General features: G+C 66.3%; 57 protein-coding genes and 3 pseudogenes (2 of these 60 only partly in view). 35 read left to right on the top strand and 25 right to left on the bottom strand.

What is annotated here, in order from left to right:
* The 5 genes from ACX80U_RS06080 to ACX80U_RS06060 form a co-directional block, all read left to right on the top strand.
* Nucleotides 1–87: the final stretch of a saccharopine dehydrogenase family protein gene (locus ACX80U_RS06080; protein WP_459267769.1), read on the top strand. Its footprint begins 1146 nt before the window's first position; 87 of the gene's 1233 nt are visible here — the last part of the coding sequence; its start codon lies beyond the left edge, outside the window; its stop codon occupies nucleotides 85–87.
* A 599-nt stretch (nucleotides 88–686) separates the two neighbouring features.
* Nucleotides 687–1007, top strand: a complete 321-nt coding sequence (locus ACX80U_RS06075) for an ANTAR domain-containing protein (RefSeq protein ID WP_459267768.1) — start codon at nucleotides 687–689, stop codon at nucleotides 1005–1007.
* A 320-nt stretch (nucleotides 1008–1327) separates the two neighbouring features.
* Nucleotides 1328–2035, top strand: a complete 708-nt coding sequence (locus ACX80U_RS06070; RefSeq protein WP_459267767.1) for a PAS and ANTAR domain-containing protein — start codon at nucleotides 1328–1330, stop codon at nucleotides 2033–2035.
* Nucleotides 2036–2193: 158 nt separating this feature from the next.
* Nucleotides 2194–2346 carry a hypothetical protein gene (locus ACX80U_RS06065; RefSeq protein WP_459267766.1) on the top strand — a complete coding sequence of 51 codons (153 nt, stop codon included), beginning with the start codon at nucleotides 2194–2196 and terminating at the stop codon, nucleotides 2344–2346.
* Nucleotides 2347–2419: 73 nt separating this feature from the next.
* Complete coding sequence (locus tag ACX80U_RS06060) at nucleotides 2420–3178, top strand: DUF7010 family protein (protein WP_459267765.1); 759 nt, start codon at nucleotides 2420–2422, stop codon at nucleotides 3176–3178.
* A 32-nt stretch (nucleotides 3179–3210) separates the two neighbouring features.
* On the opposite strand, the gene otsB is transcribed toward ACX80U_RS06060, so the two are convergent.
* A complete protein-coding gene (gene otsB / locus ACX80U_RS06055) occupies nucleotides 3211–3987 on the bottom strand; it encodes a trehalose-phosphatase (protein WP_459267764.1) in 777 nt (258 codons plus the stop codon).
* Between the two features lie 72 nt (nucleotides 3988–4059).
* Between otsB and ACX80U_RS06050 the strand changes: the two are divergent.
* Nucleotides 4060–4143, top strand: a pseudogene (locus ACX80U_RS06050) (class I SAM-dependent methyltransferase); the annotation flags it as partial.
* A 260-nt stretch (nucleotides 4144–4403) separates the two neighbouring features.
* Here ACX80U_RS06050 and ACX80U_RS06045 read toward each other — a convergent pair.
* The 3 genes from ACX80U_RS06045 to ACX80U_RS06035 form a co-directional block, all read right to left on the bottom strand.
* On the bottom strand, nucleotides 4404–4817 hold the full coding sequence (locus tag ACX80U_RS06045) for a VOC family protein (RefSeq protein ID WP_459267763.1): 414 nt from the start codon (nucleotides 4815–4817) through the stop codon (nucleotides 4404–4406).
* Nucleotides 4818–4887: 70 nt separating this feature from the next.
* On the bottom strand, nucleotides 4888–5346 hold the full coding sequence (locus ACX80U_RS06040; RefSeq protein ID WP_459267762.1) for an FAD-dependent monooxygenase: 459 nt from the start codon (nucleotides 5344–5346) through the stop codon (nucleotides 4888–4890).
* Between the two features lie 57 nt (nucleotides 5347–5403).
* Complete coding sequence (locus ACX80U_RS06035; RefSeq protein WP_459267761.1) at nucleotides 5404–6063, bottom strand: FAD-dependent oxidoreductase; 660 nt, start codon at nucleotides 6061–6063, stop codon at nucleotides 5404–5406.
* A gap of 255 nt (nucleotides 6064–6318) precedes the next feature.
* Here ACX80U_RS06035 and ACX80U_RS06030 point away from each other — a divergent pair, with 255 nt between their 5' ends.
* The 4 genes from ACX80U_RS06030 to ACX80U_RS06015 all read left to right on the top strand — a co-directional run bounded on the left by ACX80U_RS06030 (nucleotide 6319) and on the right by ACX80U_RS06015 (nucleotide 11203).
* The gene (locus ACX80U_RS06030) at nucleotides 6319–7359 is read left to right on the top strand and encodes an AAA family ATPase (protein ID WP_133081759.1); all 1041 of its coding nucleotides are present in this window, start codon (nucleotides 6319–6321) and stop codon (nucleotides 7357–7359) included.
* 476 nt (nucleotides 7360–7835) lie between these two features.
* Entirely contained in the window at nucleotides 7836–9230 is a 1395-nt protein-coding gene (locus ACX80U_RS06025; RefSeq protein WP_459267760.1) for an ABC transporter substrate-binding protein, read from the top strand.
* A 63-nt stretch (nucleotides 9231–9293) separates the two neighbouring features.
* A complete protein-coding gene (locus ACX80U_RS06020) occupies nucleotides 9294–10250 on the top strand; it encodes a carbohydrate ABC transporter permease (protein ID WP_459267759.1) in 957 nt (318 codons plus the stop codon).
* A complete protein-coding gene (locus tag ACX80U_RS06015; protein ID WP_459267758.1) occupies nucleotides 10247–11203 on the top strand; it encodes a carbohydrate ABC transporter permease in 957 nt (318 codons plus the stop codon). Before ACX80U_RS06020 ends, ACX80U_RS06015 begins: the two co-directional genes overlap by 4 nt.
* 39 nt (nucleotides 11204–11242) lie before the next feature.
* Here the strand turns inward: ACX80U_RS06015 and ACX80U_RS06010 are convergent, their stop codons facing one another.
* Entirely contained in the window at nucleotides 11243–11773 is a 531-nt protein-coding gene (locus tag ACX80U_RS06010) for a sigma-70 family RNA polymerase sigma factor (RefSeq protein ID WP_208740312.1), read from the bottom strand.
* A gap of 507 nt (nucleotides 11774–12280) precedes the next feature.
* Between ACX80U_RS06010 and ACX80U_RS06005 the strand changes: the two genes are divergently transcribed.
* On the top strand, nucleotides 12281–13027 hold the full coding sequence (locus tag ACX80U_RS06005; protein ID WP_459267757.1) for a GAF domain-containing protein: 747 nt from the start codon (nucleotides 12281–12283) through the stop codon (nucleotides 13025–13027).
* The gene (locus tag ACX80U_RS06000) at nucleotides 12913–13347 is read left to right on the top strand and encodes a helix-turn-helix transcriptional regulator (protein ID WP_459267882.1); all 435 of its coding nucleotides are present in this window, start codon (nucleotides 12913–12915) and stop codon (nucleotides 13345–13347) included. The genes ACX80U_RS06005 and ACX80U_RS06000 overlap by 115 nt, the downstream gene beginning before the upstream one ends.
* A 141-nt stretch (nucleotides 13348–13488) precedes the next feature.
* On the opposite strand, the gene ACX80U_RS05995 is transcribed toward ACX80U_RS06000, so the two are convergent.
* The 7 genes from ACX80U_RS05995 to ACX80U_RS05965 all read right to left on the bottom strand — a co-directional run bounded on the left by ACX80U_RS05995 (nucleotide 13489) and on the right by ACX80U_RS05965 (nucleotide 21069).
* A complete protein-coding gene (locus tag ACX80U_RS05995; protein ID WP_459267756.1) occupies nucleotides 13489–14220 on the bottom strand; it encodes a DinB family protein in 732 nt (243 codons plus the stop codon).
* A gap of 215 nt (nucleotides 14221–14435) precedes the next feature.
* A complete protein-coding gene (locus ACX80U_RS05990) occupies nucleotides 14436–15212 on the bottom strand; it encodes an ankyrin repeat domain-containing protein (protein WP_459267755.1) in 777 nt (258 codons plus the stop codon).
* A gap of 74 nt (nucleotides 15213–15286) precedes the next feature.
* Nucleotides 15287–16261: a class 1b ribonucleoside-diphosphate reductase subunit beta gene (gene nrdF, locus ACX80U_RS05985; protein ID WP_133081752.1), complete on the bottom strand. Its 975-nt coding sequence runs from the start codon at nucleotides 16259–16261 to the stop codon at nucleotides 15287–15289.
* A gap of 96 nt (nucleotides 16262–16357) precedes the next feature.
* Nucleotides 16358–18517, bottom strand: coding sequence for a class 1b ribonucleoside-diphosphate reductase subunit alpha (gene nrdE, locus ACX80U_RS05980; protein WP_133081751.1), 2160 nt, complete (start codon nucleotides 18515–18517; stop codon nucleotides 16358–16360).
* A complete protein-coding gene (nrdI, locus tag ACX80U_RS05975) occupies nucleotides 18514–18987 on the bottom strand; it encodes a class Ib ribonucleoside-diphosphate reductase assembly flavoprotein NrdI (RefSeq protein WP_133081750.1) in 474 nt (157 codons plus the stop codon). The genes nrdE and nrdI overlap by 4 nt, the downstream gene beginning before the upstream one ends.
* Before the next feature lie 39 nt (nucleotides 18988–19026).
* Entirely contained in the window at nucleotides 19027–19272 is a 246-nt protein-coding gene (nrdH, locus tag ACX80U_RS05970; RefSeq protein WP_133081749.1) for a glutaredoxin-like protein NrdH, read from the bottom strand.
* A 516-nt stretch (nucleotides 19273–19788) separates the two neighbouring features.
* On the bottom strand, nucleotides 19789–21069 hold the full coding sequence (locus ACX80U_RS05965) for a class I SAM-dependent methyltransferase (RefSeq protein ID WP_459267754.1): 1281 nt from the start codon (nucleotides 21067–21069) through the stop codon (nucleotides 19789–19791).
* A 282-nt stretch (nucleotides 21070–21351) separates the two neighbouring features.
* Here ACX80U_RS05965 and ACX80U_RS05960 point away from each other — a divergent pair, with 282 nt between their 5' ends.
* Together ACX80U_RS05960 and ACX80U_RS05955 are read left to right on the top strand one after the other, a co-directional pair.
* Nucleotides 21352–22305, top strand: a complete 954-nt coding sequence (locus ACX80U_RS05960) for a LysR family transcriptional regulator (protein WP_133081747.1) — start codon at nucleotides 21352–21354, stop codon at nucleotides 22303–22305.
* Between the two features lie 94 nt (nucleotides 22306–22399).
* Nucleotides 22400–23437 (top strand): SDR family oxidoreductase, encoded by a 1038-nt coding sequence (locus ACX80U_RS05955; RefSeq protein WP_459267753.1) that lies wholly within the window; start codon nucleotides 22400–22402, stop codon nucleotides 23435–23437.
* Nucleotides 23438–23486: 49 nt separating this feature from the next.
* Here the strand turns inward: ACX80U_RS05955 and ACX80U_RS05950 are convergent, their stop codons facing one another.
* Both ACX80U_RS05950 and ACX80U_RS05945 read right to left on the bottom strand, forming a co-directional pair.
* A complete protein-coding gene (locus tag ACX80U_RS05950; RefSeq protein ID WP_133081745.1) occupies nucleotides 23487–24389 on the bottom strand; it encodes a methylenetetrahydrofolate reductase in 903 nt (300 codons plus the stop codon).
* 121 nt (nucleotides 24390–24510) lie between these two features.
* Nucleotides 24511–25650, bottom strand: a complete 1140-nt coding sequence (locus ACX80U_RS05945) for an App1 family protein (RefSeq protein ID WP_459267752.1) — start codon at nucleotides 25648–25650, stop codon at nucleotides 24511–24513.
* A gap of 185 nt (nucleotides 25651–25835) precedes the next feature.
* Between ACX80U_RS05945 and ACX80U_RS05940 the strand changes: the two genes are divergently transcribed.
* The 3 genes from ACX80U_RS05940 (at nucleotide 25836) to ACX80U_RS05930 (ending at nucleotide 27683) form a co-directional block, all read left to right on the top strand.
* A complete protein-coding gene (locus tag ACX80U_RS05940; protein WP_459267751.1) occupies nucleotides 25836–26189 on the top strand; it encodes a hypothetical protein in 354 nt (117 codons plus the stop codon).
* A 202-nt stretch (nucleotides 26190–26391) separates the two neighbouring features.
* Nucleotides 26392–26769, top strand: a complete 378-nt coding sequence (locus ACX80U_RS05935; protein ID WP_459267750.1) for a hypothetical protein — start codon at nucleotides 26392–26394, stop codon at nucleotides 26767–26769.
* Nucleotides 26770–26837: 68 nt separating this feature from the next.
* Nucleotides 26838–27683: an HNH endonuclease gene (locus ACX80U_RS05930; RefSeq protein WP_459267749.1), complete on the top strand. Its 846-nt coding sequence runs from the start codon at nucleotides 26838–26840 to the stop codon at nucleotides 27681–27683.
* Between the two features lie 31 nt (nucleotides 27684–27714).
* Here ACX80U_RS05930 and ACX80U_RS05925 read toward each other — a convergent pair whose 3' ends face one another.
* Nucleotides 27715–28368 carry a M23 family metallopeptidase gene (locus tag ACX80U_RS05925; RefSeq protein ID WP_459267748.1) on the bottom strand — a complete coding sequence of 218 codons (654 nt, stop codon included), beginning with the start codon at nucleotides 28366–28368 and terminating at the stop codon, nucleotides 27715–27717.
* A gap of 89 nt (nucleotides 28369–28457) precedes the next feature.
* Here ACX80U_RS05925 and ACX80U_RS05920 point away from each other — a divergent pair, with 89 nt between their 5' ends.
* From ACX80U_RS05920 to ACX80U_RS05910, 3 genes are all read left to right on the top strand, one after another.
* Nucleotides 28458–29942: an MFS transporter gene (locus ACX80U_RS05920; protein ID WP_459267747.1), complete on the top strand. Its 1485-nt coding sequence runs from the start codon at nucleotides 28458–28460 to the stop codon at nucleotides 29940–29942.
* Nucleotides 29943–30068: 126 nt separating this feature from the next.
* Nucleotides 30069–30446 carry an ArsR/SmtB family transcription factor gene (locus ACX80U_RS05915; protein WP_459267746.1) on the top strand — a complete coding sequence of 126 codons (378 nt, stop codon included), beginning with the start codon at nucleotides 30069–30071 and terminating at the stop codon, nucleotides 30444–30446.
* Nucleotides 30443–31363 (top strand): cation diffusion facilitator family transporter, encoded by a 921-nt coding sequence (locus ACX80U_RS05910; protein WP_459267745.1) that lies wholly within the window; start codon nucleotides 30443–30445, stop codon nucleotides 31361–31363. Before ACX80U_RS05915 ends, ACX80U_RS05910 begins: the two co-directional genes overlap by 4 nt.
* Before the next feature lie 56 nt (nucleotides 31364–31419).
* Here the strand turns inward: ACX80U_RS05910 and ACX80U_RS05905 are convergent, their stop codons facing one another.
* The 3 genes from ACX80U_RS05905 to ACX80U_RS05895 all read right to left on the bottom strand — a co-directional run bounded on the left by ACX80U_RS05905 (nucleotide 31420) and on the right by ACX80U_RS05895 (nucleotide 35983).
* The gene (locus ACX80U_RS05905) at nucleotides 31420–33903 is read right to left on the bottom strand and encodes a right-handed parallel beta-helix repeat-containing protein (protein WP_459267744.1); all 2484 of its coding nucleotides are present in this window, start codon (nucleotides 33901–33903) and stop codon (nucleotides 31420–31422) included.
* A gap of 275 nt (nucleotides 33904–34178) precedes the next feature.
* Complete coding sequence (locus tag ACX80U_RS05900; RefSeq protein ID WP_459267743.1) at nucleotides 34179–35033, bottom strand: SAM-dependent methyltransferase; 855 nt, start codon at nucleotides 35031–35033, stop codon at nucleotides 34179–34181.
* A gap of 125 nt (nucleotides 35034–35158) precedes the next feature.
* Complete coding sequence (locus ACX80U_RS05895; RefSeq protein WP_459267742.1) at nucleotides 35159–35983, bottom strand: GAF and ANTAR domain-containing protein; 825 nt, start codon at nucleotides 35981–35983, stop codon at nucleotides 35159–35161.
* Between the two features lie 384 nt (nucleotides 35984–36367).
* Here ACX80U_RS05895 and ACX80U_RS05890 point away from each other — a divergent pair, with 384 nt between their 5' ends.
* Nucleotides 36368–36622 carry a hypothetical protein gene (locus ACX80U_RS05890; protein ID WP_133081734.1) on the top strand — a complete coding sequence of 85 codons (255 nt, stop codon included), beginning with the start codon at nucleotides 36368–36370 and terminating at the stop codon, nucleotides 36620–36622.
* Nucleotides 36623–36776: 154 nt separating this feature from the next.
* Nucleotides 36777–37433: an ANTAR domain-containing protein gene (locus tag ACX80U_RS05885; RefSeq protein ID WP_459267741.1), complete on the top strand. Its 657-nt coding sequence runs from the start codon at nucleotides 36777–36779 to the stop codon at nucleotides 37431–37433.
* Nucleotides 37434–37582: 149 nt separating this feature from the next.
* Here the strand turns inward: ACX80U_RS05885 and ACX80U_RS05880 are convergent, their stop codons facing one another.
* Entirely contained in the window at nucleotides 37583–38557 is a 975-nt protein-coding gene (locus ACX80U_RS05880) for a DMT family transporter (RefSeq protein ID WP_459267740.1), read from the bottom strand.
* 72 nt (nucleotides 38558–38629) lie between these two features.
* Between ACX80U_RS05880 and ACX80U_RS05875 the strand changes: the two genes are divergently transcribed.
* Nucleotides 38630–39559 (top strand): LysR family transcriptional regulator, encoded by a 930-nt coding sequence (locus ACX80U_RS05875; protein WP_459267739.1) that lies wholly within the window; start codon nucleotides 38630–38632, stop codon nucleotides 39557–39559.
* A gap of 238 nt (nucleotides 39560–39797) precedes the next feature.
* Here ACX80U_RS05875 and ACX80U_RS05870 read toward each other — a convergent pair whose 3' ends face one another.
* Nucleotides 39798–40532, bottom strand: coding sequence for an NADPH-dependent F420 reductase (locus tag ACX80U_RS05870; protein ID WP_459267738.1), 735 nt, complete (start codon nucleotides 40530–40532; stop codon nucleotides 39798–39800).
* A gap of 427 nt (nucleotides 40533–40959) precedes the next feature.
* On the opposite strand from ACX80U_RS05870, the gene ACX80U_RS05865 reads away from it, so the two are divergent.
* The gene (locus tag ACX80U_RS05865; protein WP_459267737.1) at nucleotides 40960–42363 is read left to right on the top strand and encodes a DHA2 family efflux MFS transporter permease subunit; all 1404 of its coding nucleotides are present in this window, start codon (nucleotides 40960–40962) and stop codon (nucleotides 42361–42363) included.
* Between the two features lie 58 nt (nucleotides 42364–42421).
* Here ACX80U_RS05865 and ACX80U_RS05860 read toward each other — a convergent pair whose 3' ends face one another.
* The gene (locus ACX80U_RS05860) at nucleotides 42422–42811 is read right to left on the bottom strand and encodes a MerR family transcriptional regulator (RefSeq protein WP_133081728.1); all 390 of its coding nucleotides are present in this window, start codon (nucleotides 42809–42811) and stop codon (nucleotides 42422–42424) included.
* 143 nt (nucleotides 42812–42954) lie between these two features.
* On the opposite strand from ACX80U_RS05860, the gene ACX80U_RS05855 reads away from it, so the two are divergent.
* From ACX80U_RS05855 to ACX80U_RS05840, 4 genes are all read left to right on the top strand, one after another.
* Complete coding sequence (locus ACX80U_RS05855) at nucleotides 42955–44283, top strand: NtaA/DmoA family FMN-dependent monooxygenase (RefSeq protein WP_459267736.1); 1329 nt, start codon at nucleotides 42955–42957, stop codon at nucleotides 44281–44283.
* Nucleotides 44284–44740: 457 nt separating this feature from the next.
* Nucleotides 44741–45208, top strand: coding sequence for a hypothetical protein (locus tag ACX80U_RS05850; RefSeq protein ID WP_459267735.1), 468 nt, complete (start codon nucleotides 44741–44743; stop codon nucleotides 45206–45208).
* 134 nt (nucleotides 45209–45342) lie between these two features.
* On the top strand, nucleotides 45343–45615 hold the full coding sequence (locus tag ACX80U_RS05845; protein WP_133081726.1) for a hypothetical protein: 273 nt from the start codon (nucleotides 45343–45345) through the stop codon (nucleotides 45613–45615).
* 169 nt (nucleotides 45616–45784) lie between these two features.
* Complete coding sequence (locus ACX80U_RS05840) at nucleotides 45785–46150, top strand: hypothetical protein (RefSeq protein WP_459267734.1); 366 nt, start codon at nucleotides 45785–45787, stop codon at nucleotides 46148–46150.
* Between the two features lie 358 nt (nucleotides 46151–46508).
* Here ACX80U_RS05840 and ACX80U_RS05835 read toward each other — a convergent pair whose 3' ends face one another.
* Nucleotides 46509–46946 (bottom strand): hypothetical protein, encoded by a 438-nt coding sequence (locus ACX80U_RS05835; protein WP_459267733.1) that lies wholly within the window; start codon nucleotides 46944–46946, stop codon nucleotides 46509–46511.
* 1457 nt (nucleotides 46947–48403) lie between these two features.
* Between ACX80U_RS05835 and ACX80U_RS05830 the strand changes: the two genes are divergently transcribed.
* The 5 genes and pseudogenes from ACX80U_RS05830 to ACX80U_RS05810 all read left to right on the top strand — a co-directional run bounded on the left by ACX80U_RS05830 (nucleotide 48404) and on the right by ACX80U_RS05810 (nucleotide 52491).
* Nucleotides 48404–48817 (top strand): PD-(D/E)XK nuclease-like domain-containing protein, encoded by a 414-nt coding sequence (locus ACX80U_RS05830; protein ID WP_459267881.1) that lies wholly within the window; start codon nucleotides 48404–48406, stop codon nucleotides 48815–48817.
* A gap of 810 nt (nucleotides 48818–49627) precedes the next feature.
* Nucleotides 49628–49840: a hypothetical protein gene (locus tag ACX80U_RS05825; protein ID WP_459267732.1), complete on the top strand. Its 213-nt coding sequence runs from the start codon at nucleotides 49628–49630 to the stop codon at nucleotides 49838–49840.
* A pseudogene (locus ACX80U_RS05820) lies at nucleotides 49840–50312 on the top strand (single-stranded DNA-binding protein). Before ACX80U_RS05825 ends, ACX80U_RS05820 begins: the two are co-directional and overlap by 1 nt.
* 129 nt (nucleotides 50313–50441) lie before the next feature.
* Nucleotides 50442–50585 (top strand): annotated as a pseudogene (locus ACX80U_RS05815) (thioredoxin domain-containing protein); the annotation flags it as partial.
* Between the two features lie 142 nt (nucleotides 50586–50727).
* Nucleotides 50728–52491, top strand: a complete 1764-nt coding sequence (locus ACX80U_RS05810; protein WP_459267731.1) for a DNA cytosine methyltransferase — start codon at nucleotides 50728–50730, stop codon at nucleotides 52489–52491.
* Between the two features lie 5 nt (nucleotides 52492–52496).
* Here ACX80U_RS05810 and ACX80U_RS05805 read toward each other — a convergent pair whose 3' ends face one another.
* The 3 genes from ACX80U_RS05805 to ACX80U_RS05795 all read right to left on the bottom strand — a co-directional run bounded on the left by ACX80U_RS05805 (nucleotide 52497) and on the right by ACX80U_RS05795 (nucleotide 54353).
* Nucleotides 52497–52829 carry a hypothetical protein gene (locus tag ACX80U_RS05805; RefSeq protein WP_459267730.1) on the bottom strand — a complete coding sequence of 111 codons (333 nt, stop codon included), beginning with the start codon at nucleotides 52827–52829 and terminating at the stop codon, nucleotides 52497–52499.
* A 27-nt stretch (nucleotides 52830–52856) separates the two neighbouring features.
* Nucleotides 52857–53522, bottom strand: a complete 666-nt coding sequence (locus tag ACX80U_RS05800; protein ID WP_459267729.1) for a DUF4145 domain-containing protein — start codon at nucleotides 53520–53522, stop codon at nucleotides 52857–52859.
* Nucleotides 53523–53741: 219 nt separating this feature from the next.
* Nucleotides 53742–54353, bottom strand: coding sequence for a hypothetical protein (locus ACX80U_RS05795; RefSeq protein ID WP_459267728.1), 612 nt, complete (start codon nucleotides 54351–54353; stop codon nucleotides 53742–53744).
* A gap of 25 nt (nucleotides 54354–54378) precedes the next feature.
* Here ACX80U_RS05795 and ACX80U_RS05790 point away from each other — a divergent pair, with 25 nt between their 5' ends.
* Nucleotides 54379–54726, top strand: a complete 348-nt coding sequence (locus ACX80U_RS05790) for a hypothetical protein (RefSeq protein WP_459267727.1) — start codon at nucleotides 54379–54381, stop codon at nucleotides 54724–54726.
* 183 nt (nucleotides 54727–54909) lie between these two features.
* Nucleotides 54910–55188, top strand: the 5' portion of a protein-coding gene (locus ACX80U_RS05785) for a hypothetical protein (RefSeq protein WP_459267726.1). 90 nt of this gene lie beyond the right edge of the window; only the first 279 of its 369 coding nucleotides appear in the window; the start codon lies at nucleotides 54910–54912; its stop codon lies off the right edge, out of view.

Here is a 55188-nt window from a genome sequence, read left to right as displayed (position 1 = left end):
CTGACCCCGGCGACCGCCCTCGGCGACGTCCTGGTGCAGAGGCTGCGCACGGCGGGCCATACCTACGACGTCACGCCCCTCACCTGACGGACGAAGTGCCTCCCTGCCGACAAGCCTGCGACCGATGCCGCGACGCTGGCGCTGTGGCTGGACGGAGAGAGGCCCGAGGCCGAACCACGCGCCCTCGGAGTGCCGGACGAGAACGGCAGAGAAAGCGACAGAACCCACTCTTCGTCCCGATTATTCTGCAACGAGGGGCAGTGCCAGGTCGCCGGCAGCACGCAGCGCACGAACGACGGCAGCCTCTGCTCCCGAGCTGAAGGTCCTCCCATCGAACGCATCGTCGATCAGGACCTCGATCCGAGGATTCCGATGCCTGGATAACCCGTATCGTTAGGTGCACACGGCCCGAGTGCTCGCAGCATGTGCGCTCTTGGAAGGTGATGTCCGGCCTGTAGCAGAGCGGGCCTGCCAGCCCGGCGAAAGCGCCCAGTGCTTCGCCTTACTCAAGCAGGTTGATCATGCCAGCACACGACCCTCAGGGATCGGGACCGAATCCTCCACGGCCACCGGCCGATACACTCCCCTTCCTGGATGCGGGAAGCTCGCCAGGTGGAGGTGCGGTACCTGCCGCCATGGGAAGCATCGCGGATCTACCACCCGGGTCGTTACGACTGATCTCCGGGATGGTGGACCTCACGGCGGACTTCCACCCGGAACGGCGCCCAGCACGTGGAGCCACCGGTGACGGAACGACGACCGAACTACGCCTGGTTCTCCAACGCCTGGCTGAAGTGACCGACAAAGTCGAGCACCTCACCCGTGCGATCTCACGCCGGGACGTGATCGAGCGAGCCGCGGGAATGTTGATGGAGCGGTACGGGCTCACCAGTGAGCAGGCACTCGAGCTACTGGTCGCGACGAGTTCGGCCGGTAACAGCAAGTTGGCTGCCGTCGCCGCTCATCTGACAGCCACAGGGGTCTTGGAGCAGCCGCCACAGCCTTGACCCACCCTGACAACGATGGATCGCGGCATGCGTCCCACGGCTGCAGTGGCAGGCAAAGCTTGAGCGAGAGCACGGGTGATGTTGAAAGTCTGCTGCGCATACTGGACGTACGCCTGAAAGATGTTCCGTGCTTCATCGCGCGGGGCTCAGCCGGCCACACCGACGGGCCTCGTGCACGAACGTGGGATCTCCTTCACAGGTCAAGCAGCTGGACTGTGAAGGGGAACCGAACATGGACGAGTAGGGACGGGGTCGGTCGGACTCATCAACCGGTCAAGAAGCCGGCCGGTTCTCTTGTCGCGTCGAAGGACCCTTCACCAGTGACCACCACTGCTTCCTCGTCCCAGGAAACCCCTGCGATGCCGGCACACACGTCCGGGGGCGGAGCTCATTCCGTCGAGACGGTCGAGTATTTCATCAACTGCCCGACCGGCATCGTGGAGCACTACTTCGAATCCCCCGCACTGCACTGGTCCGACGAGTTGTACCGCATCCACGGGTACGAACGCGGCGAGATCGTACCGACCCTCGACCTCGGCATCTCCCACTTCGAGCCGGCCGATCAGGACGCGGCCAGGTCCCTGTGGGAGAGCCTGTTGAGCAAGGGTGGTCCGCGCTCGGCGTACCTGTCCCTGCGAGATGTGACCGGAAAGGCCCGCAAGGTGTTGATCTCGGGCGACTACATCCTCAAAGAGGGCGAACACGGCAGTGAGCCCATCGGGGTCTGGGCTCTGGTCGTGGATCTGACCAGGTCCATCCACACGGATACGCACCGATTGGCGAATGAAGCGGTAGCCGCGTCGGCCGTGAAGCGCAGCGTGATCGAGCAAGCCAAGGGCATTCTGATGGCTCGAGGCGGGCTGACAGCATCTGAAGCCTTCGATCGGATCAGGCAGCGGAGTCAGCTGACCAACCGGAAGGTGATCGCCATCTCGCAGGACATCATCGATCGCACTCACCACCTCAACCAGCAGAGCCGGCCTGAACTCCTTACCCGGGCATTGCTGGATCTGTTGCCGACACCCTGAACTGTCCCACCCACTCCTTCCGGGACCTGGCACTTCACCGGTGCTCGACGGCGGACTGCCGGCTCCTGCGGTGTCCTGGAAGCTGTCGACTCCACGCCTACTGGGCCTGCCTGTACCGCGTTCTTGTATAAGGGGCCCTTTCAGGATTGGATCGTTTCATGAACCCGACCCGGATCAACACGAGCGCCTTACCGGAGAACCTTGCACTCCTGATCACAGGTATCGGCGTGGCGGCCGTCATCGTGGTGGTGGCGTGTGCGGTCGTGATGCATTACGTCGACAGGTCCAAGGAACAGCGTTCCAAGCAGTAGGTCGGAAGATTGGGTCCGATCCACGCTGCGCAACCTACTGATCGCCATCAGTAGCCGAGGGCTGGGGTGAGCCATGACGACCATCGTCGAGCCACAGTGGCGCGAACGATCCGGTACGTCCGGGAACCAGTCGTCGATCCAGCTCCTCGGTTCGATCACGACGGCAAGAGACCGCAACTGGAATGTCGCTCCCGACCACGAGATCGACGCATTCCGTGCCGTCCGCTCTCCCACGAAAGGTTGTCCGGTGGCCCGCAACAGCAGCATGACGTCATCTCCCGTCGACTCACCTCCCCGCTTCATCGACCCGAGGCGATGGGGAACCCTGATCGGATTGTTCGGTGCAGGTGTCTTCGTCTTCTCGTACACGACGGGATTCGCAGGGTTCACGACGGTGGCCGCACGCATCCTGGTCATCGCTGCAATCACCGGCACGCTCTGGTTCCTCTTCGGCTCTCCGCGCTTCCTCGGCCCGTTCAGTGCTCCTCGTGGTCGGCACATCGAGATCTACCTGCTGTGCGTGATCATGGAATTCGCGCTCATAGCCTTCGGCACGGGACGGCTTACATCGGTAGGGAAACCAGAGCTTCAGCCCGCGCTGATCGCCCTGGTCGTCGGTCTCCACTTCATACCCTTCGCCTGGGCCTTCAGGGAACGTATGTTCTACACGCTCGGTTCAGTCCTTGCCCTCCTCGGTGGTGCTGGTCTGCTCATCGGCACAGGAACCAGCGCACTGACAGCGGCGGTGGGAGCTGGGCTCATGATGTCGCTCATCCTGCTTGCCTACAGTCTGGGGATGTTCGCGGGCCCGCGACCGGGAAATGATCGATAGCAGGCACTGATGCCGCTGGGTTCTCCCGCTCGCTATCGGATGGCGTTGTCGAGTCGCTGCAACCATGACTGGAAATTCTCGGGGCCGTCGAAGTGGGCACCGGGTAGTCTGCTCACGTCCGGAGCCATGTCAGGGCCATCGACGACGAGCGTGTAGCCCCCTGCTGAGGTTGCCACGTCGAAGGCAGGCAGGTCGCCCCGATCATCACCCGCGTACGCGACGGTCTGCAGTCTCCAGGTGCTGATGATGTGTTGGAGTGCTGTGCCTTTGTCCTGCTGCAGGGGCATGCGGAGTTCCTCCACGAATTTGCCGGGTTCGCGCCGCAGCGCGTGAGTGTCGATCACTTCCTGAAGGAGCGGAGTGATCAGCTTCGTCGCGACATCGCGGTCTGGTGCACGCCGCCAGTGAACGGCGACTGCGAGGGATTTGTCTTCGACGTATACACCCTCGACACCGTCCAACTCCCGGTGCAGCGTCGCGGTGGCTTCTTCGACGGCGTCCATCCATTGTCGGGCTTCGGGAACGACTTCGATGCCGTGATCAGTGAGGTGTTCGAGACCGTAGGAACCATACAGTTCTACCCCTGGGATGGTTGCCCGCGCAGCGAGGAAGCCGGCCGGGCGTCCGGAGAGGAGGGCGACGACCGACAGCTTGGTCGCCAGACTCCCGAGGATCTCCTCGGTACCGTCCAGTAGCTCGCTGGCATCAGGATCATCGGTGATCCGGGAGAGGACACCGTCGAAGTCCATCACCAACCCGGCGCTCTCGTTCGTCGCCAGAGCTTGCACTACGGAGGTCTCCAGGTCCATGTATCCACCCTAGACCGACGGCGTCACGCACCATTCGCGTGGACGATCCTCGATCCGGGATGCGGAACGGGAATGCTCACCGTGACTCCCGCAGGTGAAGGACGGGACGTCGTGGGTGTGGACCCGTCGCCCACCATGCTCTCCTACGCACAGCACAGGGATGGAGCCGACACCGTCGAGTGGATGCTGGGTGACAGCGGAAGCATTCCACCTGGGCGGTCTCGATATCGAGGCCACCTACGGGACCCGGAAGCGGACGCCGTTCGACGACACCTGCCCCCTCATCATCCTGATCGCAAGAGCACTCTGAGGATTTGTGTGCCGTTCACTCAGCGGCCTGCTTCGACCTGCGCACTTCGAGGCGCTCCACAGGCACGACGAGAATGTGCACCTGACGGACGAACATCGATGCTCGCTCAGGCTACGAAGATGCAGAACGGATGACCAGCGGGATCGGCGTAGACGTATAACGGCTCGTTCGGGTCGTCCGTACGATCGAACCGAAGCTCTGCACCCAGTGCCAGTGCCCTGGAATGGTGATGCTCGAGCGCTTCCCGGTCAGGAACGGTCAGATCGAGGTGAATCTGCATCGGCACATCGGGCCTGGGCCAGGTCGTCCGCTCCAGGTGGTCGACCTGCTGGAAAGCGAGGGTGCTGCTTCCCTGCCCGTCCGTGAGAACGAGCCAATCGACATCATCACGCGTGCCCTCATCCGCGGGCTCGTCTCCTGGCCGGTAGTGGAGCCCGAGGAGTTGTCGGTAGAACTCCGCCAGCCCTCGCACATCGGTCGTGTCGAGAACCGTCTGCAGTATCCGAGGGAATCCGGTCATGAGCCGAGACTGACGTTCAACGGACACGAGTTGTGGTCTTCGGAGAACACCGCCGGTGACGTGTGCGTGCTCACGCCGTGGCTCTCCACGTGAGGACCGAGGCTCCTGCTTTCGTTGCAGGTCCGGCGGGCACCGCCCTCATCAGGGTGTTCCGCACAGTGATTCCGATCCTGCTCTGCACGTCAGCTCCGACCTGCCCGGCGCGGCGCGATCGGCTGATCATTTTCTGGGTGCGCGGGCGGCGGAGTGCGTCGAAAGAGCGCACAGCGGATTGCAGGGGCACTCCCTCCTTGACGCGTCGACCGATCAGAAGCCCGGTGCATGCGCCGTCCTCCAGGGAGGAGTTCGCCCCTTGCCCCATGGTGGGGATCATGGCGTGTGCCGCGTCGCCGATGAGCACCACCCGTCCGAAGATGTAGGTCCGAAGGTTCGGGGGGAGGTCGTAGACGTCGTGACGCATGACTCGATCGCCCGGGGTGAGTTCGATGAGGGGTCGTACGGGGTCCGCCCAGTTCCTGAAATGGTGCATGGCGGCGGCCTTTTCATCCGGCCGACGATGGCCTTCCTTCGAAGAGGTGTACCCGTATCAGTACACCTGGGCAGCTCCGATACGCACCGCTCCGAACTCTGTTCCCGGGCCCCATCTGACGATGAAATCCTCCGTCACAAGTGCCGAGTCGGCGACGATTCCGCGCCATGACGACTTACCACTGAATCGGGGCCCTGTTCCAGGAGCAACGAGGCCCCTGACAGTGCTGCGAAGACCGTCAGCCCCGATGACGAGGTCGGCGTCATGGGATACGGCACCCTTCGCGCTGACACAGCCCACTCGCGCCGTGGCTCCGCCCGGTGAACCCGGAGCGACGCTGACGACGCGGGTACCGCTCATCAATACGGCCCCGTGGGCAGCGGTCAGCAACGAGTCATGGAGGTCTTGTCGGTGGATCCCGTAGACCTCCTGGTCCGAACCTGACGCACGCGGTACGCGCAGCAACCATGAGCCGTGTTCATCCGTGGTGCCGGCCATCCGCACCCGGTAACCGGCATCGCGGACAGCGGTGTCGACGCCGATGGATGCCAGTGCCGACATCCCATTAGGAGTGATTGTCAGGCCTGCACCGACCTCGGTGAAGGCTCGCGCCTGCTCGAGCACGGTCACCCTCCAGCCCTCGTGCAGAAGGGATACCGCCGCAGCCAGACCTGCAATGCCCCCGCCGACAACTACTGCACGGTGCTCGACCGTCATGACAACACCTTTCAACTTGCCTCCACCAACCGGAGCCTACGCCGAGCAGTCTCCGATCAGGGTCAGGGGAACGCGGAGCGAGCAGAGCAGCAAGCTCTCACCTCGAACGGTAGCCGTGCTCCTGCTCGCAGTTCTGGTGCGGTAGCTTGGAGGCAATCCCGACGAACCGATGCATGGGCCGCTTCCGCGGCAACTCGTCAGGCCACTCACCGCAATCTGTCGACTCCTTGCTTTTCCGTCGCTCAGGAGATACTCATGGCCCCAAGCCGCAATCCACTCGATGACCTGCGCGAGACGCTCGGCCATCTCACGGACCAGCTCAAATCTTCGGGGTCGGACCGCGTCGAGGACCTGCGCGGCGAGTACTTCCCGGCGCGTCCCGGTCCCGCTCGCCCGCTGGCCGAGGTGCAGGCCGAACTCGACGCCCTGGTCGGGCTGGACACCGTCAAGGAGCAGGTGCGAGCGCTCGTCGCCCTCCTGCAGGTGCAGGCCCGTCGCAAGGCCCACGGCCTGCCGGAGGTCGCTACCTCCCAGCATCTGGTGTTCCTCGGGAACCCGGGCACCGGCAAGACCACCGTGGCGCGTCTCCTTGCCGAGATGTACCGCGCTGTCGGGCTGCTGCAGAAGGGACATCTCGTGGAGGTGGACCGGTCCGGCCTCGTGGGGCAGTACGTCGGTGCGACAGCCATCAAGACGGACCGCGTGATCCGGCGTGCTCTGGACGGCGTCCTGTTCATCGATGAGGCGTACGCCCTGACCCCGGAGGACGGCCGCATGGACTTCGGTCCTGAGGCCATCGAGGTCCTGCTCAAGCGGATGGAGGATCATCGTCACCGCCTCGTGGTCATCGTGGCCGGATACCCGCAGCTGATGGAGGCGTTCCTCCTGTCGAATCCCGGCCTGCGGTCGCGCTTCGCGCGGGAGATCACGTTCCCGGACTACTCGATCGACGCGCTCCAGACGATCTTCCACCAGATGCTCGCCCAGCACGAGTACGTCCTGGCGCCGGGGGCTGACGACATGCTGCGTCGCATCTTCTCAGGTCTCCATGTCGGTGAGGACTCGGGCAACGCCCGTTTTGCCCGGACGTTGTTCGAGCAGGCGCTGAACCGGCAGGCGCTGAGGCTGTCACTCGATGAGGGCCGCGACTTCGATGCGCTTGACCGGGAGGACGTCATGACGCTCACCGCGGACGATCTCGTCGAGGCTGCGCAGGCGCTGGGCGGCGAGCCGGAGCCGGAGCCCCGACCCGAGCCGGAGCCGACGCACTGGTGGAACTGGCGGACCTGGCCGTAGCCGGCAAGGACCGCTTGGATCAGTCCCAAAGATCCTCGTGCCCTACCGGTTCATCGTCCAGCCATTCCCCATCGAACCGCCACTGCAAGCCAGGAACCAATCGTCGATCGGCCCAGCACGAACCAGCCGTCGTCTCTTCCGATTCCGTGTCGCTGAACGGAGAGTTATGAGACTTCCTCGACCGGTCGGGAGCAACGCTGTCTTCATCGACTCACCCTGAAGCGTCGAGTCCATCAACAGTCGAAGCGTGGCCGCGGAAGTGCTTCGACACGGGAGCGTCGAAGTGCCGCACGCCCGCCGCCAACGGGTCCGTTGCAGGGCTGGTTGAGCCGACCCCAGACGTGATCCTGGTGCAGCTGTTTCCATCGACGACGGTTGGGTGTTGAATGAGCGCACCCCTTGCCGGGTCCGCGGGACGGTGTTCAGCCGACCGAATGGAGCAGAAGTTGTATCGGAATCTATGGATGGAAGAGGACATGATGCAGCGACGACACAATGGTGTGTATTCGTTCCTCGCCGTGACGCTCGTGGCGCTCACTGCGTGCTCGGGAGGATCCGGGGAAGAGTCTCCGGATCCTGATTCGCTGACGGTGTGGACGACGGAAGACCTGCCGGACCGGGTGGCTTCCCAGCAGGCCATCATGGATCGCTTCACCGAATCGTCCGGGGTCCAGGTGGAACTCGTCGCGATTGCGGAAGATCAATTGACGTCCGTGCTGTCCTCCTCGGCTGCCTCGGGTGAGCTACCGGACGTCATTGGAGCGCTCTCCCTGAACGGGATGAATCAGCTCTTCACCGATGGACTGCTGGACACATCGGCTGCGGCAGCGGTCGTGGAGGAACTCGGTACGGATACCTTTTCCGCCCGCTCCCTCGAGCTGACCTCGTCGGAGGACCAGCAGCTGTCGGTCCCCAGCGATGCATTCGCTCAACTCCTCTTCTACCGGCAGGATCTGTTCGACCAGGCGGGGCTCGACGTCCCGAATTCCTATGAGGCGATAGAGGCCGCCGCCGAAGAGCTGAACTCCGATTCCCTGGCCGGCATCGTCGCCGCCACGGCACCCGCTGATTCGTTCACCCAGCAGACGTTCGAACAGTTCGCGCTGGCGAACGGATGCGAATTGGTGGACGACGACGGCAACGTCACGCTGGACAGCAGCCAGTGCCGGGATGCCTTCACCTTCTACTCGGATCTCCTGCGCGACTATTCCGTGCCCGGCAACCAGGACGCGGACACCACACGAGCGAGCTACTTCGCGGGCGAAGCGGCGATGACCGTCTGGTCGTCGTTCCTCCTCGACGAACTCGCGGGGCTGCGCAGCGACGCCCTGCCCACGTGCCCGGAGTGCGCGGACAACCCCACCTTCCTTGCCGAGAACACCGGTATCGTGACCGCCATCAAGGGTCCCGACGGCGATGAGGCTGCCGGGTACGGCGAGGTGGTGTCGTGGAACATCCTCAACGACGCATCGCCCGCCGCGCAGGAACTGGTCACCTTCATGATGGGCGACGGATACCAGGACTGGTTGGCCGTCGCCCCCGAAGGAAAAATCCCTGCACGGTCGGGCACCGCTGACAATCCCACCGAGTACGCCGATGCGTGGCAGGGACTCGAGGCCGGTGTCGACACCAAGGCCTTGCTGTCCTCGGTCTATCCCGCCGAGACGCTCGACGAGATCACCCAGAGCACCGACCGTTTCAGGCGATGGGGCATCCCCCAGGGCCAGGGCGCGCTGGCCTCGGCGGTCAGCGGACAGTTCATCGCCCCGCAGATCATCGCATCCATGGTCAGTTCGGGCACCAGCGGCGAGGACGCGGCGAACCAGGCCCAGGACGAGGCCGAGACGCTGAAGAACGATCTGGGCCAGTGACGTTCGTGGGCCCGCAATGGGTGCACCGCGTGTCCGCCACGGGTCACCACTGAGGAGCAGGAGATGACGTCGACTCCCACGTCCCGCCGGCGGACGCTGTCACAACGGGACGCCCGCACGGGGATCCTCCTGATGTCCCCCACCCTGTTCATCGTGCTCGCCGTCGTGGTCCTGCCGCTGGTGTGGTCCATACTGATCGCGTTCCAGCAGTTGAGGCTGCTGGAAATCGGTACGGCGAGTCCATTCCGGCCTCTGACGACGGCCAACTTCGAACGGGTGTTCGCCTCGGGCGAGCTCTGGGTGAGTCTTGGTACGACCTTCGTCTATACCGCGGGCTCGGTATTGCTATCCATCACCCTGGGCCTGATCGCCGCGATAGCAGTGCGCAAGCCCTTTCGAGGCAGGACCTTCGTCCGGGCAGCGTTCCTCCTGCCCTACGTGGCTCCGGTCGTCGCCGTCACCTTCGTGTGGCGCACCATGCTGAGTCCGCAGTTCGGCATCGTCAACGAAGCGGGGCAGTCAGTGTTCGGGTGGGCACAGCCCATTCCCTTCCTTTCCGAAGCGCAGCGCACCCTCGAGGTCCTCGGTGCGGAGTTCCCGATACCGACCGCACTGTTGACCGCGATCGCGTTCGAAGGGTGGAGGTACTTCCCGTTCGCTTTCCTGTTCCTGATGGCGCGACTCGAGGCACTGTCGGCCGAGACGGAAGAAGCGGCACTCGTGGACGGCGCCACACCTCTTCAGTCCTTCCGCTACATCGTCCTGCCGCAACTCATGCCGGTCATCGCCCTCCTCGCGATCCTCCGGACCATTTGGACGTTCAACGAATTCGACGACATCTTCCTGCTCACCGGCGGAGCAGCCGGTACGGGCGTTGCCAGCGTCCGCGTCTACGAATTCCTCACCGTGCAGCGCAATGTCGGAGCGGCATCAGCACAGTCCCTCATCCTGTCCCTGGTCCTGATCGTGATGCTCGCCCTCTACATGGCACTGCTGCGCAAGCGAGGAGAACGACTATGAGTACGCCTGCTGCACAGACCCGACCCGACGCCCACAGCACCCCGGTGCCGACCAGCCGCACGGCGCAGTCACCGCCCCGGCGTCGCCCGACCCGCTATGCGCTCGAACGGAGGATATTCGCCGTTCTGAGGTGGGTCGTGATCGCCGGCTTCCTCCTCGTGACTCTGCTGCCGTTCTACTACATGGTCCTGCTGTCGCTGAAGCCGATCGAATCACTGCTACGCGACCCCGCATCCGTGATCGTGACACCCGCGGAGTTCACCCTCAGAGCCTATGAACAGGTACTCACCCCCGTATCAGCAGGCGGCCAGGGATTCGGGACCTTCCTGCTCAACAGCGCCTTCGTCGCCATCAGCGCAGTCATCCTGTCCCTGATCGTCGCCGTCCCCGGTGCGTATGCGGTGGCACGTCTGCCCTTCTTCGGGCACCGGCAGGTGAACGCCCTGTTTCTCGCGGCGTACCTCTTTCCTGCCATCGTCATGGCCATCCCGCTGTTCGTCCTGTTCACTCGTCTGGGACTCCGCGGCTCTCTCGTGGGCCTGGTGCTGGTCTACATCGCCCAGACAGTACCCGTCGCCATCTACATGCTGCGCAACTACCTCGAGACGGTTCCCGTATCCGTCGAGGAAGCCGGTCTCGTGGACGGGCTGAGCCGCTTGGGCGTGCTCCGCCGCATCAGCCTGCCTCTCATCACACCCTCCATCATGGCTACCGGGCTGTTCATCTTCATGATTGCGTGGAACGAGTTCCTCTTCGCGCTCCTGTTCCTCGTGGAGAAACGTGAAGCCTGGACCGTTTCGCTGGGCTTGTCCCAACTGTCCGGAAGTGCGGAGATCCCCACGACGGTCCTCATGGCGGGCTCGGTGGTCCTCACGTTGCCCATCCTGATCGTGTTCTTCTCGACAGAACGTCTTCTCACCGGCGGGCTGACCGCCGGCGCAGAAAAAGGCTGATCACGCACCTCGCCGGCAGGCCTTCCGGGTGGACCTTGGTCAGGATGGCTCTTTGTCGTGCTGCGTCTCCAATTCCCTGCGCAGTTTCCTCATTCCGTCGCGGATCCGCGTTTTCGCCGTGGGGGCGGGGATCCCGAGGTGCTCGGCTACTTCGTTGTAGGTCAGGTGGGAGAAGTACGCAAGGGAGATGGCTTGATGCTGCAGTGGTGACAGGACGGACATGGCGGCCTGCACATCCGCTGAGTTCTCCCGTTCCAGGACTGTTTCTGCGACCTCATCGAAGCCGGTGTCCCAGTTGCGTCGCCCCCACTTCTCATCGCGGGCCCGGCGGGTAGTGTCCATCCGAAGCCGGTCCACCGCTCGGCGATGCGCGAGGGTCATGAGCCAGGACACCGGGTGGCCGAGCTCCGGCCGGTAGCGATCGCCCTGCTCCCACACCATCAGGAACACCTCCTGGGTCACCTCCGCGCAACTGTCGGGGTTCTGCAGTGTCTTGCGCACCATCCCGTAGACCCTGCGCGCGCACTGCTCGTACAAGATCTGGAAAGCCTCCGGATCCTTGGACCCCACAGCGACGAGAACAGCAGCGAGATCCAGTGATGCATCCCCCGCACCCCGAAACGGGCCGCGATGAGCGGTGCTGGGACGGTAAGAGCTCCGCGGTTCGAGAGTGGAGCCACGGACGGAGGGAGGCGAGGTGGAGGAAATGGCGGGGCTTCCTGACTGAGACCGGAACCGGAGCGCTCGTGCCGCCGCTCCACAGTTGAAGAGCTACGCCCTTCGCCCTGAATGTAATCTGTTCCACCACGCACGTCCACCGAACACACCAGTCTCAGCTGTCACAATGGCCACCGCGGTTGCGCCAGCCCAGCCTGCCATGCAGGTCATCATGACTGTACGAAGCACTGATACTGTTCGGGGCGCGGTCGATCCTGCAGCGGGCGACGTGCCGTCGCCCGCGCGTACTGGTTTAATGAGCAGGTTCGCTGTCAGGGCAGGCAGCGCCGACGAGAGCAGAATTGCACAGGCAGAACAGGTGGAGGCATTGGAATGCGTGGAGGACCGCAGCGAGCGCTGATGATCCAGGCCATCGCCGCTGCGGCGCTGACGATGGACGTCATCACGGACCGGTACCTCACCTCGGGCGGCGCCGCGTCCCCTGAAGCCGTCAACAAGTACCTGAGCGGCCTGGGCGACCTCCCGTCCCGCGAAAGCGATCGACTCGCCGATACCGTGAACGACCTCGGCCGGAAGTCACCAGCTCTGCCGGTTCCCTATCGGGCGGAAGACACCGCCGGCGATTCTCCTGAACAATCACGACGCTCTCTCGGAGCCTCCGGCGCATTTCTGCTCTCCGACTCAGAACAAGAACAAGCACGCATCGACGCCGTCACCCGCACGAACCTTCTCGACACACCTCCCGAGGAACGGTTCGACCGCATCACCCACACTGCGCAACGGCACTTCGAGGTCAGCACCGCGATCGTCACCCTCATCGACGACAAACGGCAATTCCTCAAGTCGGTCGTCGGCCCGGTAGAGCAGAACATGCCCAGAGCCCGGTCATTCTGCAACACCACCATCCGGACCCCTTCCCCACTCATCGTCCGCGACACCTTCCACGACGAACATTTTCGGTGGAACCCGCTCGTCCTCGGAGAGCCCTTTATCCGCTTCTACGCCGGATACCCGCTGCGAAGCCCTGACGGCTGGATCATCGGTACCCTCTGTGTCATAGACCAGCACGTACGCACCTTCTCAGACGCGGACGAGCACTCCCTGCGCCGCCTCGCGGAGATCACCGAACACGAACTCGCCGCCTGACCGAGCTCTCCCACCCCCCACGCTTCCTGCACCGGTCAAGGGCGTGTTCATCCTCGGCAAGCGTCGGAGAACCTTCGACGAGCAACCTCACCCGCTGGCGCCTGACACCCGCCGGCGACCTCCTGCAAACGCCCGACACCAGCGTGGCCCAGATCGCCCGCAGCGTCGGCTACCCCAACGCCTACTCCTTCAGCACAGCCTTCAGGAGACAGGTAGGCGTCACACCATCCGAGTTCCGCCGACACCGCGCGGTCCTGCCAGCCGGGCTTGGGTGTGGTGTTGAGGTGAAGATCCAACGCGATGCCTTCGGGGGTGGCTGAGACCACACCCTTGAAGGTGGCGCAGTTGCCACATAGGCACTCCAGGGACTCCAGCTCACTGGCCCCCACTGTTCCGTGTTCGGCTGTGACGGCGGGGTATCCCTTTCGTCGGGGTCTGGCGGGTAGGGGCGGTCCACCGGCTCAGCCTATGCGAGCGAGATCACGTCGGATGTAGCGCAGGTGCGCCCACTCCTCCTCCAGGATCACGCGGATGCAGTCACCGACGCTGGGACGCCAGTCGTCGCCGCCCCACGGGTTCTCACGTTCTTCCGCGAGCAGGTCCGTCGTAGCCGTGGCCAGGAAGTCGGTCACCTGTCCCTGTCGTTCGGCCCGGACGTCGAGGATCTCCTCGTACGTCGGCGGGTCAGCGCGGAAGATCGACATGTCGAAGCCCATCTGGTCGGCGCCGGTGAAGATCTGCCCGAGTTCGTGGAACGGCTGCTGGATCTGCAGGATCCCGCCGCGGAGCCAGGCGTCTGTCGCCAGGATGAGGTGCCGTAGGGTCTGGGCCAGGGACCACTCGTCCTCCACATGGGCATCGACCAGGTCCTGCGGCGTGCCCGTCACCGTCTCCTGCCACGCGGACTGCACCGCCATCCACCCCTCGCGGAGGCCTGCGGGCGTCCGGGCCTTCTGCAGCTCGCGGCCCGGGAACTGCCGGTTGAGTTCGGCGTCCACGAGCGGCACCACGTCGACGCCGTTGACGAACAGGCTGCCGAAGAACAGGTCATGACTGTCGATGTCGAGTCCGTCCACGTCGACACCGCGCATCGTCACACCACTGACGTCGGAGAATCGTAGGGTGGCGCCCTTGAAGTTCGCTTTGACGAAGGTCGCGCCCTCGAATTCCTTCGTGCCGGAATAGGTCGTCATCGCTCCATTATCAGCGCCGCCGGGGACACTTCGAGGCTGGGACAACACAGCGCGCGATCCTTCGAGGCATACAGGCGAGCAGGTGTTCTGGTGGCCCAGGCTACGACGGCGCCGGGCCGGGCCCACGTGCAGTCGTAGCCGTCGCGCACGATGTCCTCTGGATCAGCTCGTCGTCGGTGTGGTCGATCGATTCCGCTACGGCCCGGCACCTCCTATCAGGAGGATCGGAGCAGGTCGGCAATGGCCGTGAATTCCAGCCGCTCCGCGTTCTGCAAAGCCGTTCTGCCCTCGACATCCCGGATGTCGGGATCTGCTCCCGCTTCCAGGAGCTGACGCACCACCTCCACCTGGTTCGGCCCACCGTCGTTGAGCAGGATGGCTTCCTGGAGTGCGGTCCAGCCGAGGTTGTTGACATGGTCCACATCGGTACCGGCGGCAATAAGGATGCTCACCGTCTCGACATAGCCGTGCTCACTCGCCGGAATCAGGGCTGTTCCCCCGGATCGGTTGGTGCTCCGCACGTCAGCCCCAGCGGCAAGCGTCAGTTGCAGGACCTCGTTGAACCCCTCCGCTCCCGCGTACAGGAACGCGGAATCCTGGAGGTCGTCCTTGGCGTTGACATTCCCGCCCGCGTCGATGAGTTGGCGGACCCGGGTGGGATCATTCGCTTTCGCAGCAAGGATCAACTGACGGTCGACGTCCGCCTGGTCCTCGGGTGAGAGCGCCGGTGGCTCGAAGGGCGACACCGTCGCTGACGGCAGGGGCGCGTCGGGCGGCGGGTTCGACGGCGTGACCGGCGTGGTCGGCCGCGACGGCGGCTCGGTCAGCACCGTGGGAGGAGCCCCGGACCGGGACGGCCGGCCCTCCGTAGCCGTCCCGGTCCGGGTCTCCTCCGACGAAGACGAACCTCCGTCCACCGGTGCGCACCCGGCCAGAACCAGGCCCGCGAGGAGGGTCGTCATCGTCATGGTCCAGAGGACCGGCGCACGCATGCGCAACGTCGATATCTCCCGGGCGGTGAGACCGCCCGGGTGCGACCCTCCGGCGCGCGAACGACGCCGGAGGGTTAGAAGTCCCAGTCCTCGTCCTCGGTGTTCACGGCCTTGCCGATCACGTACGAGGAGCCCGATCCGGAGAAGAAGTCGTGGTTCTCGTCGGCGTTCGGGGACAGCGCCGAGAGGATCGCCGGGTTCACATCGGTCACGGACGACGGGAACATCGCCTCGTAGCCCAGGTTCATCAGCGCCTTGTTGGCGTTGTAGTGCAGGAACTTCTTGACGTCCTCGGCCAGGCCGACGGAGTCGTACAGGTCGTGCGTGTACTGGACCTCGTTCTCGTACAGCTCGAAGAGCAGCTCGAACGTGTAGTCCTTGAGCTCCTGGCGGCGCTCCGGCGTCGCGCTCTCCAGCCCGCGCTGGAACTTGTACCCGATGTAGTACCCGTGCACGGCCTCGTCACGGATGATCAGGCGCACCAGGTCCGCGGTGTTCGTGAGCTTGGCGCGCGAGGACCAGTACATCGGCAGGTAGAAGCCGGAGTAGAACAGGAAGCTCTCGAGCAGCGTCGAGGCGACCTTGCGCTTGAGGGGATCATCGCCGCGGTAGTAGTCCGTGACGATGTTCGCCTTCTTCTGCAGGTTCACGTTCTCCGTGGACCAGCGGAAGGCCTCGTCGATCTCCTTGGTGGAGGCCAGCGTGGAGAAGATCGAGGAGTAGCTCTTGGCGTGCACCGACTCCATGAACGCGATGTTCGTGAGCACGGCTTCCTCGTGCGGCGTGACCGCGTCGGGGATGAGGCTGACGGCACCGACGGTTGCCTGCACGGTGTCGAGCAGGGTGAGGCCGGTGAAGACGCGCATGGTGAGCGTCTGCTCCTCCGGCGTCAGGGTCGCCCACGACTGCACGTCGTTGGACAGCGGCACCTTCTCGGGCAGCCAGAAGTTGTTCACCAGGCGGTTCCAGACGTCGACGTCCTTGTCGTCCTGGATGCGGTTCCAGTTGATGGCCTGGACCTGGTCGACGAGCTTCAGCTTCTCGCTCATGGTGTGTTCCTTGTCTGCGTGTAAGTAATGCCGGTGATACCGATGGAGCCTGGAGTGTCAGGCCGGGCGGAATGCCCGGCCTGACGACTTAGTTGCCTAGAGCATGCAACTGACGCAGCCCTCCACCTCGGTCCCCTCCAGCGCGAGCTGGCGGAGACGGATGTAGTAGACGGTCTTGATGCCCTTGCGCCAGGCGTAGATCTGCGACTTGTTGATCTCGCGCGTGGTGGCGGTGTCCTTGAAGAACAGCGTCAGGGACAGGCCCTGGTCCACGTGCTGCGTTGCAGCGGCGTAGGTGTCGATGATCTTCTCGTAGCCGATCTCGTACGCATCCTGGTAGTACTCCAGGTTGTCGTTGGTGAGGTACGGAGCCGGGTAGTACACGCGGCCCAGCTTGCCTTCCTTGCGGATCTCGATCTTCGACGCCACCGGGTGGATGGAGGACGTCGAGTTGTTGATGTACGAGATGGACCCGGTGGGCGGGACGGCCTGGAGGTTCTGGTTGTAGATGCCGTGCTCCATGACCGAGGCCTTCAGGGCACGCCAGTCCTCCTGCGTGGGGATGTGCACGTCGGCGAACAGCTCACGGACGCGCGGCGTCGCCGGCTCCCACACCTGATCGGTGTACTTGTCGAAGAACTCCCCGCTCGCGTACTTGGACTTCTCGAAGCCTGCGAACCGGCGGCCGGTCTCGATGGACATCAGGTTCGACGCCCGGATGCAGTGGTACACCACGGAGTAGAAGTAGATGTTGGTGAAGTCCAGGCCCTCTTCGGAGCCGTAGTGGACCCGCTCCCGGGCGAGGTAGCCGTGCAGGTTCATCTGGCCGAGGCCGATGGCGTGCGAGGCGTCGTTGCCCTTGGCGATCGAGGGCACCGAGCTGATGTGGCTCATGTCCGAGACGGCCGAGAGGGTGCGGATCGCGGTCTCGATGGTCCGGCCGAAGTCGGGCGAGTCCATGGTCTTGGCGATGTTGAGCGAGCCGAGGTTGCAGGAGATGTCCTTGCCCACGGAGTCGTAGGACAGGTCCTCGTTGTACGTGGTGGGCTCGGAGACCTGGAGGATCTCGGAGCACAGGTTGGACATGATGATCTTGCCCTCGATCGGGTTGGCCCGGTTCACGGTGTCCTCGAACATGATGTACGGGTAGCCGGACTCGAACTGGATCTCCGCGAGGGTCTGGAAGAACTCGCGCGCCTTGATCTTGGTCTTCTTGATGCGGGCGTCGTCCACCATCTCGTAGTACTTCTCGGTGACCGAGATGTCGGAGAACGGCATGCCGTAGACGCGCTCGACGTCGTACGGGGAGAACAGGTACATGTCCTCGTCGCGCTTGGCGAGCTCGAACGTGATGTCGGGGACCACGACGCCGAGGGACAGCGTCTTGATGCGGATCTTCTCGTCCGCGTTCTCGCGCTTGGTGTCCAGGAAGCGGTTGATGTCCGGGTGGTGGGCGTGCAGGTACACGGCGCCGGCACCCTGGCGGGCGCCGAGCTGGTTGGCGTAGGAGAAGCTGTCCTCGAGGAGCTTCATCACGGGGATGACGCCGGAGGACTGGTTCTCGATCTGCTTGATCGGCGCGCCGACCTCGCGGATGTTGGTGAGGGCGAAGGCGACGCCGCCGCCGCGCTTGGAGAGCTGCAGGGCCGAGTTGATGGACCGGCCGATCGACTCCATGTTGTCCTCGATGCGGAGGAGGAAGCAGGAGACGAGCTCGCCGCGCTGGCGCTTGCCGGCGTTGAGGAACGTGGGGGTGGCGGGCTGGAAGCGGCCGTCGATGATCTCGTCGACCATCTGCTCGGCGAGCTGCTCGTTACCGCGGGCCAGGTGCAGGGCGACCATGCAGACGCGGTCCTCGTAGCGCTCGAGGTAGCGCTTGCCGTCGAACGTCTTCAGCGTGTACGAGGTGTAGTACTTGAAGGCGCCGAGGAAGGTCTCGAAGCGGAACTTCTTGGCGTAGGCACGCTTGAAGAGGTCGCGGATGAAGTTCATCGTGTACTGGTGGAGCGTCTCGCGCTCGTAGTACTCGTTCTTCACGAGGTAGTCGAGCTTCTCCTCGAGGTCGTGGAAGAAGACCGTGTTGTTGTTCACGTGCTGCAGGAAGTACTGGTGCGCAGCCTCGCGGTCGGCATCGAACTGGATCTCCCCGTTCGGTCCGTACAGGTTGAGCATCGCGTTCAGCTCGTGATAGCCCAGGTCCTTGAAGCGGTCGGCCGCGGCAGCGGGTGCGCCCGTCTCCGTCTCTGCAACACTCATGTCCAAAACTCTTCCAATCCTTTGGTTACTCGGTCCACGTCCTCGGACGTGCCCATGACTTCGAATCTGTACAGCACCGGCACATGGCACTTGGCCGCGATGATGTCGGCGGCGAGACAGTAGGTCTCACCGAAATTGGTGTTCCCCGCCCCGATGACCCCCTTCAGGAGGCTGCGGTTCTGCTCGTTGTTCAGGAACTTGACGACCTGCCGGGGCACCGCGCCCTTACCGGTGATCCCTCCGTAAGTGGGGAGGACCAGGACATACGGGCGGGTTGCCTGCAGGGTCGGCTCCTTGGTGAGCAGCGGCATGCGGGCGGCCCGGACCCCCAGCTTCGTGACGAAGCGGTGGGTGTTGTCGGAGACCGACGAGAAGTAGATCAACGGGGCGTCGGTGACCGGCCCCTCCCCGTCCTCGGCAGCTGCCGGATCAGCGGAGGTGGTGTGGTCGTCCACAGCGGTGGCGGTCATGGCCGATGCCGGTCCCGTGGAACCCTCTGAAGGATCCGTTCAGGCTACCGAGCTGACGACGGAGTCCGCGAGGGAGGCGATCTTGTCGGGGCGGAATCCGGACCAGTGGTCGTTGTCCGTGATGACGACGGGAGCCTGCATGTAGCCCATGGAGCGGACGCGCTCGAGGGCGGCAGGATCCTGCGAGATGTCGACGCTCTGGTAGGCGATGCCCTTCTTGTCCAGAGCCCGGTAGGTGGCGTTGCACTGTACGCAAGCCGGCTTCGTGTAAACCGTGACGGTCATGTCTAAGTCCCCTTTTCTCTACTGCTGTCGTGCTGTGTCATGGGTGGCGCGCGGCCCCGGAAAGGGGAAGGAAATCCGGGGATTTCCGCGCCTCCGGGCCCATGCCCGTCCAGCGGTTGTTTCTGTCCTTCGATACTACATCTAGTGCGGCCCGCTGGCGCAGACCCCAACATGATGTATTACAAGTATGTCATTCAGGGAGCGAGTAGTCCACACGATGTCCACAGACGGAGCCCTCCGGAAAGCCCGGAAACGTGCCGATCCGGCGCGTCCACAAGGCATCTCTCCACACGCTGTGGAGTACTTCCGCACAGGTGCAGAAACTGCCGTGTCGCGCTTCGTCCGGCGTGTCGCGTGCCGACGGTCGACGTCGTCGCATTGCCTCTGGACAGGCGTGCGCGCAGCGCGTACAGCGACAGCCGGTGCTGCTCCTGGCGAGCGGCACCGGCTGTCGGTGGGGCGCGTGAGCGGGCCGGCGGGCCACCCGGGGAGCGGGCGCCCGGCCGGGGCTGCCGTTCAGGGACGCCGGTCGAAGATCAGTTGCTGGACGTCGAGATAGCCGGCCTGGAAGCCCGCCCTCGAGTAGCAGAGGTAGAACGTCCACATGCGCTCGAAGGTCTCGTCGAAGCCCAGGGCCGCGACCTCGTCGTGCCGGGCGAGGAAACGCTCCTCCCAGAGGCGGAGGGTCTGCGCATAGTGGTCGCCCATCGAGTGGCGCTCACGCACCCTCAGGCTCGTGTAGCGGTCGGTGACGTCCTCGATCGCGCGGACGGACGGGATGAATCCACCGGGGAAGATGTACTTGTGGATCCACGTGTAGGTCCGCCGCGTCGCCATCATGCGCTCGTGGGGAAGCGTGATGGCCTGGACCGCGACCCGGCCGCCCGGCGCGAGGACCCGATCGATGGTCTGGAAGTAGACGGCCCAGAACTCGTAGCCCACGGCCTCGATCATCTCGACCGAGACGACGGCGTCGTACTGACCCTCGACCAGCCGGTAGTCCTTCAGCTCGACCCGCACGCGGTCCGCGAAGCCGGCCTCCCTGACGCGCTCCTCGGCGAGTTCCTTCTGCTCCCGGGACAGTGTCACGGACACGACCGTCGCTCCCCTGGCCGCGGCGCGGAGCGCCAGTTCGCCCCAGCCGGGGCCGATCTCGAGGACACGGGTCCCCTGTCCCACGTCCGCCTGGTCGAGCAGGCGGTCGATCTTCCGCTGCTGCGCGGCGGCGAGCTCGTGCCACTCGACGTGCAGCAGGTCCTTGCCGGTCGCGTCGAACAGGGCGCTCGAGTAGGACATGGTCGGGTCGAGGAAGAGGGCGAAGAGTTCGTTCGACAGGTCGTAGTGCCGGGAGATGTTCGAGCGCGTGTTGGCCGTGCTGTTCCGTTCACGGCGGGGCGGCTTGGGCAGGTAGAGACCGCGCAGCTTCTGCAGCGGGACGGGTACGAGGTGCGCCGCACGCGCGGCGAAGACCTCGAGGACCTCGGTGAGGTCCGACGCCGTCCAGTCCTCCGCCATGTAGGACTCGCCGAGGCCGATCAGGCCGTTGTCCCCGAGCCTCGCGTAGAAGTCGGCGGGCCGGTGGATGCGCATCTCCGGCCGCGGTCCGCCGCCGGGCGCGCCCAGCACGGTGCCGTCGTCGTGAATGACCCGGAGCTGGAGGGTGTTCACCGCGGCGGAGAAGATCTTCTCCGCGATCGTCGCGGCGATCCTGTTCCTCGCTCCGGCGGGGACGCCGGCGATCCCCGGCCAGACCGCCGGATCGACGTCCGCCTGCGAAGGAACAACTGTGGTGCTCATCGAACTACCTCCCGGGTCCACAGGCGCTCCCTGCTGGTGGGTAGCCGCCGTCGCCAGAGTCTAATCTCCTGCCCGAGGATCTCCAGCGCCACGTAACGCTGGGACATCAGGCCGGCCGGCGACACGTGGACGGCGGGAACGCAGCAGATCGCTGGTGGCCACGGGTAGGCTCGACGGGATCCGTTCGTCCTCCCGGGGCGCCTCGTCCGGCGGCGGCGCTGGTGGGGGTCACATCACGCGAGCTGGCTCGCGACGGGAGTCCCACCACCGGGAGAGTGCTACTTGGTCAACCCGATCCATCTGCGGACCCTGCTCGAGGTGATCCGCCATGGATCGTTCAGCGGGGCCGCCACGAGTCTCGGCTACACGGCGTCCGCCGTCTCGCAGCAGATGTCGGCCCTCGAGCGTGACACGGGCGCCACGCTGTTCACCCGGTCCGCCCGCAGCGCCGTCCCCACGGACGCAGCCGTAGCGATGTCCCGGCACGCGGCGAAGGTGCTCACGGACATCGACGCGCTGCTCGCCTCCACGGCGCGCTCCGGCAGCGGACCGGAGCACGAACTCAGGCTCGGCATCTTCCCGAGCCTCGCCACGTTCGCTCTGCCGCGGCTGCTCCGCATGCCGGAGTGGCAGCGGCTGGGTGTCTCCCTGCGCGTGTTCGTCGGCGAACCCGCTCACACGATCCAGGGGCTGCGGACCGGCGGAGACCTGGACCTCGCCCTCGTCTACCAGGTCGGTCAGGCCGGCCTGGCCTGGCCCTCGACGCTCAGTCGGCAATGGATCGGCGACGACGACTTCCGGGTCATCCTGCCGGCGAGTTGGGGAATCCGCAGCGGTTCCCGCGTGACCGCCGACCAGCTCGCGGACATGCCGTGGATCATGCACCACCCGGGCACGGCGGACGCCACGGTCATCGAACGGCTGTTCGCGAGCTGCAACCTCCATCCGCGCATCGCGGCGTACTGCGACGACTTCAATGCGAGCCTCGAACTCACCGCCGCGGGCCTGGGGGCGGCGCTGGTGCCGGAACTGGCCATGGTCAACCGGCCCGACGGCATCGTGGCCCTCGACGTTCCCGAGATCCGGCTGGCCCGCAGCATCTTCGCCCTGCGGACGGGCGACGCCGACGACGCCAGGGTGCGACTGTTCATGGACCAGCTGGCCGAGATCCTCCGGAGCCAGAGCATCGGCCCGAAGCACACGGCGCCGGGATACGCACCCACCTCGGGCCGCTGAATCCCGTATTGCATGCGCCCTCGCGCCGTCCGTACCGTCGGGGCAGGGGTGGGCGCCGGCCCGCGGGCTTCCACAGCGTCCGAGGAGGACCCCCATGCGGATCAAGAACAGCGTTGTCGTCATCACCGGGGCGGCGAGCGGCATCGGTCGCGCGACCGCGCTCCGGTTCGCCCGCCGCCGGACGAGCCTCGTCCTCGCGAGCAGGCGCGTGGAGGCACTTGAATCGCTCGTCGCCGAGTGCGCGGCGCTCGGCTCCCGCGCCGTCGCGGTCCCCACCGACACCTCGGATCACGACGCCGTGCAGGAGCTGGCGAGCAGGGCGGTCGAGGAGTTCGGGCGGATCGACGTCTGGGTGAACAACGCCGCCGTCTCCTTCTTCTCGCCGTTCCTGGAGGTGCCCCTGCGTGACTTCGAGCGCGTGATCGACGTCAACGTCATGGGCTACGTCTACGGTGCACGGGCGGCTCTCGAACGGATGCAGGACCAGGGCTCGGGCGTACTCGTCAACGTGGCCTCGATCGTCGGGGAGGTCCCCCAGCCCTACACCTCCGCGTACTCGGTGTCGAAGGCGGCGGTCCGCGCCCTCGGCGTCAGCCTGCGGTCCGAGCTGACGCTGGACCGGAAGAAGCACATCCACGTGTGCACGGTCCTTCCGCCGACCATCGACACCCCGTTCTTCAACCACGCGGCCAACTACACGGGCCGACGCGCCGTGGCCATGCCTCCGGTCTACAGCCCGGATCGCGTCGCGAGGACGATCCTCGACGTCGTAGAGGTGCCGACCCGCGAAGTCGCCGTCGGGCGGATCGGCCGGTCGATGGTGCGGCAGCACCGCCTCATGCCGGGGCGGATGGAGAAGCTGATGGCGCACCAGGTGGAGCACACCCACCTGTCCAGGACGGAACCGGCGGAGGACTCGACCGGGAACCTGTACGGCCCCTCGCTCGATCCCGCGAATGCGGCGGTCACGGGCGGATGGAGCGGAAGACGCCGCACCGCGCAACGCCTGGTCCTCGGTACCGTCCTCGCGGGAGCGGGTGCCGTCGTCTTCGCCGACACGCTGAAGTCGGCGGCTCCAGCGGTGACGGGGGCCATCGCCGCCGCGGGCCGGGGCGTCGCCAGACCCTCCTGAACGTCGAACGGGCAGGGGGCGCCGTAGCCCCGGGGGTGCGGGTGGCCGGTCACAGGGAAGCGGCGAGACCGGCTTCCGGGGGTCGTTCGAGGTCCAGGGCGTCGAGCACGTCGAGCGCGGCGGAGTGCTCGTTGAAGGTATAGAGATGAAGGCCGGGAGCGCCGTCGTCGAGCGCCGCCCGCGCGAGTTCGACGGTGGCGGCGACGCCGACCCGACGACGCTCGTCGTCGGTCCGGGCGCCGTCGAGCCGCGCCTGGAGTCCCTCGTCGACGTCGATCCCCGCGAGTCCGCCGAGCTTCTTCAGCCGGCGGGAGCTCGTCATCGGCATGACGCCGGGGATGATCGGGATGGTGACACCGGCCCGACGGGCACGGGCCACGAGCCCCGCGTAGTCCGAGGAGTGGAAGAAGACCTGGGTGATGGCGAAATCCGCGCCCGCCGCCTCCTTGGCCAGGAGCACCTCGATGTCCTGCTTCACGCTCGGCGAGTCGGGGTGCCGCGTGGCGTACGCCGCCACTCCCACGGACACCCTGCCGGCGGCGAGGTGTGCGGTCCGCTGCGCCTCGACCTCGCGGATCAGGCGGACGAGTTGATCGGCGTGCTCTACCTCGCCCGGCTGTCCCTCGGACCCCTCGGGCGTGTCACCGCGGAGGGCGAGGATCCCCCGGACCCCACCGCCGATGAGCCGTTCGACGATCTCGGTCAGTTCGGCACGGCTGCTGCCGACGGAGGTCAGGTGGGCCAGCGGTTTCAGCGTGGTCTCGGTGAGCAGCCGCCGCAGGAGATCGACCGCGGTCTCCCGGTTGCTGCCGGCCGCGCCGTACGTGACCGACACGAAGTCGGGGCGGGTGCGCTCGAGGCGGCGGATGGTCGTCCACAGCGCGTCCTCCGCCGCTGCGTTCCGCGGCGGATACAGCTCGTAGGACAGCGCCGGATACGTGGCAGGCGGCATCTGGATTCCTTCCCGTACGTGTCGTCCTCTGGGTGCGGCGAGTTCGGGCGACGGAGGCGGCGTGTGCAGGACGGCGGGTCCCCGGCCCGCCGGGATCAGGACGATGCCCGGAGGGGCGGGGTCAGTCCGCTTCCTCGGGCACGTCCGCCGAGCGCACTTCGCTCCGGATGATGCCGAGTTCCTCCAGCTTTGCCGACATCCCTGCTCCGTCGGGAGCGTAGATCCACGGGATCCCCGGTGTCGTCGGCACCCCGGCCTTCGAGCGGCCACCCGCGAGCACCGCCTCTCCGACCGACAGCTGACGGATCGCGATGGCGCGGACGTTCTGCGGATGGCGCTGCGCGAACTCCGAGTAGATCGCCTCGTCATGCTGGCCGTCGTCGCCCACCAGCAGCCACTTCACGCCGGGGAACTCCTCGGCCAACCGCTCGAGCGACGTCCGCTTGTGTTCCTGGCCGCTGCGGAACCAGCGATCGCGGGTGGGCCCCCAGTCGGTCAGGAGCTTGGGCCCGGCAGGATAGAGATTGCGGGAGAGGAAACGGGAGAGGGTCGGCGCGACGTTCCAGGCACCGGTCGAGAGATAGAGCACCGGCGCCGACGGCAGCGTCCTGACGATCCGCTCGTACAGCACGGCCATGCCCGGCGTCGGCATGCGTGCGTGCTCATCGAGCACGAAGGTGTTCCAGGCCGCCAGGAACGGGCGCGGCAACGCGGTCACCATCACGGTGTCGTCGATGTCGGAGACGACGCCGAAGTCCGTCCCGTCCGCCACCACGCGCATCGGGGCTTCGACGACCCTGGAGGCACCGGAATGGAGCGAGATGGTGTGCCAGCCCGCCTCGAGGTCCACCGGGATGCGAGCGTCGACGATGCCGCCGCGGTCCGCCGTGACGTCATGGACGACGCCGTCGATGGTCACATGCACGACGGCGTGGGCCACCGGAGCATTCGTGAAGTTGCGCCAGCCGCGCATGCCCTCCTTGATCGGCTTCAGGGGGCCGTCGTCCGGGCCGTGCCCGGTGTCCCTTGGATCGCTGAGGACGACGCGCGCCAGTACCCGGACCCACGACGTCGTGCCGTACCCGGTGTAGGGGATGACGGTCTCGACCCGGCCGCGCCGGACGGCGAGGCGCGTCTGCAGCCTCAGCCAGGCGTCGTCGAGGCGGACGGCGAGGTGGCGTCCCTCCGGTCCGGATGGCGTCGTACTGCTGTTCTCGGCGTCGGCTGATGGGTCGTGAGGCTCCGCGGGGCGTGGACACATGCCCACCAGTCTGGCACGAGCGGATGTGGCCCACGACCCTGCCGCGCGAACGCGTACGATCCGCGTCGGCTGCACAGGTCACGGGCCGCTAACAACTTCGCATCCGGGTTGCGGCCGGCTTGTCGCCCGGAACCACGCCTGCGACGCTGGGATCTCGAGGGACGGGACGATCATCGGGGGACGACATGGCGAACAGTTGGGACGACGCAGGGGTGCGCCTGAAGGAGGACGCCGCTCTGCGGGCCTGGGACGCGTCGGCCGCCGAGGACCCGGGTACCACCGCCCTCGACCTGGCCCATGCCGTCCTCTTCGGGAAGGCCCAGGCCGCGCTGGAAGCCGTCGCGGCGGGTGGTGTGGGGCTCGCGACCGATCATGCGAGGGCGTTGCATTTCGCCAACGAGATGGCGCAGCTGCGGCATTACGGTCCGCTGACCGCCGTCGATGACGGCCTGCCGGTCCTCGCCCCCGGAGTCCGCGCCATCATCGCCACGTTCGACGCCCATGGCGTGTGGGACGGCCGGCCGGCCTGGAACCTCTGACCTCCGTCGGGGAGCGCTGCCGACGGATCCGAAAGTCTTTCGTCCCGTGACCCATCCGTCCGGGATGCAGGTCCGAATGCATGTCGGTCGGCGTGCTCCTGCGCGGGCTGCCGCCGGCGAGCGGCCCGGCCGAGATCCCCGACAGTACTGTGAGTTGCCGCTCCGAGGTCGCCTGAGGCGGTTACCCGATTTGGATGCACACGTGATGCCCCGATGCACGGACCAGGCACCGGGCAGGACCGGCGAGGGGCGGCTCTCGGTGACCGCCCTGCCCTTCATGCTCTGCCTGCGCTGGCAGCCGCGGATCATCATCGACCGGGAGGACATCACGGTCGCGGGATCGGTGATCGCCGCATCCGGCCGCGGCGGTCTTCCCCTGCTGGTCGAGGTCTCCGCCCTTCGGGAGGTCACCTGGGCAGCGAGGGAGCTCGTCCTCGCCTACGAGCATCCAGCACGGATCGCCATCCTCGGGTACGACGACGTCGACCGCGTCCTCATGGCGTTCATGGTCAGATCGGCGACGAAGACCCGATTCTTCCTGGACCGGGACGCCGCGGTCCGTTGGTTGCTGCGGGCCTGACGCCCGACGAACCACCCCGGCCGTCCTCCGGACCCGTCCGGGCGCCCGGTCGTGGCACACTCGATGGCATGGCGGCACTGATCATCGGGTGGGACCCCGGGCAGCCGGGGTGGACCGGCGTCTACGCGGCGGACGTCGAAACGGTCCGGAGGACCGGCGTCGTCCGGCAGGAGTGGCAGGTGCCGGGCGACCCCGCCCTGGTCGAGGGCCTGGACGTATGGCTGCTCGCGGTGGGCGCGCGTCCCGCCCAGCACGGCCTGATCGGACACGGCACCCTTGCCGCAATCCGCTCTCCGACGTGCTTGGAGGCCGGGTCGGTGGAGATCGACGTCGATCTCGACCTCCTGCTGCCCCGCGGCGACCAGGTGCCATGTGCCGACGTCGCCGGACGGCTACCGGATCTCCGCACCGGAGAACCCCCGGTGCGATTCATCGACGGTCCGGCGGAACTCGCCGTCCGGATGCTGTGGGCGGAGGCCAACCCCCCGGACCGCGCGTCCCTCGACCCGGTCCCCGGCGCCCTGCCCGCGTCGGCCGTCCGACGCGTGCCGGTCAACGGGTTCGAGCGGGACCGGGACCTGCGGCGCGTCGCGATGGCCCACCGGGGTTCTGTATGCCATGCGTGCGGGCTGGATCCCGAACAGGTCTACGGGATCGAGGGCCCCGCGGTGATGCAGGTCCACCACATCACGCCGCACGCGCACCTCGAGGCCGGGTATGAGGTCGACCCCCTCGTCGACCTCATACCCCTGTGCCCCACCTGCCACGTCGTGGCCCACAGCCGCTGGCCCGAGCCCTACGGCGTCGAGGACATCAGGACGATGCTGCGTGGGGCGGGATTCCTGCGCGGATCGGTGCTCACCCCGGAACAACTCGAGTCCGAGGCGGCTGCGGCGCGGATCCTCGGCGCCTGACCCCGCTACCGCGCGTCGACCGATGACCGGCTCAGGGGACGATGACGATCCGGTATTCGGCGGGGAGTTCCGGACCCGCGGAGCCCTCGAAGGCGATGGGCAGGCCACGGGCGAGCGGCCAGTCGATGCTGTCGGTCGCCTGGACGTGCACATGCGGTTGTGTGCTGTTCCCGGAGTTCCCGCACTCCCCGACCAGGGCACCGGCGGTCACCCGGTCGCCGCGCCGGACGGCGAGCGAACCCTGGCGCAGATGGGCGACGAGCACGAAGGGGCCGCCCGCGGCGAGGGCGATGACGACGTGATTGCCAGCGATCGCACCCGCACCGTCCCGGAGACGGCGCGGTTGGCCCAGCGCGTAGGCGAGCAGGTGGAGCTGCGACCGGCGGGCCTCGTGGTCACTCTCGCCGTCGTGGGCGACGACGACGACACCCGTGCAGGGTGCCAGTACCGGGACCCCGAACCCGAAGAAGTCCTCCGGCGGTTCCGTCGCGACGAGCGCGCGCCAGCCCCGACCGGCCGTACGGTGGCGAGCATCGACGGGCACGAGGTCGATGGCGTAGGTGGTCCCCATCCGATCGGTGCCGTGACTGGGTACCCTCCGGGCCGGGCTGTTGCGGACCAGGAGGAGGCCCCGGAGGGGATATCGCAGAAGGACGGGATGCTGCTCCGGGGCATTCGGCGCCACAGTACGGTCCTCCTTCGTCGTCCCGATACGTCCATCCTGCCCTGCGGCAAGCGTTCCCGTCCCGGTTCATTCTCAGTACACTGGGGCGCATGACCGGGCAGGAACCGGTCCCGCCGGGGGCCGCTGCGGTTCCGCATGGCAGCACGGGCCTCTCCGAGGACGTCGCCGTCCCTTTTCGGCAGCCCGGCGACTCCGAGGACCGGCCCGACAGCGAGTCGCTCCACACGTCCGTCCGCAGTCCGGCGGAGCGGTCCCGCACCTTTCTGCGCATCCTGGTGAACACCGGGGTCGCGAACATCACGACCAGTTACCTGTGGTTCGCCCTCACGTTCTGGGCCTACCTGCAGACCCGCAACGTGATCGCCACCGGAGTGATCGGCGGTGCCTACATGCTGTTGATCGCCCTCTCCAGCATCAGCTTCGGCACCTTCGTGGACCGCTACCGCAAGCTGGCCGTGATGCGCTTCGCCGCCGGCTTCACGCTGGTGATGTTCGTACTGTCCGGAGGGATGTTCCTGCTGACGCCCGCCGCCACCCTGCTGGATCTGCGACAGCCGTGGTTCTGGGCCTTCACCCTGATCATCCTGATCGGTGCCGTCGTCGAGAACATGCGGAACATCGCCCTCGCCACCACGGTCACCATCCTCATCGAACCGGACCGGCGGGCCAACGCCAACGGGCTGGTGGGCATGGTGCAGGGACTCATGTTCATCGTGACCTCGGTGCTCTCCGGGTTGTCGGTCGGGCTGATCGGCATGGGCTGGACCATCGTCGTCGCCCTAGTGCTCACGGCTCTCGCGTTCGCGCACCTGCTCACGCTGCGCATGCCCGAAGAGGTGCGCGCGGCCGCGACGGACGCCCACGGCGGCTTCGACCTGCGTGGCTCCTTCGCTGCCGTCCTGGCCATCTCCGGACTGTTCGCGCTGATCCTGTTCTCCACGTTCAACAACTTCGTGGGCGGCGTCTACATGGCCCTGATGGACCCCTACGGGCTGGAGCTGTTCCCCGTGGAGCTGTGGGGGACCTGGTTCGCGGTCGGCGCCACCGGGTTCCTGGTGGGCGGCGCCCTGATCGGCAAGTTCGGCCTCGGAGCCAACCCGCTGCGCACCATGCTCATCGCCGTCGTCCTGATGGGCATCGTCGGTGCGGCCTTCACGGTGCGCGAGTGGGCGTGGCTGTACGTCGCCGGCATCTGGCTCTACCTCGTCCTGGTCCCCTTCGTGGAGGCCGCCGAGCAGACGGTCATCCAGCGGGTGGTCCCCCTGCAGCGGCAGGGGCGTGTATTCGGATTCGCCATGGCGTTCGAATCCGCGGCAGCGCCCGTCACCGCGTTCCTGATCGCGCCGATCGCGCAGTTCTGGATCATCCCCTATGCACGATCGGCCGAGGGCAGCTCGCACCTCGCCCCCCTGCTGGGCGAGGGCACCTCCCGGGGCATCGCCCTCGTGTTCCTGGTGGCGGGGATCATCATCATCGCGGCCGCGGTGCTGGCGTTCCTGACGCCTGTCTACCGCCGGGTCTCGGAATCGTATGCCCGGACGACCGCCGAGGGTGCGGCACCGTCGCAGGAGTAGTCGGGTTCCGGCGTGGAGCAAAGTGCTCCAGCACGGGACAGGCGGACCTCCGACCATCCCGGCCGTCGCGGCCGCAGACGGACCCGACGCTTCCTTCCGATCGATCGATACCGATATAATCGTTGGATGGCGATGAATTACGATCTGCACCAGCATGACGCGGTCGCGCGGTTGTTCCGTGCGCTGGCCGAGCCTGCCCGGCTGTCCCTGGTGCATTGCCTGGCGGACGGCCCGCACCGGGTGGGCGAGCTCTCCGCGCATCTCGGCTTGGCCCAGTCCACGGTGTCGGCCCATCTGGCGGTCCTCAAGGGTGCCGGCCTCGTCGAGGCGGCCCCTGACGGTCGTGCGACCCTGTACCGGCTGGCCACTTCCGGCCTCGATGAACTCCTGCACGCCGGCGAACGCCTGATCGATCCGCACGGACCGGACCAGGATCCGCTCGACCACCATGCGGCATCAGGGACGGACCGGGACTTCGCCCGCCTGCCGGGCGGTGGGCGATGAGCCACAGCCACGGCCACAGCCATGGGATCGGCACTGCTCGGACCGCCGGCGGATTCCACCGGCGACGGCTGATCGGGGCACTCGCCATCACCGTATCGGTGATGCTGATCGAGGTCGTCGGCGCACTCGCGTCCGGATCGGTGTCACTGCTGGCCGATGCCGGACACATGCTCAGCGACTCGGCGGGTCTGGGGATCGCGATCGTCGCCACGGGCCTGGCGGCCCGACCCGGGACCGAGCGCCGCACCTTCGGGTGGAAGCGCGTGGAGATCCTCGCCGCCCTCGTCAATGGCCTGGTCGTCGCTGTCATCGGGGTCCTGATGCTCATCGAGGGAACCAGGCGGGCCCTGGGCCCGGCCGACGTCGACGCACCGGTCATGCTGGTGGCAGCCGCACTCGGCCTGGTCGCGAACATCGTCGCCCTGCGCCTGCTGACGGGCGGGCGGAAGGAGAGCCTCAATGTCCGCGGCGCCTACCTCGAAGTGCTGGGTGACCTGCTGGGCTCCGCCGCGGTGATCGTCGCCGCCCTAATCATCTGGTCCACCGGGTTCCTGGCGGCGGACGGACTGGCCGGCATCGCCATCGGCCTGCTGATCCTCCCGCGCGCCTACGGCCTGCTCAAAGCCGTGGTGCTCGTCCTGCTGGAGGCCACCCCCAGTGACACCGACCTGGCCGAAGTGCGCCGACACATGGAGGAGGTCCCGGGCGTGGTGCTGGTGGAGGATCTGCACGCCTGGACCATCACCTCGGGCCTGCCCGCACTCACCGCGCACGTACAGGTCGACGACGACGCCTTCGACAACGGATCCGCCCCCCGGATCCTCAGCGACCTCAACACGTGCATCGGCGACCACTTCGACATCCGCCACTCCACCCTGCAGCTCGAGCCCGCCTCGGGCCGCCACAACCACTGCTGACGCCCGGGCCCGCCGTCAGGTCCCGGGCGTCGATGGTGGCAGCGGCCGGACGTGCGTCAGCCGGCGGCGGGTCCGGTCAGCAACGTCCCTGAAGGAAGCCGCAGGAGGCCGGCGATCCGGGCGGGAAGCGGCTGGGCGACGGCCGCCGATCGCGCGCTGTCACTCACGCGGAAGGTGGCGGGGTCGGCGACGGTTCCCCCGGTCAGTTCCGTGTCACTCCTCCCCTGTCCCGTCGCGGCCCTGAACGTGTCGAGGGTCGTGAAGACGGCCGGGTTGCCGGCGCCCCGCGACCAGACCACGAGCCAGGTGGGAGCGGACACCGTCGCGCGGTGCAGGACGTTGCCCGCCGTCGTCACGCCCATGGCTTCCGCCGAGAACTGGCCCGAGTAGTCCTCGACGCACAGCAGGCAATTGCCGGTGGTACCGCTGATCACGTTGTTGCGGACGGTCACCGGACCGTTGATCCAGGTCATCGTCGGATCAGGGAACGCCTGGCGAGGGTCGTGGCCCGGTGTGCCGCGGTCCGCGGCGCGTCGTGCGTCCTGGACGATGTTGACGGGTCGCCCGTTGCTGATGAACGAGTTGTTCCAGACCTCGACGTCGCTGGTGTTGTTGATCTTCAGGCCGTGGCCCTTGTTCCCGGCGACGACGTTCCCGGCGACGACGGCACGGGCTGAGATCTCGACCGAGATCCCGTGGCCGCTGTTCCCGGTGATCCTGTTCCCGGACGCGGTGAGATCGACCACGGACTCGTCGAACCAGAGTCCGGTGCCGTTGTTCGCGGTGAACGTGCTGTCCTGGACCTGCACGGTCCGGGTGCGGCCGATCTTGAAGCCACCCGCCACCGGCGCACTGTTGAAACCCTCGGTGTTGTTGTCCGTCACCTTGAGGTTGGTTGCCGACAGCCGGTCGGCGTACGTCGCGGACGCGCCGAGCATGCCGTTCTGTGTGAGCGTGATGCCCTTCAGGCGGACGTCCGTCCCGGATACCGCGAGTCCGGTCGTGGAGGTCTGCTCGATGACGACGTTCTCGACCGCGATGTTGCTGCTCTCCAGGGTCACTGCGGCCATGTGCGGCACGGAGGGTGAGAAGCGGCGGACACCGATGCCCTTGAGCTCCGAGCCGGCGGACTGCACCGAGATGGCCTTGGCGATCGAACCGGCCCTGACCTGCCTGCCGGCGGGGTCCGATCCGAGGAAGAGGCGGTCAGCGCCGTAGTCGACGTAGAAGGAGCCGGCGGTCAGGTCGGCGAGGGATTTCACCTGGCGCTGGGCCGTGCCGTCGATCCACACCTGGTCCGGGTGCGCGGCCATGGGGCGGCTGGGGTTGACGAAGGACCAGCCCGGCTGGGTGCCGTCGGCGCTGCCCCAGGTGTATGTCGGGCTCGCGTCGAACTCGGCTGTCCAGCCGTCGACGACGAAGGCCCTCGCCTCGGGCGTGAAACCGGAGACCGGGACGCTGCCGTCGAGCCACACCTCCTCGTGAGGGAATGCCTGGAGCGTGATGCGCTTGGTGGACGGGATCTTGACCGCTTCGAGGTACGAACCGGCGCGGAGGACGATGGTCTGCCCGCTGACGGCCTTCGTGACCGCGCCCTTGATCGTCTTGAGCGGTGAGTCCTGCGTGCCGCGCGCCGTGTCGCTCCCGTTCCCGGCGACGAAGATCGCGTCCGCGGGGACGGGGTACGACGTCGTGCCGACGGGGGCGGAACCGGACGCCGCGACTGCGACCGGAGCGGGGACGACAGGAGCAGGTGCGGGAGCCGGAACGACAGGTGCAGGTGCGGGAGCCGGAACGACAGGTGCCGGGGCCGGGGCGGGAACGACCGGAGTCGGGGACGGCGACGGGGACGGTGCGGGAGCCACCGTCGGCACCGGTGTCGGGACCGGTGTCGGCGACGGCGCGGGCGTCGGGGTCACGACCGGTGCAGGGGCAGCGGTCGTCGGCGCGGGCACCGGAGCCGCGGTGGGGGCCGGAACAGGTGCCGGAGCGACGGCGGTCTGCGCCCAGAACTTGGCGCCTTCGTCCTTCCAGCCGGCGGCCTTGAGCTTCGCCTGGTCCGCCGGTGATGCGGAGAAGCGGTGGAGGGCGCCCTTCTGGTAGCGGCGCACCTCGAGCCCGCAGCCGACCTTCGTCGCGGAGGCGTAGAACTCGATCTTCTGGCTGACATACCCGTACCTGGTCTGTGCGTTCTCGTACTCACCGACGCCGGCAGTATCGGCGACGAACAGGAAGTCACCACCCTTGTACATCCGATGGACGGGCACCAGTCCGGGCCTCGCCGCCGGGGAGACCTTGAAGACGACACCGCGCTTGTCGGTGAAGCCGTTCCTGGTGGCCGCGCTGGTCACCTCGGTCGACGACGTGGTCAGCAGGGAAGCCTTGGACGTGGGGTTGATGCTCTGGTGGACGCTCTGCGTCATCGGCGTGCAGACGGTCGTCGCCGCCGTGGCCGGCAGCGCCACCCCTGCGAGCAGGGGCAGAACGGCGGCCGTGACAGCAGCGGCCGCCACGGATCGGCGGAGGTGGTTCGTGAACAATCTCGGTCCTTCGTACGGGCAGATGGCGTCTGCAGTCCGGGCCCTGTCCAGACCGGGGCGACCCCGGGGCCTGTCATGCCTGTGTGCGGCCTACTATCGGAACGCTCGGCGCCGTCGTTAGGATCCGTCGGGACCCGGGTACGAGAGGACCGGACGGGTACCATGACGCCGGGCAGCCGATCCAGGGCCGGCCTCCTCATGCGAACGGTCGCACGTGCGTGCTCGCCCGGAGGAGCGTCGGCGAACAGTGGCTCGTGCCACGTCGGTCGGACCGTTCAGCGTGATGCTCCGCCGTCCTCCGCCTTCGTCAGCGTGAAGATCCCGTAGCGCATGGCACCGGTGCGGTAGGCCAGGATCAAGCGGGGCACACTCAGGAGGAAGATGCGATTCCGTCCACCGATCGCGAGACGACGGGTCTCACGATCGACGAGCAAGGCCTTCACAATGCGGCGGGCGCAGATCGACCATGTGCGCGCGACGTTGCGGCTGACGTCCTCGTAACCGGTGACCGCGAAGCCGGCCGCTCGCGCCATCGCCTCGTACTCCTCGCGCGTGCCCATGGAGGGCAGACGCCCTTCGCGGCAGATCGGCTCGAGCAGATGGCGGACCTTCACGTCGCTCGCATCGGTCTCGGCGAGCCACGCGCAGACGACCAGACGGCCGCCGGGTGACAGGACACGATGCGCCTCGGCGAAGAACCCGGGCTTGTCGACCATGTGCTCGCTCGACTCGATCGCCCAGGCCGCGTCGGCCGATGCGTCGGCCAGTCCGTTGACGAGCCAGTCACGAAGCGTGATCTCCACGTCGGGGACGGGATGTGCGGCGGCATAGTCGACCTGCGCGGCGGAGAGCGTGAAGCCGGTGACGATGACCTGGCGCATCGCCGCGAGCCGCCGTGCGGTGGATCCGTAGCCGCAGCCGATGTCGACACACCGCTCGCCGGGCGAGAGACGCAGTCGGTCGCCGACAGTGTCGACGAGCGCCTCGACGGCCTCGGCGGGCGTCTCGCGCCCTGTCGTCCATAGCCCGTGATGGACGTGCTCGCCCCAGACGCGACGATAGACCGGATCGAGCTCGTCGTAGTGATCCGCGACGGCGACGGCGTCCTGGGAGATATCGGGGGCGATCACGCGATCACAGTACAGCGGTGATGCATTCCACCGGAAGGTCCCGGTTCGCGACGCGTCGCTTCCGGTGCGCGGTGAGGGACACCAGCGCGGCCGGACCGCCGTCGCAGACCCGACCACCTGCCCGATCAGTGCTCGAAGTGTGTGACCGGTGCCTGCCCGCTGACGGAAGCGACAACGGCCGCAGCCAGGTCGCGGAGCTTCCTGTTCCTGGCGCTGGCGGAGGCTTTGAGGATGGTCATCGCCTCATGCTGACTGCACGTGTTCTGGGACATGATGATTCCGGCCGCGAGATCGATCGTCGTCCGCGAGGTCATCGCGACCGTCAGATTCTGTCCCGTGTCGGTCAGGTGCGCGATCCTCACGGCCAATCGCAACCCCTGGGATGCTTCGTCGGCGAACTGCTGCGCCAGGGCGATCCGTTCCGGTCCGAACGCATCCGGTGTGTCCGCGTACAGGTTCAGGGCGGCCGCCGCTTCCCCGCTGAGGAGGACTGGTACGGCGAGGATCGATCGGACACCGTGGGCGTGGGCCAGGGTGAAGTACTCCGGCCACCGATCGTCGTCGGCGACGTCGCGCACGTACACGCGCGTCTCGGTGCGGGTCGCTTCCAGGCACGGTCCGTTCCCCGACGCGTTCTGCAGTTCGTCGAGCCGCCGGGCGACCTGGTCGCTGCTGGCTGCCGTCCCCTGCTTCCTCGGACGCAGCAGGGTCACTCCGCATCGGACCGTGGAGTCGTGCCCGGAGAGGCGCTCTGCCGCGAATCGGGCGAGATGGGTCAGGAATTCCTCGACGTCGGGGCTGTCCAGGACCAGGTTCTGCAGGACGACGGACGTCTCGCCGGTCCCGTACTCGGTCTCCCCTGTCCCGTACTCATCGGGACGATCGTTCGGTGTTCGCTGGGAGGTCGCGTCACGGTGAGTACCCGTTGCAGCAGTCTCGCGGTTCGTCATCAAGGAAATCAACCTCGCTCGGCAGTCATCGGCAGACGGCGCAGGAACCCATCTCGATGGGCGCACGCGCTCGTGCACTGCCGCTTCTGCTCAACGACAACTCACAACCCTACCCCCCCCACCTCTGCCCCATCCGGAGTCACGGCGCATTGTGCTGCGGAGGCGCTTGTCAGTCGTCGGACTCGATCCACGTCACGTCCTGGTCGCTCGGTGCGCCGAGCTCAGGCCTCGTCCGGTCCGGGACCCCCCCATCCGCAGCCGGTTGCGGCGAGGCACCCTGCACGACGATGAGAATGCAATGCGGGGACCGAAGATGGCACGCAACCGGCAGGTGTACGCGGATGGGTCTACGGTGGAACCACGACCTCGTGAGGAGGGGCAGTGATGGGCAAGCCGATGAACGCCGCCGAGCATCACACCGCGCTCTCCGACGCCGCTCACCTCATCGGGGTGCAGCCCTATGCTCTGTGGCTGGACTACTTCGGACTGTGCGGAAACCTCACCCCCCTGGACATCGAGGCCTACATCTGTGGGCTTGCCCCTCTCCCGGCAGCGGACCGGTCCATCCTGGAACAGGCGCTGTGGGAGCTTGATCCCGTCCTCTACGGTCTCGCCGTCCATGCGACCCGAACCTCCTGACCCTCCCGCCGGAGGGAAGCTGCTCGTCCGCGCACCGATCTGCATCCCGGGCAGGTGTAGGTGGACTCTCGTGTGTCGGTGAGGCTTGCTACTCTTCGGTACGAACAGAGTTGAGCAGCCAGCTCTGCGACGTCCCGTAGAGAGCCGTCTCCTCGTGCAGTCATCCGACCCGTCGCCTCCGACCCGTCGGGGCTTCGACGCGCCGTCCGACATCTTCGAGAATTGCCCGACAGGCACGTTCCAGTACATCTTCGCCACCGATACCTTTCACTGGTCCGACGAGATGTTCCTCATGCACGGGTACGAGCCCGGCGAGATCGTACCGACATATGAGCTCGGTCAGAGCCACGTCCTCCCGACCATGCGTGAGAGCAGTGCTGCGTTCTGGGCCGAGGCGACCGACCTGGACGGCCCACTGTCCGCCTATCTGACCCTGCAGGACCGCAACGGCAAGGACTTCCAGACGCTCGTCGTGGGAGGGCCACTCCTGGAGGACGGGGAACGCATCGGCGTGTGGGGCCTGCTGATCGACCTCACCCAGTCCATCCACGCCGATTCCCACCGGCTCGCGAACGAAGCAGTCGCCGCTTCGGTCGCCAAGCGCAGCACCATCGACCAGGCCAAGGGGATCCTCGCCGGCCGCATGGGTATCAGCCTCCAGGATGCGTTCGACGTGCTGAGCCAGCACAGCCAGGACACGAACCGGAAGGTCAACGCCATCGCCCAGGATGTCGTCGAAGCGCTTGGACAGCGACTCACCCACCAGGTCGACGGCAGGGAGCAGGCACGCAGGTTCCTGCGCTCCCTCTGACCACCCTGGCGCCCGCCGAGAGGTTCGACGCGTTCGGATCGGTTGCTCCGGGAAGGCCGGCACCACGCTGCCCGCCGAGCGATGGGCCGCCGTGCCGGGCACGCGCGGGCGTCCTGGACCATGCACGGAAGCGACGGCGAGCCGGACGGTCATGGGTAGACGGGCACCGGGACGTGTGGTGTCCGGTGGCGGGCTTCGGCGCGTAGTCCGAGGTAGGTGCCGGTGATGATGAGGACGGCTCCGATGATGCCGAGGACATCGAGTGTCTCCTGCCCGATGCTGAGTCCGACGATGACCGCCCAGATGGGTTCGGTGCCCATGAGGAGACTGGCCCTCGATGCTGAGGTGCGCTGGATGGCCCAGGTCTGCACGAGGAACGCGAACACACTGCAGGCGAGTCCGAGGTAGAGGACGCCGACCCACTCGCCGGTATCGAAGTGCCGCACGGCGTGGAGCACGCCTCGGTAGTCGGCGAGGGTGTAGATGAGGGCGCACACCGCGCTTTGAATCAGGGTCAGCATGAGCGCGCTGAATCCGCGTCCCCGGGTGAGGACCGAGACCGCGGTGACGTGGACAGCGCGCACGAGTGCGGCCGCGAGGACGAGCATGTCCCCGAGCGTCGGTGCCACGAACCCGTCCCCGGAGACGAGGAGACACACGCCGACGACCGCGACGATCCCGGCGATGAGCACCATGCGCGGCAGTGGTACGCGGAACGCGATGCTCTCGGTCACAGGGGTGAACACGATGACGAGACTGATGACCAGCCCGGCGTTCGTGGCGCTGGTGCCGGCGATCCCGTGGGTTTCCAGGATGAGCACAGCGGCCTGGGTGCATCCCAGAACCGCACCCACGACCGTTTCGCGGCGGGAGGCCCTACGCCGGTTCCAGAACAACCAGAGTGCCACCAGGGCCACGGTGGTGATGAGGAAGCGCAGGGAAAGGATGACCGTGACCCCGACGGTCTCCGTGAGGGTCTTGGCCGCGAGGTAACTGCTGCCCCACACGAGAGCGACCAGCAGCAGGAGCAGATCCACCCGGCGTGCAGCAACAAACCGCCCGAACGTGTCTCGATGACCGGCGAGGACGGTTCCCGGTGTCCGGGACAGCAGTGATGACAGCACTTCGCCATTCTGCTGGTCGAACATCGGTAAGACGAGAGGGTAGTTGATGAAGTAGGGCTTTAGGATTCGCTTATGGATCTTCACCAGTTGCGGCTGCTTCGCGAGTTGGGCGAACGGGGCAGCCTCGCCGCGGTGGCCCGGTCCCTCCATGTCTCGGCGTCCGCCGTGTCGCAACAACTCACTGCGCTGCAACGCAGGGTCGAGGTACCCCTGACCGAACGCAAGGGACGGAACCTTGTCCTGACAGGCGCCGGCCGGGCCCTGGCATCGGCCGCGGTGGACATCAGTGTCGCGATGAGCTCCGCCGAGCAGGCCGTCAGCCGGTACGTGCAGGACCCCACCGCGACGGTGAGTATCTCGGCGTTCACCAGTGCCGGCCTGACCTGGTTCGGCCCCCTCCTCCACGCTCTGTCCGCCGACGGGAACCCGCGGGTGGTCCTGCACGACAGGGACGTGGGACAGGACGCCTTTCCGGCCCTCGCCGCCGACTACGACCTGGTCATCGCCCACCGCCTCGAACACAGCAAGCCGTGGCCGGACACCATCTCCGTCCTACCCCTGGTGCATGAACCCCTGGACGTCGCCATGTCGGACCGACACCGGCTCGCCCTCGCCCCCAGTGTGGGTGTCGCAGACCTCCTCGATGAGGAGTGGGTGTCCGTCCAGGACGGATACCCACTGGAGTCCGCCCTGCAAGCCATCGCCGTTCATGCCGGCAGACCCCCGACGGTCACGCACCGCATCAACGAGTTCCTCATCGCGGCCGCGATCGTCTCGACCGGTTCTGCGATCGCCCTGATGCCCCGCCGCACCGCACCGCCGCCACCGGGCGGCGGGATCGTCCTGAAATCGCTCCACGACCTACCCCTCGCCCGGCACGTCGACATCCTCTGCCGCCCCGAAGCCCTCCACCGTACTGCCGTCCGCACAGTCGTCACCACGCTCCAGAACCACGCGTCCGGTGGTTTTGACCAGACGGGCTCTCGAGCCTCCGCGTCATGATCCGCGAAGTCGTCGGCAACGCAAGGATGAACCTCCTCCGCCTCGACGACATGGAGAAGGCATTCCCCGGCTTTCTCCCCGCCGTCCTCGCCGGCTCAGCCACCGTCGGCTAGAACACGACGTCCTGCACTGACGCTCGAGCGCGGCCTCTCCGCTGCATCCTGCTACCCAGCGAGCCTCCCGTACCTCCGGCATACGAGGGGCCCCCTTCCCAGGGGCTCCGACCCGTCCCCCGCGCTCATGCGTAAATGGATCGGTTGAGGGCAGCGATCTCCTCGGAGGTCAGTGATTCGAACTTCTCCCCGATGGCCGCCATGGCCTGGTCACGTCGACCGGGCAGGAGGTCCTTCTGGGCCCGCGCGAGGGCTGCCGGCAGCTCGTCCCGGGTCAGGGCGGTGCAATAGGCGGGGGCGCCAGGCTGCTGGCGCCACGACTCGGAGAGAGAGCCGGCATCGACGGCATCGAACCCCGTGTCCTCCACCAGGCTCATCGCAGCCCGCTTGCCGACCGCATCGTCACCTGCGACAGGAATGGCGAGGCGGCCTGCCTGCCCTGCCGGTCGTCCTTCAGTCTCGAAGGTGCCCGAGAGGATCGCGTTCCAGGCCTTCGTGACGGGGCGCCCGATCTGTTCGCCGACCCACAGACCTTCCACCTGCCCGCTGTCGAGGGCTTCGATGTGGCCGTCGCGCAGTGGGTAGTAGTTCGACGTGTCGATGACGACCGTGTGCGCGGGAAGCCCCTCGACGAGGGCGCGGATGCCCGTCATCCGACGGAGTGGAATCGACGTGACGAGCACGTCGACGTCCCGGGCGACGTCGGCCGATGCGACCGCAGTCGCCCCTGTCACCAGGACGGCCGCATCAATGGTCTCCGGGCCGCGGGAGTTGGCGACCTTCACCTCATGCCCTGCCTCCGCGAGCTTGCGCGCCAGCGTCGAACCGATGAATCCTGCTCCGAGGATGCCGATCTTCATGAATGTCCTTCCATCCAACTTATTGTGGGTTCCCAGTCTCCAACGTTCCACCGATGGCAAGGTCAAATCGTGGCGACGGCGAGCGCCCGCCAGATGTCGTGTGACGAGTGTCTCAGCCCTTCGGATTTGACCTTGCCACTAATGAGAAGGTTGCACGATAGGACGTGAGGCTCCGCCAGGCCGCGTTCCGCGCAGCCCAGAAGTACGCCGCGAGCGGCCGACCGCTCACGCGCACTCCCTGCGCCACCGCCGTCGACGAGCCTCGTTCCGACCCCTTCGTCATGACCAGGAGAACCCCGTGCCGGGATCGCCACCGAATGAGACAGCCCTGACCGCACCCCGCCCACTCCCCGACGCCGCAGCCGCCTACACGCCTGACGCAGGCCCGGATGAGACCACGCCTGCTGCCGGCGCTCCTGGTGATCGGATGGCGCCCGGAAGCGCGATGATCATCGGTCTGCTGATGGTCTCGGCGTTCGTGGTCCTGCTGAACGAGATGATGCTCGGCGTCGCCCTGCCGACGCTGATCGCGGACCTCGACATCACCCCGACGACAGGTCAGTGGCTGACGACGGGGTACCTGCTGACCCTGGCGGTGCTCATTCCGGCGACGGGGTTCGTGATGCGCAGGTTCACCACGCGCGGGATCTTCCTCGGCTCGATGTCGCTCTTCCTTCTCGGCACGGTCATCGCCGCGGTGGCTCCGGGCTTCGGCGTGCTTCTCGCCGGCCGGATCATCCAGGCGATCGGTACAGCGGTGTTCGTTCCCTTGCTGATCACCACGACCATGCGTCTGGTGCCGGCGTCGCGGCGGGGCAGGATGATGGCCCTCGTCACGGCGGTTCCCGCCATCGCCCCGGCGGTCGGACCTGCAGTCTCGGGAGTGATCCTGTCCCAGCTGTCCTGGCGGTGGCTGTTCATCCTCATGCTGCCCATCGTCGTCATAGCACTAATCCTGGGCGCGCTGAAGCTACGGAACGTCACCACACCCGAGCGGGTGAGCCTGGACGTGGTGTCCCTGCTGCTGTCCGTCGTCGGGTTCGGCGGGCTGGTCTTCGGCCTGGCGTCGATCGGCGAATCGGTCTCCGGCCACGCACCGGTCGCGCCCGCCATCCCCATCCTCATCGGCCTGGCCGGCGTGGCGGCCTTCGTCCACCGGCAGGTGAAGCTGCAGAAGAACGGGGGTGCATTCCTGGACATGCGGATCTTCTCCACCCGCGCCTACGTCATGCCGACGGTCGTGATGACGTTCGTCGCGCTGAACGGCTTCGGCGTGGTCCTGGTCCTGCCGCTGATCCTGACTGCCGTCCTCGGACTGGACACCCTGCAGATGGGCTTATTCCTCTTCCCGGGCGGGGCGATGATCGCGATCGTCTCCGCACTCGGCGGACGCATCTACGACAGGGTAGGGCCCAAGCCACTGGCGATTCCCGGCTCCATCATCTGGGTGGGGACCATCTGGTTCCTCACGACCATCGACGAGAACACGAGTGTGTGGCTGGTCCTGGGCGTCTACCTCGTCATGACCGGAACGCAGGCATTGATGTGGGCGCCGATGACGACCTCCGCCCTGGGCTCACTGCCGGCGGAGCTCTACCCGCACGGCACCGCAGCGTTCTCCACCGTCCAGCAGTTGGCCGGCGCGGCGGGAGGCGCGATCCTCATCTCCGCCTTCACCATCGGCGCGAATGCTCCTCAGGCGGGTGCCCTCAGCACCGCCCAGAGCACCGACGCCGGACAGGTCGCCTTCACCGTCGCTGCGATCCTCGCCCTCGGCGCCGTCGTCGGCGCGCTCTTCGTCAGCAAGGCCCGCGCCACCCATGACGGGTGATCCGCGTGGATCCCACGAAGACAGCGGACCACCGGCCCCGTGCTGTGTCAGCACAGGCTCACCCTGCTCTGAGCGGCCGCTCCTGGGAGCCGGCCTCGTCGATGGCCTGGATGTACCGGGTGATGGAGTCCCGGTTGTGGGTGAGGAAATCGATCTTCTCCGACATGCGGTCCCGCTCGGTCACCAGCAGCTCCCGCAATCCGGGCTCGGCGTTCCTCACGACGATGGTCTGCGGCTGGTCCAGGCAGGGCAGGATACTCGAGATGATCCGCGTCGGGATTCCCGAGTCCACCAGCCCACGGACCTTCTTCACCCGGTCCACCAGGTAGTCGTCGTACGTCCTGTACCCGTTGTCCAGACGCCGGGGCGAGATGAGGCCCTGCTCCTCGTAATACCGCAGCATCCGGGCAGGAACGCCCGTCTTCTGGGCGAGCTCGCCGATACGCATTGGACCTCCGGGACATGTGATCGGAACCGCCGATTTGACCTTCACATTAGTGGCAACGTTGACACTTATCAAGATGGCCGGAGCGACCAGCACGCGCTACGAGCATCTGGCATTGGTAACGACCACGTGTACGAGGAGAAGCTTTGAAGAAGTCGCAGATGATCCTGGGTATGCACCTGGGCAACGGCTACGGGTCCCAGAGCTCAGCCTGGCGGGCCCCCAACGTGAACCCGGCGAACTATGCGAGCTTCGACGCGCAGGTCCGGTACGCGCAGGCCGCCGAGCGCGGGAAGTTCGCCTTCCTGTTCCTGCCGGACTTCCCCGGACTACAGGCCGACATCGACCACGAAGCACCACAGATCACCCTCGATCCGATGATGACCCTCGCGGCGATCGCCCGGGCCACAGAGCGCATCGGGCTCGTCGCCACCGGTTCCACGACGTTCAACGAGCCCTTCAACATCGCCCGCCAGTTCAAGGCCCTGGACGTGATGAGCCACGGACGTGCCGGATGGAATGCGGTCACCACCAGTGACCCCAATGCTGCAGCGAACTTCGGCCAGGGCATCGCGCCCCGGCCGCAGCGATACCAGCGTGCCCACGAAGCCATCCAGATCACCCAGGCCCTCTGGGGTAGCTGGCAGCAGGACGCGTGGATCAAGGACCAGAAGACCGGGCGGTTCGCTCACCTCGACAAAATCCGGCCCATCAACATGCAGGGCGAGTACGTCGCCTCCCGCGGACCGCTGCCCATCCCACCGTCCGAGCAGGGCCAGCCCGTCATCTTCTCCGCCGGAGGAGGCGCCAACGGACTCGAGATCGCCGGACGCTACGCCAACGGCGTCATCGGCGCCACATTCACCATCGACGACGCCCGCAGGCAACGCCAGGCCTACCGCGAGGCCGCAGCGAAAGCAGGGCGGAACCCCGACGAGATCAAGTTCTTCGCCGGAGCCATGCCCGCCATCGGCAGGACCAAACGCGCAGCCCTGGACCGGCGCGTGCAGCTGGCAGAGCTCACGGCAGCATCCCGCGTCCCCTACCTCGGCTCGATGCTCAACCTTCAACTCGGTCCAAGCCAGATCGACGAACCCCTGACTGCTCAGCAGCTGGCGGCTGCGTCGCCGAGCCCGTTCGACCCCCGCTCCCCACGAGCCCTGGAGGTTGCACGGGAAGGATGGACGCTCCGCGACATCCTCGCCCACGGGGTCATCGACTACCACCCCACCCCTGTCGGTACCGCATCGGAAACCGCGGACCACCTGCAGGAATGGTTCGAAGCCGGGGCCTGCGACGGATTCTGGGTGTCCATCGACGTGAACGAGGACGGCATCGACACCTTCGTCGACGAGGTCGTCCCCCTCCTGCAGGAGCGCGGCGTCTACCACCACGACTACGACGGCGCCACCCTCCGCGACCACCTCGGCGCCCCCGCCCACTACGGACTCGACCCCCGCCTCGCCCTCCGGTAACGACCGACAGGAGCGTGTGAGACAACGGACGTCGCGTGGAGACTTGACCATCACCCGGAGTTGACGGTGTCGATTGGCGCGCTCACCTCACGACCACCTGAGGCGGGCGGAGCCGGGGGTGAGTCCTGTCCTGCGTCCTCGTCCCGACGTCGATTGGTCCGCGGGCCAGCTGCCTGGACGCCAGCGGTACGAGATCGTCCGCCCCTGGGAAACGGGCTGTTGCTGGTGCGCACAGGACGTAGTGGGCCGGGAGATGTGGGTATCCGGCTGGCCCGGTGGGGTGGGTGGTACTCGTGCGCGCTGCAGGTCTCCCCCGTAGCTTCTACAGCATCAGGGCGCCCACGCCGGCTCCCGTGCACGGGAGTGCCGGGAGCGTCCCTGTTCGACAGTCCCTCTCGGAATGGAGCTCGATGCCTACTTCTCTTGTGCTGTCAGGACCTTCTGGGCGGGAGCAGGCATGAGGATCACCCTCCTGGCGGACTCCTGCACGACGGGCTGGCTGAACTGGGGCCACGGTGAACTGTGGCTGACGCCGCATCACGTGGTGCGGATCGGTCGGCGTGAGCTCACCCTGAGGTCCGCCGCGAAAGGTGGTGCGATGGGCGGTGCCGTCGCTGCGGCAGGAGGTCTGGGACTCCTCGCAGTGCAGGCGGCGGACAAGAAATTCGCCAGGGGTCGACCCGCACCCGGCGCGGTGGTCGAGGTCGAGAAGGACACCTGGGAGGGCGAGCTCGACGGTCAGCCGAAGGCCTTGATTCTCGGCCGCGACGATATCGACTCCCTCGACTATCGGCACGGAATCAGCTCTTCCCGCCTGCACATCAGGATGACCGACGGACGTGAGCACAAGCTGCTGTGGTTGCCCAATCCTCATACCGGGAATCTCCTCGCCCACGCTTTCGGTCCCCGGATGCACCGATCGTGACGGGCAGCGTAGCGGCACCGTTCCACGGACACCGTGATCAGCCGGAATTCGGTTCCCATCAGTACAGGCTGCGTTCACGCCGCTGACACGTGATCTCCCGATGGCTGTCAGCATCCCTGCCTACCGTCGGACCCATGAGCTTCGATCTCGATCTTCGTCCTGTTCACGCCCTGTCGGTCCTCGCGGCGGGATCGACCGTCCACGCAGCAGGACGTTCGCGTTCCATCACTGTCGGGCTCCGACTGGCCGAGGCAGTCCACGTACGGCAGGCCCTGCACAACACGGATCTGTCCCCGTCGGACTATCGCCGAGTCCTCCGGCAGTTCCTCGGCCGCGACGTCGAATCCCTGGTGCAGATCGATCGTCATGAACTGCGGCCATTGCTGCGCCGGCTGGACTCGCTCTGACCGCTTTCGAGCGGAATCGTCAGCCGGTGGGAGGTCGCGTTACGTCCTACGTGCCGGGCACGGGCACGGGCAGCGCCGTCGGACAGGGTTGCCGGGTCGGGTCGGAGGGTGTGACGCGTGCACCGTTCATACCGTTGCTCGACGCACAGCTCGAGCGTAGGTTGACTGCATGGATCGAGCCCCTGCGAGTCGGTTGCCGGTCGTGCCGGTCGTGCCGGTCGTGCCGGTCGTGCCGGTCGTTGCGCCGGTGCTGGCCCTGGGTGGTGGGGCAGCTCTCCTGATGGCCGAGCGGATCGGTTTCATCAGTGAGGCGGCCGAGCAGGTCTCGACGCTTCTGTGGCTCGGAGGGTGGGTGGTGATCGTCTGGGCACTACTGCTCCTGGGTGCCCAGCTGGTGACGCTGGGCGTGCAGCTTCACGCTCATCGGTCCGTCAGTCGCTGGGACGCTTGCAGTGTCGGAGCGACGACCCTCCTTCTTGGCGTGGTGATCGCGAGTCATCCGCTGTGGGGAACAGGATCGGGCGTCGGAGGCTGAGGGCATCACTCGAACAGGACCTCGTCGGGGATGTTTTCTAAGGCCGACCCACCTCGGGTCCACGACCGGTATCGAACGGAGAATGCATGCGGGGCGGATCGGCATCGTAGCGAGGTGTTCTGCCTACCGTATGGGCGGCTAGTGATCGACAGCCTGACGATTCACGCTCCCACCGTAGCGTCCTACCCGGCGCAAGTGCCCGGCGTGACCTAGGTCGTGGGCCGGCGTCGAGCCGTACTGGACCACGCCGAGCCTCGGCCGCAAGATGGTCCGGTAGTCACCTTGACCCAGTCTGAGCGATGATTCTTTCGAAATCTAAAAGGCCCAAAACGCTATGAGCGGCGGTGAGATTATCGAGTCAGGGCAGATTGTCCTCAGGATTGACACCGTGCTCTCCGACACGAGCCGCGAGTTCGTCGTCGTTCTGGGCCGGCGCCTCGCCCCAAGGCCGGGAGTAGGCATGTTGCAGCTGCCTGGACATATTGACGAGAAGCTCCTTTGAGTCTGCAGGAAGCGCGCCGGCGCCCTGCAGGACGAGCTCGTCCGAGTCCCCGCTTTCGGACACGGGCAACCCAACGGAGCGTGCACACGCCAGGACAATAGTCGTGATCGAGACGTTGAGCCCGCGGGAGAGACCGCGGATCGTGGCGGGGTCGGGGAAGTTGTTCAAGCCGTTCGCGACCATGGCGTGCAGCCGGTTGGCCTTTGGTACTCCCCCACAGTCTCGGGCTAGCCGCTCGTAAGAACGGCTACCCTTCCGGTCAAGGATCAGGTTGCGGAGCGTCTCGCCGCTCACTGGGCCGTCAGCTTCCCCGCGGAGAGTCGACGCATAAGCGTTGTAGCAATTACACCGGCGGCTATCAGTGGTCGATTCATCGTGATCCCCTAGTGGTCGCCCGGTTCTTTCTCGGTGGCCGAGATCCCGGGGGGCCGTTCGTGGCCCTTGCTTGCTGCGAGCTGTTCCTTTTCTGGGACGGCGCTGAGTGATCAGGCTGACTTGGTGGCGGACTCCTCGACGTCGGGCCGCTTCATCTCGCGCAGGAGTGCGAGGATCATGCGGCGCTCTCGCTCGGTGAGCCCTGGTTCCTCGTGAACGGCTTCCGCCAAAGTCTGGGACTTCGCGTGACCGTGCGCCAGCCGACGACCCTCCACGGATCCAGCACTTGTCACGGCGCAGCATCCACCCCAGATCCTACCCGCGCCGAAGCCGTCGCGATCCTCAGGGACCTCCACCCAAAGCTTTGGACGAGGCGACCGAGCGGGACGGCGACGAGAACTACCGGGCCCAGGTGTACGCGGTCAGCCAAGCGCTGCACCGCGACGTGAACGGCTTTGAGGTGATCCACGCGATCGAGGCGTGCGCCGCATCAGCCGACTCCGGTCCGGAAACTGCCTGGTCGACCTGTACGGGTGGCCGAACACCGATCAGAACCGAAACAGCTGACGCGACCACGAGCAGCAGAACCTGGCGACCGCGATCAACAACCTCACCTTCAGGATGCCGGAATGAGCCGCCCAACCGGATACGACGAGACCCGCCAAGCGATCCGCGCCATCTCATGCGGCTTCTGCCTATTCATCACCGTCGCTTGCGTTCTCATCGCTGCCGGCTGCCTCCGATGAACTGCCCGCTCTGTGGCAACGACGCCGAATCGTACGAGTGCGGCCGCGACGACCGTTACGACTGCTTCACCGACCCGCCCCCCACCAGTGGGAACTCACAAACGCGAAGGACCTGCCATGAGCTGGGACCCATCCGACGACGATCCCACCACCCGCCGCCGCGCTACTCGGAGTCGTCCGGACTCTGCAACTGCGACGACTGCAACCGACCAATCCCATTGGAGGAAGACCAGTCACCGCGACGATCGCCGAGACCGGCCTGGTCGATAGCCTGTCGAACGAGGCGTACCACTCGCACGACAGCCTGTCCGCGACGGGGTTAAAGGTCCTCGCCACGCAAACCCCGGCGCACTTCCGGCACCGAATGGACAACCCCAGCCATAAGGCCATCTTCGACGTCGAACCCGCCACCCACTCGCTCGCGCTGGAGGACGACTACTCGCAGATTGCGGCGCTGGACTTCCCCGACTGGCGGACGAAGGCCGCCCGGGAGGAGAGGGACGCCGCATATGCGGACGGCATGGTCTCGCTCCTCGAGAAGGACTACCGGGTGGTTAAGGCCATGCGGGACAGCGTCGCCGCCCACCCGGTCGCACGGGTCGCCCTCACCGGCGGAAAGCCGAGCAGTCCCTGTTCTGGCAGCACGAGACCGGGGCCGCGCTCCGATTCCGGCCGGACAAGCTCGACCTCGAATCGCTTATCGGCCCGATCGTTTCCGACCTCAAGACCACCGCCAACGCGGATCCACGGAAGTTCGGGAAGACCGCCTTCGACCTGGGCTACCACCAGCAGGACTCCCACTACCGGGACGGCATCCACGCCGTCACCGGCTTCCGGCCCAACTTCCTGATCATCCTCGTCGAAAAGACACCCCCGTACCTCGTGTCCGTCGTCGAACTTGACGCCGAAGCGACCGATCTCGGCCGGGCAGCCAACGCCCGCGCCATCAACACCTACAACCACTGCCGCGCCACCAACGAGTGGCCCGGCTACCCGCAAACCGACCCCATCAGCCTGCCCGCCTGGGCAACCCGAGAAGCATAGGAACCCAACAATGACCGACCTCGCTGCAACCAGCGCGCCCGCCGCACTGGCACTCACCCCGGCAGGACCGCCCAAAACCGAAGCCGTCGTGCAGCTGCAGGAGTGGGCCGCCGAACTGCAGGCCGCGCACCAGCTCGGCCGCGCCCTCGCGCAGTCCAGCTTCCTGCCCATGAACTTCCGCAAGAAGGGCAAGGACAGTTACAAGAACGTCGAGGAACTCACCAACGACGCCGCGGCCGTCATCCTCGCCGGGAAGTCCGTCGGCCTCGACCCCATGCAGGCCGTGCAGAACATCTTCCCCGTCCACGGGATGCCCAGCATGTACGCCCGCACCGTGGTCGCCCTCGTCATCGGGCAGGGCCACGGCGTGAAGCGCTCCGCCGCCACCGACAGCTCCGTAACCTACTCAATCCGTCGGAAGGGCGACGAAGCGTGGCAGGACCTCACTTGGACGATCGAGCGCGCCAAGGAGGCTGGCTACACCTCGAACGCCAAGTACCAGTCCGACCCGATCGCGATGCTCGGCGCGAAGGCCGCCGCCGAAGCGTGCCGCACCGTGTTCCCGGACATCCTCCTCGGCATGGCATACAGCGCGGAGGAGATCGAGCTCGAGGACATGGGAGAGCAGGACGCGCCGGGACCGCAGCAAGCACCCGCACAATCCGCGACCGCCCGCCTCGCCGCAGCCGCCCAGGCGCCCAGCCTGAACCGGCCCCAGCCGCAGAGACGGCGGAGCCGCTGTGCTCGCGCTCCCAGCAGACCGCTCTCGGCAACGCGCTCAAGGCCCTCGGCCACACCACGAAGGACGAGATGCCCGGAGTCGTCACTGCTTGGGTCGGCCGCGAGATCAGCGGATCCAAGGACCTCACCGCGGGCGAAGCGAAGCAGCTCACCGACGAACTCGTCGCCGAGGCAGCCGAGCGCAACCAGACGACCGAGGATGTCGTCGACGCGGACGGGGTCCTCCCCGAGCCCGCGGTCGACGCCGACGCTGACGCGCACTGGCTGGCAGGTACCAACTGATGGCCGGCGAAACGGTCATCACCGTCATCGGGAACCTCACCAACGATCCCGAGCTTCGCTTCACGCCGTCCGGGTCGGCGGTCGCGAACTTCACGATCGCGTCCACGCCGCGGACGTTCGACCGGCAGAGCAACGACTGGAAGGACGGCGACACGCTGTTCCTCCGGGCCAGCGTCTGGCGCGAGGCCGCAAAGAACGTCGCCGAATCCCTCACGAAGGGCACCCGTGTCATCGCCCAGGGCCGCCTCAAGTCGAGGTCCTACGACACGAAGGAAGGCGAGAAGCGCACCGTCATGGGACTCGACGTCGACGAAATCGGCCCGAGCCTCAAGTCCGCCTCCGCTACCGTCACCCGCACTCAGCGCTCCGGCGGGGGGGGGGGGGGGATGGCGGCGGATCCTCCGGCAGCTGGGGCAGCCAACCAGCCGCCGACCCCTGGGGCACACCCGCCGCCGACGCTCCCGCCTTCTGACCCACCCAACCTAGTGGTGCCCTCCCCCACCCCGGGCGGAGGGCACCACTACCCATCAGCAAAGGAACGACCATGATGCTCACGATCTACACTCTGCCGAACTGCCAGCAGTGAACCGCCACGAAGCGGTGGCTCGAGAAGCGCGGACTCCCCTACGTTGCCGTCGACCTGTCCGAAAACCCTGCCGACGCTGCCGCGGTCGCCGCCCTCGGCTACCAGCAGGCCCCCGTCATCGTCGTCTCCAATGACGACCCCGAAACCGACCTCCACTAGCAGGGCTTCAACCCTGACCACCTCCAGCGCTACGCAGGGAGCCTCGCAGCATGAACACCACCGCCACCTTCACCGCCCCCGAGATCTGCAACTCCTGCGGCGCCCCCATCCGCATCACCGGCGAATACAGGTGCAGCGACTGATGCGGCAGCTCACCTGGGACGAGTACCAGCGGCTCAGCGCACGACAGCGGCAACTCCTCGACCAGCAGCTCCGGCGCAACGAGGAACGCATCAAACGCCTCGCCCCGCTCCACGCACCCGACCACCGCACACCAGCAGATCCTCGACGACGAGCTCGCCAACCACGCACGACGCGACAGGAAGACCACCCGACCATGACCCTCACACTGACCGACATGTTCTGCGGCGCCGGCGGATCCTCCACCGGAGCCATGAACGTCCCAGGCATCGAAGTCCGCACCGCCATGAACCACTGGGCCCGCGCCATCGAAACCCACAACGCCAACCACCAGCAGACCTCGCACGTCTGCGCCGACATCAGCCAGACCGACCCCCGGTACGTCGCCAACAGCGACATCCTCTGGGCGTCACCCGAGTGCACCAACCACTCCGTCGCCAAGGGTCGGAAGCGGATCACGAACCAGGCAGACCTCTTCGGCGACCACATCGCCGACGAAGCCGCCGACCGGTCCCGCGCCACCATGTGGGACGTCCCCCGCTTCGCCGAATACCACGAGTACAAGCTGATCATCACTGAGAACGTCGTCGACGCCGCCCGCTGGGTCATGTTCGACGCCTGGCTCGCCGCCATGACCGCCCTCGGTTACGACCACCACATCGTCTACCTCAACAGCATGCACGCCCAGCTCGGCGGCCTCCCCGCGCCCCAATCCCGGGACCGCATGTACGTGATGTTCTGGAAGAAGGGCAACACACGTCCCGACTTCGACCAGCTCCGCCCAGCCGCGTACTGCCCGACCTGCGACCAGACCGTCCGCGCCATGCAGGTCTTCAAGAAGGCGACCAGCTGGGGCCGCTACCGCGCCCAGTACGTGTACCGGTGCCCGAATTCGACCTGCCGCAGCCAGGTCATCGAGCCCGCCTGGCTGCCCGCTGCCCACGCGATCGACTGGTCACTGCGCGGGCAGCGCATCGGCGACCGCGACAAGCCCCTCGCCGACAAGACCATGGCGAGGATCCGCGTCGGCCTGCAGAAGTATCACGGGCAGGCCGTCAGCATCGACGCCGTCCGCGGCTCGCAGATCATCAGCCCCGTCCACTCCGAGCCATTCCAGACCCAGACCACCAGCTACACGCGATCACTCCTCGTGCCCGTCGAGGGCAGGGAGGGGAAGGAAGCGCGCCACGCCATGGAAGCCATGCGGACGCAGACAACCCGCAACGAGACCGGACTCCTCAACCACCCTCCCCTGCTGATGCGGAACAACACCGGCGGCGCCGAGATGTCCACGCCCACCCACGAGGTCATGAGGACCCTCACCACCGCCGGGCACCAGTCCCTCATCACCCAGCCGGGCCACCACATGCTCATGGAGTACTACGGCAACGGCGTCATGCACCCCGTCAGCCGCAGCATCCCGACCATCCCCACCGTCGACCGGTTCGCCATGGTCACCACTATGCGCGGCACCAGTCCCGAGCACCTGGCCGCATCCAACGCACCCGTGTCCGATCCCTTCGGCACCTTCTCCGCCGGTGGTCAGCACCACGGCATCACCGAATGGACCGTCCCCGACGTCAACGAGTGCGAGTTCCGGATGCTCGAGCCCCGCGAGATCACCGCGGGCATGGCCTTCCCGCACGACTACATCATGACCGGGAACAAACGCGAGCAGGTCAAGCAAGCAGGCAACGCCGTCACCCCGCCCGCCGCCCGCGACCTCATCAGCATCGGCGCCCAGGCTTTGGGGGTGGCGTCATGACTGACCTATGGCTCGCCCGTCCCGCCCTGTTCGTGACCGAACATCATCGCGAGAAGTGCCGTCATAACAACTACCAGCCACAGGGTGGCCAAACCAACCCAGATGGTGGCTACCAGCAACGGTCCATCTGTCAACACTACGAAGATGCACATGGCCACTGCGGTGATACCGCCGATCGTCGCGAACTCCCTCCCCTTAGTGGCAAACCATCTACCTGCGGGGGACTTGATCTTGTCCTTGACCTCCTTTGCACGCAACTGAGGTTCGAGAGCGACAATGATCAGAAGCGTGGGAATGACCTGCGCCATAAGGGCAGCGTCATCGGCGGTCAGTTCCATGACCGCTTTCCTGCACGATCACACATTTTAGGCTTGTTCCTGGCGCGCAAGGCGGCGTTCCCGCAACGCAGCAGTACGAGCGGGGCCTTGGTAAACCTCGTTCAGGATCTCATCCATCAGCGCGAGCACTTCGACGGCATCATCCCTCTCGACCGGGATGCCAATGTCGCCGTGCGCCATATCATTGCCAAAGTGGCGCACCTCGTCTGCGGCCTCTTTCACGTGCGGTCTCACAAGTTGCGCCCCCAGCATCAGCTCGATTTTCTTCGCGAGAGTCCCGGTGGTGATGCTCTTGTCCTTCGCCGTTGCTTCGATAACGGTGCGTGCCATCAAGATTGCGGACATGTGGTTGCCACCGCTGGCTCCGCGATGAGCTTCGCTGGCAGCTTTCGCAATGTGCTCCGGAACATCATGCGGCTCTTGCCCCTCCACCCAAGCTGGCGTCCAAGAATCTGCCTCATGATCACGCCAGTACTGCTCTGTGTAGTTGAACTCACTCAGGTCGCGAGAGAACACGGAAGCAATCGAAAGACGGTTGCACTGGTCACAGACCATGACCGTCTGAACGAGTTCTACTCGAAAGAAGCCGAGCGCGGGACTGGATCTCATCTCTTCGCGCCCCGACCGCCAAGCACTCCCTTGGGGGGTCATGTGGGTATCCACCCCGCACCATCCACACTTCGTCGTCGCCACGCTGCTCCTCCTGAAAGCGCCGCCCTGTGCGGCTCACAAAGCCTACCCAAGGGGGGGGACACCTAATGGCTTGGTTCAACGCTGACGACAAGATGCACTCCCACCCAAAGCCGCGGCAGGCGGGCCGGCAATGCCGTCATAGCCCCGGCACCCCTGAACCTCATCAGCATCGGCGCCGCAGCACAAGGGGTGAGAGCTTGACCTCAGCTTTGTCCTGGTCTATCCGTGCGCCGACCCGGAAGCTTGCGTTCGTTCTGGTGGGACCTCGGGTGAATTGTCGGACTCAGCAGTCTCAGCAACGTAGGCATCCAGCTTCTTGCTGTGATCGCCCAAAGACCGCAATGCATCTCGTCTTGTCCTTTTGGACCCATCGGTCCAAGACCGAAGAGAGAGGACGAGTTCGGTTACGCCCGAGTTCAGGCGCCCAAAGTACTTCTCCTCGTCACCCGAACCCTCTTGCCTTGCCATCTCGAGATCGGTTCTCAAGCTGGTCAAAAGATAGGGCCACCTGTCTATCACTTCGGCCACAGGGCGAGCGTCCCCGCCGCTCATGTGTAGGCGATGAACAGCGCTCCTCATATTGAGAAAGGAAGAAGTAGTTGCTGCAAGCCGTTCGTCTTTCGCGATTATGAACAAGGTTTGCTCAGCAGCGGCGAGTAAGTCCGCCATAGCCGAAATTTGTTCCTGCCGTTCAGCTTGGCGTCGTGCTTGTCCATTTGTGAGGCGGACGACGATCAGTGCAACGAGACCACCGATGAAAGCAGCAACCAGGGAGCCGATCGTTCCGCTCCAAAGCTGTTCCGCCATCTCGGCACCAATTTCGATATTCATTCATCCACTCTAATAGGAGGCACTGATGGCGTGGTTCAACGCTGACGACAAGATGCACTCGCACCCAAAACCCCGGCAGGCGGGCCTGGAGGCCATGGGCTTGTGGCTGATGGCTGGCACGTACTGCAGCGACTACCTGACCGAGGGGCTCGTGCCTGGCTGGTATGTGGAGTCGTGGCCCCGCGGCCGGAGACTTGCCCAGCAGCTCGTGACCGCTCGGTTTTGGGAGCCCGCTGGCAACGACTGGCAGTTCCTGTCCTGGGACGAATACCAGCGCACAAAGGAACAGGTCGAGGAGGACCGAGCGAAGTGGCGTGAACGCCAGCGCCGGTACCGGGAACGCAAAGGGACAACGGACGAGACAGGAACGTGACGTCACGCGTGACACTGACCGTGACTGGACCCGTGACTCACGCGTCTCCAAGTCCAAGTCCAAGTATTTAACTCACCTCCCAGCATGGATGGGTTTTCAAGATGAAATCCAAGACAAGCAAGCAATCGTTCAGGACATTAGACGCGAGGTGTGAGTCGCTTGCCTGCTGAAAATCCTCTCCCCGTGACCCGCAACCAGGCGACGATCCTCGCGGCCCTGCTCCACGAGATCCGGCCCCGCTGGTCCACCGAAGCGATCGTGTCCCTCGTCGGGAAGAACCTCGGCACCATCCCGTCCTTCCCCGCCCTCGCCGAAGCCGCCATCCGGGTAGCGAACGACCCCACCAAGAACACCCCGGCGATCATCTTCCTCGACGGCAAGCACTGGGAACGCCCCGACCAACCCCGCGAAGCACCACCACCCGGACCACCCTGCGAAGACCACCCCGAGAACGAAGCCCAC

Source organism: Arthrobacter sp. TmT3-37 (genome assembly GCF_054510835.1).
This window is presented reverse-complemented; position numbering and strand designations above follow the sequence as displayed.

Coding starts and splice junctions, on each gene's coding strand:
- ACX80U_RS05915 (WP_459267746.1), top strand. CDS start 30,069: ATGGCGATGAATTACGATCTGCACCAGCATGACGCGGTCGCGCGGTTG.
- ACX80U_RS05840 (WP_459267734.1), top strand. CDS start 45,785: ATGGATCGAGCCCCTGCGAGTCGGTTGCCGGTCGTGCCGGTCGTGCCG.
- ACX80U_RS06025 (WP_459267760.1), top strand. CDS start 7,836: ATGATGCAGCGACGACACAATGGTGTGTATTCGTTCCTCGCCGTGACG.
- ACX80U_RS06015 (WP_459267758.1), top strand. CDS start 10,247: ATGAGTACGCCTGCTGCACAGACCCGACCCGACGCCCACAGCACCCCG.
- ACX80U_RS06020 (WP_459267759.1), top strand. CDS start 9,294: ATGACGTCGACTCCCACGTCCCGCCGGCGGACGCTGTCACAACGGGAC.
- ACX80U_RS05940 (WP_459267751.1), top strand. CDS start 25,836: ATGGCGAACAGTTGGGACGACGCAGGGGTGCGCCTGAAGGAGGACGCC.
- ACX80U_RS05920 (WP_459267747.1), top strand. CDS start 28,458: ATGACCGGGCAGGAACCGGTCCCGCCGGGGGCCGCTGCGGTTCCGCAT.
- ACX80U_RS05810 (WP_459267731.1), top strand. CDS start 50,728: ATGCGGCAGCTCACCTGGGACGAGTACCAGCGGCTCAGCGCACGACAG.
- ACX80U_RS05790 (WP_459267727.1), top strand. CDS start 54,379: ATGGCGTGGTTCAACGCTGACGACAAGATGCACTCGCACCCAAAACCC.
- ACX80U_RS06040 (WP_459267762.1), bottom strand. CDS start 5,346: ATGCACCATTTCAGGAACTGGGCGGACCCCGTACGACCCCTCATCGAA.
- ACX80U_RS05990 (WP_459267755.1), bottom strand. CDS start 15,212: ATGCGTGCGCCGGTCCTCTGGACCATGACGATGACGACCCTCCTCGCG.
- ACX80U_RS05950 (WP_133081745.1), bottom strand. CDS start 24,389: ATGCCGCCTGCCACGTATCCGGCGCTGTCCTACGAGCTGTATCCGCCG.
- ACX80U_RS05860 (WP_133081728.1), bottom strand. CDS start 42,811: ATGCGTATCGGCGAGCTCGCCCAGAAGACGGGCGTTCCTGCCCGGATG.
- ACX80U_RS06005 (WP_459267757.1), top strand. CDS start 12,281: ATGATCCAGGCCATCGCCGCTGCGGCGCTGACGATGGACGTCATCACG.
- ACX80U_RS05895 (WP_459267742.1), bottom strand. CDS start 35,983: ATGACGAACCGCGAGACTGCTGCAACGGGTACTCACCGTGACGCGACC.
- ACX80U_RS05910 (WP_459267745.1), top strand. CDS start 30,443: ATGAGCCACAGCCACGGCCACAGCCATGGGATCGGCACTGCTCGGACC.
- ACX80U_RS05930 (WP_459267749.1), top strand. CDS start 26,838: ATGGCGGCACTGATCATCGGGTGGGACCCCGGGCAGCCGGGGTGGACC.
- nrdI (WP_133081750.1), bottom strand. CDS start 18,987: ATGACCGCCACCGCTGTGGACGACCACACCACCTCCGCTGATCCGGCA.
- ACX80U_RS05995 (WP_459267756.1), bottom strand. CDS start 14,220: ATGACGACCTATTCCGGCACGAAGGAATTCGAGGGCGCGACCTTCGTC.
- ACX80U_RS05850 (WP_459267735.1), top strand. CDS start 44,741: ATGAGGATCACCCTCCTGGCGGACTCCTGCACGACGGGCTGGCTGAAC.
- ACX80U_RS05945 (WP_459267752.1), bottom strand. CDS start 25,650: ATGTGTCCACGCCCCGCGGAGCCTCACGACCCATCAGCCGACGCCGAG.
- ACX80U_RS06035 (WP_459267761.1), bottom strand. CDS start 6,063: ATGACGGTCGAGCACCGTGCAGTAGTTGTCGGCGGGGGCATTGCAGGT.
- ACX80U_RS06045 (WP_459267763.1), bottom strand. CDS start 4,817: ATGACCGGATTCCCTCGGATACTGCAGACGGTTCTCGACACGACCGAT.
- nrdE (WP_133081751.1), bottom strand. CDS start 18,517: ATGAGTGTTGCAGAGACGGAGACGGGCGCACCCGCTGCCGCGGCCGAC.
- ACX80U_RS05870 (WP_459267738.1), bottom strand. CDS start 40,532: ATGAAGATCGGCATCCTCGGAGCAGGATTCATCGGTTCGACGCTGGCG.
- ACX80U_RS06065 (WP_459267766.1), top strand. CDS start 2,194: ATGAACCCGACCCGGATCAACACGAGCGCCTTACCGGAGAACCTTGCA.
- ACX80U_RS05890 (WP_133081734.1), top strand. CDS start 36,368: ATGGGCAAGCCGATGAACGCCGCCGAGCATCACACCGCGCTCTCCGAC.
- ACX80U_RS05795 (WP_459267728.1), bottom strand. CDS start 54,353: ATGAATATCGAAATTGGTGCCGAGATGGCGGAACAGCTTTGGAGCGGA.
- ACX80U_RS06075 (WP_459267768.1), top strand. CDS start 687: ATGGTGGACCTCACGGCGGACTTCCACCCGGAACGGCGCCCAGCACGT.
- ACX80U_RS06060 (WP_459267765.1), top strand. CDS start 2,420: ATGACGACCATCGTCGAGCCACAGTGGCGCGAACGATCCGGTACGTCC.
- ACX80U_RS05865 (WP_459267737.1), top strand. CDS start 40,960: ATGGCGCCCGGAAGCGCGATGATCATCGGTCTGCTGATGGTCTCGGCG.
- ACX80U_RS05825 (WP_459267732.1), top strand. CDS start 49,628: ATGCCCGGAGTCGTCACTGCTTGGGTCGGCCGCGAGATCAGCGGATCC.
- ACX80U_RS06030 (WP_133081759.1), top strand. CDS start 6,319: ATGGCCCCAAGCCGCAATCCACTCGATGACCTGCGCGAGACGCTCGGC.
- nrdH (WP_133081749.1), bottom strand. CDS start 19,272: ATGACCGTCACGGTTTACACGAAGCCGGCTTGCGTACAGTGCAACGCC.
- ACX80U_RS05955 (WP_459267753.1), top strand. CDS start 22,400: ATGCGGATCAAGAACAGCGTTGTCGTCATCACCGGGGCGGCGAGCGGC.
- otsB (WP_459267764.1), bottom strand. CDS start 3,987: ATGGACCTGGAGACCTCCGTAGTGCAAGCTCTGGCGACGAACGAGAGC.
- nrdF (WP_133081752.1), bottom strand. CDS start 16,261: ATGAGCGAGAAGCTGAAGCTCGTCGACCAGGTCCAGGCCATCAACTGG.
- ACX80U_RS05805 (WP_459267730.1), bottom strand. CDS start 52,829: ATGGAACTGACCGCCGATGACGCTGCCCTTATGGCGCAGGTCATTCCC.
- ACX80U_RS05965 (WP_459267754.1), bottom strand. CDS start 21,069: ATGAGCACCACAGTTGTTCCTTCGCAGGCGGACGTCGATCCGGCGGTC.
- ACX80U_RS05875 (WP_459267739.1), top strand. CDS start 38,630: ATGGATCTTCACCAGTTGCGGCTGCTTCGCGAGTTGGGCGAACGGGGC.
- ACX80U_RS05845 (WP_133081726.1), top strand. CDS start 45,343: ATGAGCTTCGATCTCGATCTTCGTCCTGTTCACGCCCTGTCGGTCCTC.